At 62.1% G+C, this 45,780-nt stretch carries 40 protein-coding genes, 4 tRNA genes and 1 pseudogene (1 of these 45 cut by a window edge); 29 read left to right on the forward strand and 16 right to left on the reverse strand.

Annotated elements, in window-relative coordinates:
* Window positions 1-281 carry the 3' end of an ATP-dependent chaperone ClpB gene (gene clpB / locus DM872_RS20475; protein WP_179061174.1) on the forward strand. It extends 2,284 nt beyond the left edge of the window, so the window shows 281 of its 2,565 coding nt (coding positions 2,285-2,565); the start codon falls outside the window, past its left edge; it ends in the stop codon at window positions 279-281.
* Between the two features lie 319 nt (window positions 282-600).
* Here clpB and DM872_RS20480 read toward each other — a convergent pair whose 3' ends face one another.
* Together DM872_RS20480 and DM872_RS20485 are read right to left on the reverse strand one after the other, a co-directional pair.
* Window positions 601-942: a PilZ domain-containing protein gene (locus tag DM872_RS20480; protein ID WP_179061175.1), complete on the reverse strand. Its 342-nt coding sequence runs from the start codon at window positions 940-942 to the stop codon at window positions 601-603.
* 20 nt (window positions 943-962) lie between these two features.
* Window positions 963-3,266: a DUF1631 domain-containing protein gene (locus DM872_RS20485; RefSeq protein ID WP_179061176.1), complete on the reverse strand. Its 2,304-nt coding sequence runs from the start codon at window positions 3,264-3,266 to the stop codon at window positions 963-965.
* Window positions 3,267-3,471: 205 nt separating this feature from the next.
* Here DM872_RS20485 and DM872_RS20490 point away from each other — a divergent pair.
* From DM872_RS20490 to DM872_RS20500, 3 genes are all read left to right on the forward strand, one after another.
* Window positions 3,472-3,547, forward strand: a tRNA-Asn gene (locus DM872_RS20490).
* A gap of 9 nt (window positions 3,548-3,556) precedes the next feature.
* Window positions 3,557-3,633: transfer RNA gene (locus DM872_RS20495), tRNA-Pro, on the forward strand.
* 9 nt (window positions 3,634-3,642) lie between these two features.
* Window positions 3,643-3,718 (forward strand) — tRNA-Lys (locus DM872_RS20500).
* A 288-nt stretch (window positions 3,719-4,006) separates the two neighbouring features.
* On the opposite strand, the gene DM872_RS20505 is transcribed toward DM872_RS20500, so the two are convergent.
* The 3 genes from DM872_RS20505 to DM872_RS20515 all read right to left on the reverse strand — a co-directional run bounded on the left by DM872_RS20505 (window position 4,007) and on the right by DM872_RS20515 (window position 6,254).
* The gene (locus DM872_RS20505; protein WP_179061177.1) at window positions 4,007-5,305 is read right to left on the reverse strand and encodes an NAD(P)/FAD-dependent oxidoreductase; all 1,299 of its coding nucleotides are present in this window, start codon (window positions 5,303-5,305) and stop codon (window positions 4,007-4,009) included.
* Between the two features lie 60 nt (window positions 5,306-5,365).
* Window positions 5,366-5,539, reverse strand: coding sequence for a DUF3094 family protein (locus tag DM872_RS20510; RefSeq protein WP_179061178.1), 174 nt, complete (start codon window positions 5,537-5,539; stop codon window positions 5,366-5,368).
* Between the two features lie 88 nt (window positions 5,540-5,627).
* Window positions 5,628-6,254 (reverse strand): DUF1780 domain-containing protein, encoded by a 627-nt coding sequence (locus DM872_RS20515; RefSeq protein ID WP_179061179.1) that lies wholly within the window; start codon window positions 6,252-6,254, stop codon window positions 5,628-5,630.
* A 134-nt stretch (window positions 6,255-6,388) separates the two neighbouring features.
* Between DM872_RS20515 and DM872_RS20520 the strand changes: the two genes are divergently transcribed.
* From DM872_RS20520 to DM872_RS20535, 4 genes are all read left to right on the forward strand, one after another.
* Window positions 6,389-6,811 carry a GNAT family N-acetyltransferase gene (locus tag DM872_RS20520; RefSeq protein WP_179061180.1) on the forward strand — a complete coding sequence of 141 codons (423 nt, stop codon included), beginning with the start codon at window positions 6,389-6,391 and terminating at the stop codon, window positions 6,809-6,811.
* A gap of 4 nt (window positions 6,812-6,815) precedes the next feature.
* On the forward strand, window positions 6,816-7,283 hold the full coding sequence (locus DM872_RS20525; protein ID WP_179061181.1) for an FAD/FMN-containing dehydrogenase: 468 nt from the start codon (window positions 6,816-6,818) through the stop codon (window positions 7,281-7,283).
* The gene (locus DM872_RS20530; protein ID WP_179061182.1) at window positions 7,280-7,969 is read left to right on the forward strand and encodes an energy-coupling factor ABC transporter permease; all 690 of its coding nucleotides are present in this window, start codon (window positions 7,280-7,282) and stop codon (window positions 7,967-7,969) included. Before DM872_RS20525 ends, DM872_RS20530 begins: the two co-directional genes overlap by 4 nt.
* 250 nt (window positions 7,970-8,219) lie before the next feature.
* On the forward strand, window positions 8,220-8,435 hold the full coding sequence (locus tag DM872_RS20535) for a hypothetical protein (protein WP_179061183.1): 216 nt from the start codon (window positions 8,220-8,222) through the stop codon (window positions 8,433-8,435).
* Window positions 8,436-8,438: 3 nt separating this feature from the next.
* On the opposite strand, the gene yacG is transcribed toward DM872_RS20535, so the two are convergent.
* From yacG to pilB, 5 genes are read right to left on the reverse strand one after another with little or no spacing between them, the layout of a single operon-like run.
* Window positions 8,439-8,639, reverse strand: a complete 201-nt coding sequence (gene yacG / locus DM872_RS20540) for a DNA gyrase inhibitor YacG (RefSeq protein WP_077525070.1) — start codon at window positions 8,637-8,639, stop codon at window positions 8,439-8,441.
* Window positions 8,636-9,247 (reverse strand): dephospho-CoA kinase, encoded by a 612-nt coding sequence (gene coaE / locus DM872_RS20545; RefSeq protein ID WP_179061184.1) that lies wholly within the window; start codon window positions 9,245-9,247, stop codon window positions 8,636-8,638. The genes yacG and coaE overlap by 4 nt, the downstream gene beginning before the upstream one ends.
* Entirely contained in the window at window positions 9,244-10,116 is an 873-nt protein-coding gene (locus tag DM872_RS20550; protein ID WP_179061185.1) for a prepilin peptidase, read from the reverse strand. Before DM872_RS20550 ends, coaE begins: the two co-directional genes overlap by 4 nt.
* A gap of 4 nt (window positions 10,117-10,120) precedes the next feature.
* The gene (locus DM872_RS20555) at window positions 10,121-11,338 is read right to left on the reverse strand and encodes a type II secretion system F family protein (protein WP_218649455.1); all 1,218 of its coding nucleotides are present in this window, start codon (window positions 11,336-11,338) and stop codon (window positions 10,121-10,123) included.
* Window positions 11,339-11,340: 2 nt separating this feature from the next.
* On the reverse strand, window positions 11,341-13,047 hold the full coding sequence (gene pilB / locus DM872_RS20560) for a type IV-A pilus assembly ATPase PilB (protein ID WP_179061186.1): 1,707 nt from the start codon (window positions 13,045-13,047) through the stop codon (window positions 11,341-11,343).
* Between the two features lie 247 nt (window positions 13,048-13,294).
* On the opposite strand from pilB, the gene DM872_RS20565 reads away from it, so the two are divergent.
* From DM872_RS20565 to DM872_RS20575, 3 genes are all read left to right on the forward strand, one after another.
* Window positions 13,295-13,720: a pilin gene (locus DM872_RS20565; RefSeq protein ID WP_179061187.1), complete on the forward strand. Its 426-nt coding sequence runs from the start codon at window positions 13,295-13,297 to the stop codon at window positions 13,718-13,720.
* A gap of 106 nt (window positions 13,721-13,826) precedes the next feature.
* Window positions 13,827-15,443: a tetratricopeptide repeat protein gene (locus tag DM872_RS20570; RefSeq protein WP_179061188.1), complete on the forward strand. Its 1,617-nt coding sequence runs from the start codon at window positions 13,827-13,829 to the stop codon at window positions 15,441-15,443.
* Between the two features lie 46 nt (window positions 15,444-15,489).
* Window positions 15,490-15,565: transfer RNA gene (locus DM872_RS20575), tRNA-Thr, on the forward strand.
* A 56-nt stretch (window positions 15,566-15,621) separates the two neighbouring features.
* On the opposite strand, the gene nadC is transcribed toward DM872_RS20575, so the two are convergent.
* Window positions 15,622-16,470, reverse strand: coding sequence for a carboxylating nicotinate-nucleotide diphosphorylase (nadC, locus tag DM872_RS20580; protein WP_179061189.1), 849 nt, complete (start codon window positions 16,468-16,470; stop codon window positions 15,622-15,624).
* Window positions 16,471-16,784: 314 nt separating this feature from the next.
* On the opposite strand from nadC, the gene DM872_RS20585 reads away from it, so the two are divergent.
* From DM872_RS20585 to DM872_RS30960, 5 genes and pseudogenes are all read left to right on the forward strand, one after another.
* Window positions 16,785-19,058 (forward strand): DUF1631 domain-containing protein, encoded by a 2,274-nt coding sequence (locus tag DM872_RS20585; RefSeq protein ID WP_179061190.1) that lies wholly within the window; start codon window positions 16,785-16,787, stop codon window positions 19,056-19,058.
* 200 nt (window positions 19,059-19,258) lie between these two features.
* On the forward strand, window positions 19,259-19,807 hold the full coding sequence (ampD, locus tag DM872_RS20590; RefSeq protein ID WP_179061191.1) for a 1,6-anhydro-N-acetylmuramyl-L-alanine amidase AmpD: 549 nt from the start codon (window positions 19,259-19,261) through the stop codon (window positions 19,805-19,807).
* 15 nt (window positions 19,808-19,822) lie between these two features.
* Entirely contained in the window at window positions 19,823-20,659 is an 837-nt protein-coding gene (gene ampE / locus DM872_RS20595) for a regulatory signaling modulator protein AmpE (RefSeq protein WP_179061192.1), read from the forward strand.
* A gap of 1,073 nt (window positions 20,660-21,732) precedes the next feature.
* Window positions 21,733-22,080, forward strand: a pseudogene (locus DM872_RS30955) (HAMP domain-containing protein); the annotation flags it as partial.
* Window positions 22,081-22,233: 153 nt separating this feature from the next.
* Window positions 22,234-22,938, forward strand: coding sequence for a methyl-accepting chemotaxis protein (locus DM872_RS30960; RefSeq protein ID WP_373273729.1), 705 nt, complete (start codon window positions 22,234-22,236; stop codon window positions 22,936-22,938).
* A 153-nt stretch (window positions 22,939-23,091) separates the two neighbouring features.
* On the opposite strand, the gene DM872_RS20605 is transcribed toward DM872_RS30960, so the two are convergent.
* Entirely contained in the window at window positions 23,092-23,916 is an 825-nt protein-coding gene (locus tag DM872_RS20605; protein ID WP_256873441.1) for a TatD family hydrolase, read from the reverse strand.
* A 193-nt stretch (window positions 23,917-24,109) separates the two neighbouring features.
* Here DM872_RS20605 and DM872_RS30745 point away from each other — a divergent pair, with 193 nt between their 5' ends.
* From DM872_RS30745 to DM872_RS20625, 4 genes are all read left to right on the forward strand, one after another.
* Window positions 24,110-26,113, forward strand: a complete 2,004-nt coding sequence (locus DM872_RS30745; protein ID WP_179061194.1) for an aminotransferase class I/II-fold pyridoxal phosphate-dependent enzyme — start codon at window positions 24,110-24,112, stop codon at window positions 26,111-26,113.
* A 67-nt stretch (window positions 26,114-26,180) separates the two neighbouring features.
* A complete protein-coding gene (locus tag DM872_RS20615; RefSeq protein WP_179061195.1) occupies window positions 26,181-26,966 on the forward strand; it encodes a transporter substrate-binding domain-containing protein in 786 nt (261 codons plus the stop codon).
* Between the two features lie 60 nt (window positions 26,967-27,026).
* Entirely contained in the window at window positions 27,027-27,737 is a 711-nt protein-coding gene (locus DM872_RS20620) for an ABC transporter permease (RefSeq protein ID WP_179061196.1), read from the forward strand.
* 13 nt (window positions 27,738-27,750) lie between these two features.
* Window positions 27,751-28,446 carry an ABC transporter permease gene (locus DM872_RS20625; RefSeq protein ID WP_179061197.1) on the forward strand — a complete coding sequence of 232 codons (696 nt, stop codon included), beginning with the start codon at window positions 27,751-27,753 and terminating at the stop codon, window positions 28,444-28,446.
* Window positions 28,447-28,565: 119 nt separating this feature from the next.
* Here DM872_RS20625 and DM872_RS20630 read toward each other — a convergent pair whose 3' ends face one another.
* Window positions 28,566-29,189, reverse strand: coding sequence for a TetR family transcriptional regulator C-terminal domain-containing protein (locus tag DM872_RS20630; protein WP_179061198.1), 624 nt, complete (start codon window positions 29,187-29,189; stop codon window positions 28,566-28,568).
* Window positions 29,190-29,287: 98 nt separating this feature from the next.
* Between DM872_RS20630 and DM872_RS20635 the strand changes: the two genes are divergently transcribed.
* Window positions 29,288-30,301: a succinylglutamate desuccinylase/aspartoacylase domain-containing protein gene (locus tag DM872_RS20635; RefSeq protein ID WP_179061199.1), complete on the forward strand. Its 1,014-nt coding sequence runs from the start codon at window positions 29,288-29,290 to the stop codon at window positions 30,299-30,301.
* Window positions 30,302-30,984: 683 nt separating this feature from the next.
* Here the strand turns inward: DM872_RS20635 and DM872_RS20640 are convergent.
* Window positions 30,985-31,437, reverse strand: a complete 453-nt coding sequence (locus DM872_RS20640; RefSeq protein WP_179061200.1) for an REP-associated tyrosine transposase — start codon at window positions 31,435-31,437, stop codon at window positions 30,985-30,987.
* A 135-nt stretch (window positions 31,438-31,572) separates the two neighbouring features.
* A complete protein-coding gene (locus DM872_RS20645) occupies window positions 31,573-33,156 on the reverse strand; it encodes a peptide chain release factor 3 (protein WP_179061201.1) in 1,584 nt (527 codons plus the stop codon).
* Window positions 33,157-33,755: 599 nt separating this feature from the next.
* Between DM872_RS20645 and DM872_RS20650 the strand changes: the two genes are divergently transcribed.
* The 7 genes from DM872_RS20650 to DM872_RS20680 all read left to right on the forward strand — a co-directional run bounded on the left by DM872_RS20650 (window position 33,756) and on the right by DM872_RS20680 (window position 44,247).
* Window positions 33,756-34,919 (forward strand): type III PLP-dependent enzyme, encoded by a 1,164-nt coding sequence (locus tag DM872_RS20650; protein ID WP_077525051.1) that lies wholly within the window; start codon window positions 33,756-33,758, stop codon window positions 34,917-34,919.
* A gap of 229 nt (window positions 34,920-35,148) precedes the next feature.
* Complete coding sequence (locus DM872_RS20655; protein WP_179061224.1) at window positions 35,149-36,171, forward strand: alpha-hydroxy acid oxidase; 1,023 nt, start codon at window positions 35,149-35,151, stop codon at window positions 36,169-36,171.
* Window positions 36,172-36,501: 330 nt separating this feature from the next.
* Window positions 36,502-38,709: a TonB-dependent receptor gene (locus DM872_RS20660; RefSeq protein WP_179061202.1), complete on the forward strand. Its 2,208-nt coding sequence runs from the start codon at window positions 36,502-36,504 to the stop codon at window positions 38,707-38,709.
* A 183-nt stretch (window positions 38,710-38,892) separates the two neighbouring features.
* The gene (locus DM872_RS20665) at window positions 38,893-41,463 is read left to right on the forward strand and encodes a PepSY domain-containing protein (protein ID WP_218649482.1); all 2,571 of its coding nucleotides are present in this window, start codon (window positions 38,893-38,895) and stop codon (window positions 41,461-41,463) included.
* 443 nt (window positions 41,464-41,906) lie between these two features.
* Window positions 41,907-42,653, forward strand: coding sequence for a 5-oxoprolinase subunit PxpA (locus DM872_RS20670; protein ID WP_179061204.1), 747 nt, complete (start codon window positions 41,907-41,909; stop codon window positions 42,651-42,653).
* Entirely contained in the window at window positions 42,650-43,330 is a 681-nt protein-coding gene (gene pxpB, locus DM872_RS20675; protein WP_179061205.1) for a 5-oxoprolinase subunit PxpB, read from the forward strand. Before DM872_RS20670 ends, pxpB begins: the two co-directional genes overlap by 4 nt.
* Window positions 43,327-44,247: a biotin-dependent carboxyltransferase family protein gene (locus DM872_RS20680; RefSeq protein ID WP_179061206.1), complete on the forward strand. Its 921-nt coding sequence runs from the start codon at window positions 43,327-43,329 to the stop codon at window positions 44,245-44,247. Before pxpB ends, DM872_RS20680 begins: the two co-directional genes overlap by 4 nt.
* Before the next feature lie 143 nt (window positions 44,248-44,390).
* On the opposite strand, the gene DM872_RS20685 is transcribed toward DM872_RS20680, so the two are convergent.
* On the reverse strand, window positions 44,391-44,873 hold the full coding sequence (locus DM872_RS20685; protein WP_179061207.1) for an Lrp/AsnC family transcriptional regulator: 483 nt from the start codon (window positions 44,871-44,873) through the stop codon (window positions 44,391-44,393).
* Between the two features lie 134 nt (window positions 44,874-45,007).
* On the opposite strand from DM872_RS20685, the gene DM872_RS20690 reads away from it, so the two are divergent.
* On the forward strand, window positions 45,008-45,625 hold the full coding sequence (locus tag DM872_RS20690) for a LysE family translocator (RefSeq protein ID WP_179061208.1): 618 nt from the start codon (window positions 45,008-45,010) through the stop codon (window positions 45,623-45,625).
* Window positions 45,626-45,780: the final 155 nt, after the last annotated feature.

A 45,780-nucleotide genomic window follows, 5' to 3' on the forward strand; every position in this document is an offset into this window, starting at 1 on the left:
AGCCCTTGGGTCGTGACCAGATCGGCGGCATCGCCGAGATCCAGCTGCAACGCCTGCGCAAGCGCCTGGCCGAGCGCGAGCTGAGTCTGGAGCTGAGTCCGGAGTCCCTGGACAAGCTGATTGCCGTGGGTTACGACCCGGTCTACGGTGCCCGACCGCTGAAGCGGGCAATCCAGCGCTGGATCGAGAACCCGCTGGCCCAGCAGATTCTTGCTGGCCAATTCGCGCCGGGTGCCACTATCAAGGCCAAGGTGGAAGGCGAGGAAATCGTCTTTAACTGATTCCCGCTGATACGAAGAAGCCCCGCTATGCGGTAATGCTGTTCAGTTAGCCCCGCCCACGAGGTGTCGCTGTTGTTGTAGGAGCGAGCTTGCTCGCGAAGCTTTCCGGGATATCGCCCATTCGCCAGCAAGCTGGCTCCTACAGCGTTTCCCCGCTGCAGAAACCAAGAACGCCGCTCGCCCGTGAGGGATTAGCGGCGTTCTTATGTGAACAGCATTACCGCTATGCGGGGCTTTTTTTGCTGTGGCTGCATTACGTAGCAGCTGGCTTGCCAGCGAATGGCTCCCTTTTTCGCTAGCAAGCTAGCTCCTACAAGGCTCAGGGCGTACGAATGGATTGCAAGAGGTCTTCCAGTACGATGGCCTGATCTTCGGCCAGATCGATGATGTGGAAGCCCGCCCAGCAGTTGTGCTGATCTTCGCCCATGCGCGTCCACAGGCAATCGGCACCCAGGCGGATTTCCTCCAGCCCTTCCACCCAGGTCAGGGGGACGAGCCGGCATTCCCACACCGAGTCGGCGACCAGTGACAGCTCGCTCAGCAGCATGAAGCCATCCATCGACAAATCGACGATGCGACCCAGGCGCTGTCCCGAGTGCAGATCGAATACTTCCAGCTGTAACTCTGTGGGATGGCGACTGTGCTGGCGACGTTCTTCCATGGCGAACTCCTACGGCGGGCTCAGGTGGTGCGGCCGGTAAAACGCTGCAGTACCCGGTAGATGGCGCCCAGGGCGCGATCCACCAGCGGGGCACCGCGTTCCGGCGGGACCAGGCGGGCCAGTCCTTGCTCCATGTCCAGGGCCAGCTGGGTAATAGGCATGATTGCCACCCGCTGGCCACTGTGGTCGACGAACATATAGTTGCGTGTGGTCGGGCTGTACCAGGACAGTTTGAGGATTCGGCTGTCGGGGCCATCGATGAATTCGAACCAGGTGCCGAACTCCAGGCGGGAGAGCTCCCGGATCAGCGCTTGGGCACGGTTGGAAAGGGTGACCGGGCGCGGTGTGTTGGCCAGATCCGCGTCATCACCGAGCATCTCGCCCAGCTTGCTTTCCGGCAGCGGGCTGTCGATGCGCGCGGCCACCTGGGGCTGCTGTGACTGAACGGCGTGCTGGCAGGCAACCAGGTCCTGAAGCAGGCGGCGGATACCGTCTTCGTGGTAGCCACCGAGCAATTCCAGGCCTTTGCGCAGGTCTTCCAGCATCGGGATACGCAGCTGTTGCAGGCGGGCACGGCCGTCGGCGTCCAGCGGGGTGCCGCTCCAGGCCAACTGTTCGGCGACTTCCACCGAGCGCTGCCATTCGTTGCTGCGGTCGCCGTGGCGGAGCAGGACGAAGACCAGCACGTCGGTCCAGGTGAGTTCGAGGAAGTGCTGGATGATGCCCGGCAGTTCGCGACCGGCGAGGAATCGACCTACTGTATCGACAGCCTGCTGACGGGCGCCGAGCAGCTTGTCGCGACCTTTGGCGGCTTCCACGGCGCGCTGTTCGCGCAGCTCCACCTTGTGCCTCAGCGTGCCGACGTATTCGTTGAACTCATCCAGCAGGCTGTCGAACAGCAGCAGATCGCCACTGAACCCATGGACGACGCGCTCGACGACCCAGTGCATTTTCGCCAGCAGTCCGCGCTCCTCACCCTCGCCGGCGTAGAGCACGCCAGCCTGGGCCATGCAGTTGAGCAGCCGACGGGCCGGATGATGGTGCTGGGTGAACAGCGCCTTGTCCTGCAGGGCAACCTTGAGATAGGGCGTGTGCAGGTGGGAGAGGGCGGTCTTGTAGACGTCGGCCAGGTTGTCGTCGTCGAGGATGAAATCGAAGAGCATGCCCACCAGGTCGATCACGTCGGCTTCGTAATCGGACAGCTTCTGCTGGCCGGGCACGCTGCTGTGGCTTTCCAGTTGTTGTTGCAGGTCGGCTTTCAGGCCCTCGACCCGCTGCGGTTGGCGCAGCTTGCTGGCGAGGTCCTGGGCCGATTGCTGCTGCAGCCGGTTCAGGGCTTCGAGCAATTCGGCCGCGCTATAGGTACGGGTCGCGCCGCGCGGGGCAAAGCTGGTAATACTCGGTGTGCCGCCGGGCAACGGCGCATCGCTGTGGTGCTGGCGGCGCTCACCCAGCAACGCAGCCAGGCCGCTGAACAACTGGCCGGGATCGCTGGGAGGCGCGCCCGTCAGATCCGGCGGGCCGCTGGGCTGAGTGCCCTGTGTCGATTGCGGCGGTTGCTCGGCGGTGGGGGGCTGCTTCGCGGTGGGCGATTGCGGCTGGGCCGCGCTGGTGGAGCGTTGCACGCCGTATTTGAGGTTGGGCAACACGCCAGCCTGGATCAGCCGCTGGTTGAGCGCCTCATAGACGCTGTCCAGGCCGTGCATTACATGCTGGTCGAAGAGCATATAGAGGATGGTCTTGATCCGCAGCGGGAACGGGCAGGGTTCCAGCGCTTCGCGGAAGGCCACCGCTACGGCTTGTGGACCGAAGGGGTTTTCATCATCACCCAGCTTGCGCCCGCCATTGAGCACCGCCAGGCGCTGGTCGAGGGCGAACAGGGATTGCGAGCAGCGCGCCTTGACCCGGCTGACCATATTGGTGACCAGCAGGCTTTCCTCGTACTCGTCGTTTTCCATCAACTGAAGGTGGTCCGCATCCAGCTCGCTGGCCTTCAGCTCGGGTTTCAGCTTTCCACTGAGGAAGTCTTCGAAGGTCTTGGCGATGCGCTGGTGGTAAGCGCGCTCTATCTGGGGACGCTGCTTGCGGATGTCCCGCATGCTATCGAAGAAGAGGGTCTGGACCTGGTTGTTCTCGGCCTTTTCGGCGCATTCGAACAGCGTGTCGTCCACCTGGCCGAATACGCCGGTCAGATGTTCCGCCAGCCGGTTCATGACCAGCTTGCGGCAGCTTTGTACCAATTCACCGAAGCGCGGTTGTATGCCGCGGCTGGCCAGGGTCGTCACGGGGCCGGAAGGGGGTGGAGGGCGATCCTGATTGCTCATAGCTGTCCTGTAGGGAGACAGGCCGCGACCACGACCTGTAACGATCTCACCACGGCTCAGGTATAGCACTCGGACGGCCATCTGCAAATCATTGTAGGAATTCGTTTTTTTAGGGGTTGACAGGGCGTTCGCTATCCGTAAAATGGCGCGCCTCTGAAGCGCTAAACCAAAACGGTGAAGCGAATAAGAGTTGGAAGATCGAAGTTCCGCGATAGCTCAGTCGGTAGAGCAAATGACTGTTAATCATTGGGTCCCTGGTTCGAGTCCAGGTCGCGGAGCCAACTTCCAGACGGGGTATAGCGCAGTCCGGTAGCGCGCCTGCTTTGGGAGCAGGATGTCGGGAGTTCGAATCTCTCTACCCCGACCACCTCATTTTGGGTCGTTAGCTCAGTCGGTAGAGCAGTTGGCTTTTAACCAATTGGTCGTAGGTTCGAATCCTACACGACCCACCATACAAGACCTCTCGAGAGGTCCGAAGAAGCGGTAAGGCGAAAGCCTTACCGCTTTTTTGTTTTCCCGGAAAAAATGCGTGTATGGGGAAGGGCGGGCTGGGTCTGTAGGAGCCAGCTTGCTGGCGAAGCCGGGATTCCCTGGCAAGCCAGCCCCTACGGGCAATGCAGCCTTGTCATTCGTAGATTGGAATCGGGCGAGGCGCCTTGTAGGAGCTTGCTGGCGAACGATGCGATGGAGTTCGCGAGCAAGCTCGCTCCTACTAGTGTGAATGGCGGTTCGGGCGTGCCTCAGTGAAGCTTCAGGCGAGGATCGGTGCTGCGGCCGATGCGATCGCTCAGCATCAGCAGGCCTGTTCGGAAGGCGCCGTAGAGCGCCATCTGGTGCATGCGATACAGCGAGATGTAGAACATCCGCGCCAACCAGCCTTCGAGTTTCACGCTACCCATGAGGTTGCCCATCAAGTTGCCGACGGCGCTGAAGCTCGACAGCGAAATCAGCGAGCCGTAGTCCTTGTACTGATAGTCAGGCAATGGCTGGTCCTGCAGTCGTAACTTGAACGACTTCACCAGCAGCGAGGCCTGCTGGTGCGCGGCCTGCGCGCGAGGTGGCACGTTGCGTTCGGAGCCGTCGCCCATGGGGCAGGCGGCGCAGTCGCCAAAGGCGAAGATGTCGTCGTCGCGAGTGGTTTGCAGAGTCGGGCGCACAACGAGCTGGTTGATGCGGTTGCTCTCCAGTCCATCCAGGTCCTTGAGGAATCCCGGGGCGCGAATACCCGCAGCCCAGACCTTGAGGCTGGCGGGAATATTCTCGCCTTGGGCGGTAAGCAGGCCCTCAGCGGTTACCTCCTTCACTGCCGCGCCGGTCAACACGGTGACGCCAAGCTTCTCCAGGGTACGGTGCACCGGCGCGCTGATGCGTTCCGGCAGTGCTGGAAGAACGCGTGGGCCGGCTTCGATCAGGGTGATGCGCATGTTCTCAGGCTGGATACGATCCAGGCCATAGGCGGCCAGTTCATGGGCCGCATGATGCAGTTCTGCAGCCAGTTCGACGCCAGTTGCACCGGCACCCACGATGGCGACGCTGATCTGGTCGTTCGCGTTCTGCTGGGCATGGGCGCGCAAATAGTGGCTGAGCAGCTTGCGGTGGAAGCGTTCGGCTTGCTCGCGGGTGTCGAGGAAAATGCAGTGCTGGGCCGCGCCTTCGGTACCGAAGTCGTTGGTGGTGCTGCCTACCGCGAGGACCAGGCTGTCATAGGCCAGCTCACGGGCAGGCACCAACTCGCGCCCGTCCTCGTCATGGGTAGCGGCCAGCTGGATGACCTTGCGCTTGCGGTCGAGCCCGCTCATGCGGCCGAGCTGGAACTCGAAGTGGTTCCATTTGGCCTGGGCCACGTAGTTCAGCTCGTTCTCTGTGGAGTTCAGCGAGCCGGCGGCCACTTCATGCAGCAGGGGTTTCCAGATGTGGGTGAGGTTGGCGTCGGCCAGGACGACCTTGGCCAGGCCTTTCTTGCCGAGGGTTCTACCCAGACGGGTAGCAAGCTCCAGGCCGCCGGCGCCGCCGCCGACGATCACGATACGATGGGACATGGGAAAGTCTCGCAAGGCTATAGGAATTCTTTTTCGCCGAGGGCGAGCGCAGGAGGCAGCTCATAGCACCAGTCGGCTCAGGAGGCGGCTGAGGACGCCCAGGACGATGACGATGGCCAGTACGATCCATAGCAGGCGCCATGGGCGGAACGGTTGGCGTTCCACCTGGTGCTGGGGAAGGTTCAGGTACTGGTCGACCTTTTGCTGGTCTTCGGGCGTCAGGCGGCTGGGCATGGGGGCCTCGACTCTGGAGTGGTTGGCATTCTAGCCGGCGAATTCACAGGGGCTCAACGCGCGGCGGGGGAAATTTGCGGCGTGCTTGTCAAAGGCCGATGCCCACATCGAAGAGAATGGTCCGGCCGAGGTTGCTGCGGAGGAAGTCCGGAGCGTCTCCATGGGCGAAGAGCACTCGGGCGAAGTTCGGTCCGATGAGCGACAGCGAACGCCAGCCCTGCCGCAAATACTCGGTCGGGGGTGGAAACGGGCTGTTGAAGTCCGGCGTGGCGCGTTTGAGATTGACGAAGGCCAGCAAATCCAGATCGCCGAGATCGAGGCCGCGCTCACCATAATTGCGTGCCTTCTTGCGCAGCGTCGGTGCCAGGCGCGCCTGGAGTTCGGCGGCGGCGATGCGCTTTGGGCGACTTTCCCGGCGAACCAGTTGAGCGAGGGAAAACGCGCTGCGCCGTCGCTCCAGTTCAGCTCGCCATTCCTCGTTCAGACGCCGACCTTCATCGAGCACGAAGAACACTTCGAAATTGGCTTCGCGGAACTGTACGTCCGGTGGTTCCTGCCCGGTACTGAAGTCCTCGAGTCGATAGGGCAGGTTGAGCGCCTGCAGGAGCCGCTGGCAGACCCAGCGTTCGCGTTCCCACTTGCGCGCATTCGACAGAAAGTCGTTGGCTTGCTCGGCCTGCCGCGTCAGCAGGCGCAGGTAGTCGGACTCGTTCATGCTCCGCAGCTTAGCCTCCCCGCTAGGCCCCTGGGTACCCCTGAAGTGCGGGCGGAGACGCTCTCGCGACAAATGCGCACAGCTTGACCGGCGCCTGGGCGGTGTAAACTTCCAGCAGTTGCCTGGAGCTGACCATGCGCATTCGTCCCATTACCTCCGCTGACCACGCCGCCCTGCTTGATCTCTGGCGCCGCACGCCCGGAGTTCGTGTCCGCGCAGAAGATGAGCTTGAACCCTTCTGCGCCTATCTGCAGCGCAACCCGGACCTCTCCCTGGTGCTCGAGGATGACCGCGGACATCTGGCTGGGAGTCTGCTGGTAGGTCATGACGGGCGTCGCGGTTATTTGCAGCATCTGGTCGTAGACGGGCCATTTCGAGGCAAGGGCTGGGCGCGGGCCTTGTTGCAGGAAGCGCTGCGACGGCTGACCGCGCTGGGTATTCGCAAGTCCCATGTGTTCGTGCTGGAAGACGCCCCGGAGGCGCTCGCCTTCTGGCAGATGCAGCGGGGCTGGTCGGAGCGCGAGGACATTCGGGTCTACTCGACCACTGGAGATTGAATCGATGCGGATCTGTGTTGGCCTGTTGCTTTGCCTGCTTACCTCATTCAGTCAGGCGCTGGAAGTGGGGGAGCGCCTCGCTCCCTGGACCCTTCTGGACCAGTTCGATCAGCCTTACAGCCTCGACGAAGGACTGAAAGTGCTGCTCGTAGCCCGCGGCATGGACGGCGGGAAGCTGGTGAAATCAGCCCTGGAAGGTCAACCCAAGGGGTACCTGGAAGCGCGTAATACGGCGTTCGTGGCCGATATCAGTCGTATGCCGTCGCTTGTTTCCTCGCTCTTTGCGGTGCCGGCCATGCAGGACTACAACTATCGCGTCCTGCTGGATCGAGAATCCCGCGTCGCCAGCCGCTATCCGGGCGATGAGTCCAGCGTGCTCTGGCTGCAGCTGGACCACGGAAGGCTGATAGATCGCCAGGAGTTCCGTGACGCAGCGGCTTTACGCACGGCGCTGGAGTCTCTGGTGCCGTGATTGCTGCAGAGCTCCTGTCCACCGAAACCCTGACGCTTGGCTGGGCGATCTACCTCCCCGTCATCGTGTGGGCGATCTGGCGTGCTCCCTGGGTCGAGCTGTTCAGCGACTCCCGACGCCAGCACCTGCTCTGCGGTACCGTGCTGGTGCTCTTCCTGCTCTGGTTGATGCGGCGGGATTTCGAGTCAGGTGTGTCCTACCACTTCATCGGCCTGACCGCGGTGACCCTGCTGCTGGATTGGCCTTTGGCGGTTCTCGGCGGCTTGGCAGCACAACTCGGCCTGTTGGCATTGGGCAAGCAGGACCTGGCGGCCCTGGGCATCAATGGTGCCTTGCTGGTGCTCCTTCCGGTCCTGGTCACCGAGCTGTGCGCCAAGTGGGTCGAGCATTACCAGCCGCGCAATCTGTTCGTGTACATCTTCTGCTGCGGATTCTTTCCAGCGGCCCTGGCGGCACTGCTTTGTGTACTGATCGGGCTTGGGTTGCTGTGGATGGATGGCGTCTTCCCCATGCCGCCCTGGCTGGAAGACTTCATCGGCTATCTCTGGCTGGTGATGTTCCCCGAGGCCTTCATCAACGGCACGGCAGTGACCGCCTTCGTGGTGTTCTGCCCGGATTGGCTGGAAACCTTCAATCGCACCCGTTACCTCCAGGCGCCCTGGAAGGACGACGACACGCCGCGCTGATTGCCCGGGATTCGCCCGTTTGATGCCATGCTGACGCATGATCTGCATCAAGTATTTCGCGGGGATGGGTTCGTAGGGTGGATGGCGCTTTTCCATTGGCTATGTCTGCGTTAGCTGTTGCCAGAGATCAGGGGCCTTGTAGGAGCTAGCTTGCTAGCGAAACGGGGCCATTAGCTGGCAAGCCAGCTCCTACGGGCGCAGTCACTTGCAACACTTCATGCGGACCATTCACCAACAAGGGGCAGACAGCATGGGGATTCACGATTGGGCGAGAGCCGCATTGGGACAGAGCCTCGACACGGCAAAACGGGACGGCTTCAGTGAGGAGATGGCTCTACGCGCCTTGCTGAGCGCGGTCGTCGAGCGCAGCGCGCAACTGCGCCCGACGGACGATCTGGCTCAGGAACTGACCTTCCTGGCGGACAACCTCGACCCGGAGCGGGACTACGGTTTCATGCGCCCCTGAGAATCAGTGCTCGCGCGGAGGCAAGTCGCCGGAGAAAAGCTCATCTTCCAGGTTGTCGCCGGGAATCGCGTGTTCCTCGGCGGCCCAGGCACCCAGATCGATGAGCTTGCAGCGTTCGGAGCAGAAGGGGCGGGAAGGGCTTTGCGGGCCCCATTCCACCGGAGCGCCGCAAGTCGGGCACTCCACAGTGACGGGTTGACTCATGGCTGGCCTCCTCGCAGGGTCAGGTAGAAGTTGTGCAGGCGCTCCACCTCGGTACGCAGCCACTCCAGGCCGCGGTCGTTGAGCAGCACGTCGTCCGCATGCTTGAGGCGCTCTTCGCGGGTGGCCTGTACTTTCAATATGGCTTGGACCTGCTCTTCGGGCACTTTGTCCCGCTGCATTGTGCGCTGGACTTGCATCTCTTCCGGCGCATCCACCAGCAGCACGCGCTGGGTCAAGCGAGACTGGCCGGACTCGATCAGCAGCGGTGAAACCAGAATGGCGTAAGGGGATTCGGCGCGAGCCAGGTACTGGCTGATTTCTTGGCCAATCAGTGGATGCAGCAGGGCTTCCAGCCAGCGACGTTCGTCGGCGTTGTCGAAGATCCGTTGACGCAGCGCGGCACGGTCAAGCTGACCATCCGCTTGCAGTACGTCATCACCGAAATGCTCGGCGATTTTTGCCAGTGCGGGGCGACCGGGTTCGACAACCCAACGTGCGGCATGGTCGGCGTCCACCAGATGCACGCCAAGCTCGCTGAAGTGGGCGGCAACGGCGCTCTTGCCGCTGCCAATACCGCCCGTAAGGCCAAGAATCCAGGGTTTGTTCATTTGAAACCGGCGAATTGCAGATAGGTCGCCGTTATTTGATCACCCCAGAGCAGCGCAATCCAGCCGGCAATCGCCAGGTAAGGACCGAAGGGGATGGGGGTTGCTGTGTCCTGGTTGCGCAGGCGCAGCATGATCACGCCCAACACCGCGCCCACCAGGGAAGACAGCAGGATGGTCAGCGGGAGCACCTGCCAGCCACCCCAGGCGCCGAGCATTGCCAGCAGCTTGAAGTCACCGTGGCCCATGCCTTCCTTGCCCGTCACCAGCTTGAACAGCCAGTAAACCGACCACAGGCTCATGTAGCCGGCAACCGCTCCCCAGAGCGCGTCTTCCAGGCTGGCGAACAGGCCTTGGCTGTTGAGGATAAGGCCAAGCCAAAGCAGAGGCAGGACCAGTACGTCCGGCAGCAGTTGGTGATCGACGTCGATCATGCTCATCGCCAGCAGACCCCAGGTCAGCACCAGGAAAGTCCCGGCTTGCCAGCCGAAACCGAAATGCAAGGCGACATAGGCGGACAGCACACCACACAAAAGCTCCACCAAGGGATAGCGCTTGCTGATGGGGGCCTTGCAGGAGGAGCACTTACCGCCCAGAGCCAGGTAGCTCACGACCGGGATATTCTCCCAGGCGCGAATTTCATGGCTGCAATGAGGGCAGCGGGAGTTCGGGAGAATGAGGTTGAACACGGGGCCTTTCGGCTCGGCCGGCAGTTCCAGCGCCTCGCGGGCCTGTTCCTGCCAGTCGCGCATCATCATTGCTGGCAGCCGATGGATCACCACATTCAGGAAACTGCCCACCAGCAGGCCAAGCAGCAGGACGCAGAAAGCAAAGGCCAGCACGTGGCTGGCCAGAAAGTCGATCAACTGCATTTGCTTAGACGACGCTGCCGAGTTGGAAAATGGGGAGGTACATCGCGATGATCAGGCCACCGACCAACACACCGAGCACGGCCATGATCATGGGCTCCATCAGGGAAGTTAGGCCGTCGACGGCGTTGTCCACTTCGGCTTCGTAGAAGCCTGCAACCTTGTCGAGCATGTCATCCAATGCACCGGACTCTTCGCCGATAGCGGTCATCTGTATAGCCATGGCTGGGAATACGCCGGTGGTGCGCATCGAAAAATTTAGCTGCATGCCGGTGGAAACATCCTGCTTTACCTTGAGCACCGCCGTTCGGAACACGACGTTTCCGCTGGCTCCTGCCACCGAATCCAGCGCGTCCACGAGAGGAACGCCTGCCGCGAATGTAGTGGCCAATGTACGCGCGAAGCGAGCTACTGCAGATTTGTAGAGGATGTCGCCAATGATCGGGAGTTTCAGCACTGACCGATCAGTCCAATCCCGAAACTTCTCGGAACTCTTGTGGGCGCGTTGAATGACAAAACCCGCGACGAAGAATACCGCAAGGACGACAAACCACCAGTTCTGCAGTAATTCCGAAAGACCAATCACCATCAGTGTGAAAGCGGGAAGCTCCGCACCAAAGTTCTCGAAGACCATCTGGAACTGTGGCACAACCTTGATCAGCAAGATCGCTGAAACGACGATGGCGACAACGACCACGGCGATCGGATAGTTCATCGCCTTTTTGATCTTGGCCTTTAGTGCCTCGGTCTTTTCCTTGTAGGTTGCGATACGGTCTAGCAGGGTTTCTAGGGCGCCCGCCTGCTCACCAGAGTCCACTAGGTTGCAATACAGCTCATCGAAGTATTCAGGCTTCTTCCGGAGGGAGTTAGCTAGGCTATTACCTGACGAGACTTCCTGCTTGACCTCATTCACCAGCGTGCGCATCGCCGGCTTCTCGAAGCCTTCACCAATGATGTCGAACGACTGCATAAGAGGCACGCCGGCCTTCATCATGGTGGCCAGTTGGCGGGTAAACAGAGCGATGTCCAGGGGCTTGATCTTCTTCCCTGCACTCAGCAGCGAGGTAGATTTCTTGCGTACCTTGGTAGGGTTGATGCCCTGTTTGCGCAACTGCGCTTTTACCAGCGCCGGATTCTGTCCCGAAAGTTCACCCTTGACCTTGCTACCTTTCTTATCCGTGCCTTCCCAGGTGAAGGTACTAGTTTTCAGCGCTTTTTCCGCCATGGTTAATCCTTGGTCACGCGGTTGACTTCCTCAAGGCTGGTGATGCCTTTCATGGCTTTTACCAGGCCGGAGGTTCGCAGGTCACTGAAGCCATCGCGGCGCGCCTGCTGGGCGATCTGGATGGAGTTGCCTTCCTCCATAATAAGCTGCTGCAGGGGGGGCGTGATTTTAACCACTTCATAAATACCCACTCGGCCCTTGTAGCCCTGGTTGCAGTTTTCGCAGCCTACCGGCCCGTAAAGCTTGAAACTGCCAACTCTGTCCTCCGGAAAACCTTCTTTGAGCAGTGTTTCTCGTGGGATATCCAGTTCCTTCTTGCAATGGCCACACAATTTGCGCGCCAGGCGCTGGGCGATGATGAGGTTGACCGACGTGGCAATGTTGAAGGCCGGCACGCCCATATTGCGCAAACGCGTCAACGTTTCGGCGGCGCTGTTGGTGTGCAACGTCGAAAGCACCATATGGCCGGTTTGGGCCGCCTTGATGGCAATTTCGGCCGTTTCCAGGTCACGGATTTCGCCCACCATGATCACGTCCGGATCCTGACGCAGGAAGGCACGCAGGGCCTGGGCGAAGTCCATGCCCTGTTTTGGGTTGACGTTGACCTGGTTGATGCCTTCGAGGTTGATCTCCACCGGGTCTTCAGCCGTGGAAATGTTTATATCCACGGTGTTGAGAATATTGATGCCGGTATACAAGGAAACCGTTTTGCCTGAGCCAGTAGGTCCAGTTACCAGAATCATCCCCTGCGGTTGCTTCAGGGCGGTCAGGTAGAGCTCCTTTTGTTCTTCCTCGTAGCCCAATGCATCAATACCCATCTGCGCACTGGTGGGGTCGAGAATCCGCATCACGATCTTCTCGCCCCACAGGGTAGGCAGGGTGTTGACGCGGAAGTCGATGGATTTCGCCTTGGAAATCTTCATCTTGATCCGGCCGTCCTGAGGCTTTCGGCGCTCAGAAATATCCAGCGCAGCCATGACCTTCAGACGGGCTGCAATGCGGCTGGCCAACTGGATCGGTGGTTTGGCCACCTCATGTAGCATGCCGTCGGTGCGGAAGCGAACCCGGTAGGCGCGCTCGTAGGGCTCGAAGTGCAGATCCGAGGAGCCGCCCCGAATGGCGTCCAGCAGCATCTTGTTGACGAAGCGTACCACCGGCGCATCGTCGGCATCTGCACCGCCCGGATTATCCTTCTTGTCCTCGTCAACTGCTTCAACGTCCACGCCATCTAGGTCAACGTCTCCAAGGTCCTCCATGCCGCTGTTGGCAGAGTCGAAGAATTTCTCGATAGCATCTCCCAGCTTGTCGTCTTCGACCAGGATCGCTTCGGTGTTCAGACCGGTACTGAACTGGATATCGGTAACGGCTTGGTGATTCGTGGGGTCGGAAATGGCGACGAATAACTTGTTGCCGCGACGCCATAAGGGAAGGGCACGGTGCTGGCGAATCAGCTTCTCGCTGACGAGTTCCTTGGGTTGTGAATCCTTGTCGACGCTGCTCAAGTCGAGGAAGGCGACCCCAAACTGTTCGGCAGCCATCTCAGCCAAGTCGCGGCTCTTCAGCAGCTTGTTCTGCACAAGATACGTAATCAGCGGAATCTTGTTGCGCTGTGCTTGGGTGTGGGCCTGAAGCGCGCTTCTTTCATCCAGCAAATTGGTGAGAACCAACTGTTTGGCAAGGCCAGAAAGCGTGGGCGAGGTTTCAGTCATGACAAGTGTCGTCGATGGATTTGACATTGCCTTATAACGTAGATGCGACGGGCCGCCAAATGGTCAGCCAGCGGGTGACAAAAAAAGGCAGTTACTGGCTTTTCGTGTGCTGTCGAGCGTCTGAGGGTTTGGCTGCAAGCGGGCGGAGGCCGTATTGATCGGTGGGAGGTTGGCGCGGCGAGATTTGGCACGGTAAGTGCTTTAAAGCGTTTAGGTCGTTCGACCTTCAACAATTTGGAGATACATAATGAAGGCTCAAAAAGGCTTTACCCTGATTGAACTCATGATCGTGGTTGCCATTATCGGCATCTTGGCGGCAATTGCTCTGCCGGCATACCAGAACTATGTAAAGCGTGCTGCTTACTCTGAAGTTACTGCCGGTATGGAGCCCTTCAAGGTTGGCGTGGCTGAGTGCTATCAGACTGAAGGTGGTCTGGGTACGTGCGGTGCAGCAGGTACTCATGGCATTCCGCCGGCACTGGCCAGCCGTACCGTTGGCGTGCTTAACGCGGTTAGCGTAGGAGCAAACGGGGTTATTACCGCGACGCCGAACGCAGTCAAAGGTATTGCGGCGACTGAGACCTGTGTCCTTACTCCGGCTGAAGGTGCCGGTAGCGTGCTGACCTGGACCTTCAGCGGTGGTTGTGTCACTGCAGGCTACGTCAAGCAGTAATGAATTCTGCAGCAGCTTCGGCTTGACCGTTCTGCTTGTGTAGTAACAATGCCTCGCGACGCGAGGCATTGTTTCATTCGGGTTTTAGAAAAGTGAGGCTCTTGAAATGAGGGAAGCGCAGCGTGCCTTGGTGTTGCTCTTGCTGTTTTGTGCGCTGCTGGGATTGTGCCTCCCGTTCCTGTCAAATCCGCTGATTTTTGATGATCTCTATCTGTTTCGACCTGAGGCAATGGCAAGTTACCTTCAGCATGGATTCCTGCTTGAACCGCGCGGGTGGGTAAATGCAAGCTTTGCATTAACTCAGTCTATATTCGGCGATGAGGTACTCTGGGAGCGTCTTGGTAATTTGTTTGTACACATGCTGGTCTGTGTCGCACTGTACTTCTTCTCGCATAGGCTTATTTTGGATCTGGACGTATATCCGGGCCGTTATGTCAGCTCGGGTGCGGCTGCTCTGTTGGCAGCTGGGTTGTTTGCATTTCATCCTATTGCTGTTTATACCCAGGCTTATCTAGCTCAGCGCACAATCCTGTGTGCTACGCTCTTTGTGCTTTTGAGTTTGCATGCGTTTTGGCGTGGTCTATCTGGAGCGAGAGTTGCTCTTTGGGGGGCTGTCCCTCTTTTTGTTATTGCCAGTCTAGCCAAGGAGCACGTAGTGATGCTTCCTGTGGCGGCCGTGTTGCTTTTGGCGCTGCATCTTCGAAGTGGGTTGCAATTGAGGGTTCCGAGATTTGAAGTGTTCGCTGTTCTGGTGTTGTTGTTTGCCACTTCTATCGCAATCACTTGTTACTCCAAATGGGTTCTCCTTAGTCCTTATGAGCAAATGACTGGTGAGGTTCTGGAGGGTGAGCTAGATGTTTCGAGTTCATTGCTCTACCCGCTAAGTGTTCTTAATCAGGCTGGCCTGTTCTTTAAGTATTTCTTGCTTTGGTTGCTACCAAATCCCTCTTGGATTTCGATAGACATGCGAGAAGCCTTTCCCCTGGATTTTAATTCTCTGTCCCTCTGGCTAGGGGTTGCTGTCTTCTCTGTATATGGTGTTGTTGCGGTTCTGTTGCTTTGGAAGGGGAGGGTATTGGGTTTGTTAGGGTGGGCTTTAATTATGCCCGGTATAATGTTTTTCACTGAATTTTCCACCGTGAGACTGCAGGAATGTTTCGTTCTGTATCGTAGCTACTTGTGGATGCCTATTGTTTTTGTTGCAGTTGCGGTGTTGGCTAGGCGTTTGAGTAGGAACATTATTTTTGTGCTTGTTCCGCTGCTTTCGCTGTTTTATCTGTCTCTATCATTGGACCGGCTAAGCGTGCTTTCCCATCCATTTTCGGCCTGGATGGAAGCACAGCAGTTATTGGAGCGACGCGGTGAGGCGGCTGGAGTTCTAGGTGGATATAGAATTTATTATAATGTCGCAGTAACTCAGTATGCGGTTGGGCGGAAGCAGGAGGCGCTTGAGAATTATACAAAGTCACTGGAGCGTAAACCGTCATACGCTATTGCTCGACTTAATCGCGGAATCATATATTTGGAGCGGAAGGAGTGGGTGTTTGCGCTGGCGGACTTTGACCGAGCGATTGAGGCATTTCCCGGGTTTGTAAAACCCCACTTGGGGCGAGCGGAGGCGCTGGATGGTTTAGGGCGACATGACGAAGCGAAAGCGGCATTGCAAACAGCTTGCGATATGGGCGCACGCAATATCTGCTCTCAGCTTCAAGCACGAAAATAGATCCGTTTGCCCATGGGATGGATGAAGTGCTAGCTTACGCTCCGCCGCCGGTGTAGCTCAGTCGGTAGAGCAGCTCATTCGTAATGAGAAGGTCGAGGGTTCGATTCCTTTCACCGGCACCATGATCCAAACAAAAAGCCCCGCAATCGCGGGGCTTTTTTGTTGTCTGGTGTTTGGCTCAGAGGGTCAGTCGCATCGACAAGTCGATGGCCTTGACGTCTTTGGTCAGGGTGCCGATGGAGATGTAGTCGACGCCGGTTTCGGCGATGGTGCGCAGGGTGGTTTCGTTGACGCCGCCGGAGGCTTCGAGTTTGGCGCGGCCTGCGGTGAGGGTGACGGCGGTGCGCATGTCGTCGAGGCTGAGTTCGTCGAGCATGATGATGTCGGCGCCGGCTTCGAGGGCCTGCTTCAGTTCGTCCAGGCTTTCCACTTCAACTTCCACGGGCTTGCCGGGGGCGATGCGGTGGGCGGCTTCGATGGCTTGGGCGATGCCGCCGCTGGCTGCGATGTGGTTTTCCTTGATGAGGAAGGCGTCGTACAGGCCGATGCGGTGGTTGTGGCCGCCGCCGCAGGTCACGGCGTATTTCTGTGCGAGGCGCAGGCCGGGCAGGGTCTTGCGGGTGTCGAGGAGCTTCACCTGGGTGTCTTTCACCAGTTCCACATAGTGGCCAACGCGGGTGGCGACAGCCGACAGGCACTGGAGGAAGTTGAGAGCGCTGCGCTCGCCGCTGAGCAGGGCACGGGCCGGGCCGTCGAGGTGGAACAGGGCCTGGTTGGCTTCGGCGCGCTGGCCGTCCTGGACCTGCCATTCCACTTTCACGCGCGGATCGAGCTGGCGGAATACCTCGTTTACCCAGGCGGTACCGCTGATGATGGCCGCTTCGCGGGTAATCACGGTTGCGCGGGCCTGGCGATCCTCCGGGATGAGCTGGGCGGTGATGTCGCCGCTGCCGATGTCTTCCTTGAGGGCGGTGCGTACGTTGGCCTCGATTTCAGCGGCGAGGTCAGCGAGGAGAAGGTTGGGCATGGTGGGCTCCGCAAGCAGGATGGCGGCGATTATAAAGGCTGCCGACGACCGGCGCAGTGCCGATGAACAACCGGTCCGCGCTTTCTGCTAGAAGTCAGAGGGCATGCCGTGCGTTTGTCGGTGGGAAGCCCTGCATCTGTGACTTAATTCATGTCTGTAGGAAAACGCCGCTTGGTTGTCACAGCAGCATCCCTATAATGACGTCGGAAATTTCTATTTTTGACGCCAGATGCTTGACGTTATGGATGACTCCCCATGTTCGAATCGTGGTCCGATAGGTCCTTTGGAAGGGCTCGGCCTGCGGGAGGCTCGTGATGCAGACCGACGCTAAGGTGGTGCCGCTGAACAAGGGGGCCGCCCAGCAATCGCCAACCTCGCCGGTAGGAAGGCTGCCCGTGGCCTTGATCCAGGTGCGCGACAAAGTGGCATTGCAGCTGAAGCAGACGCTTCAGGTGCTGTTCGACAATGCGGACGACACCCTCTTCGAGATGGCGGACCGTGCCACCAGCAACGCCGAGCAGAATGCCTTCTTCGAGGCGATGCGCGACCTGCGGCTCAAGCGCAAGAGCATCGAGCGGACCTTCCTGCAGAAGGTCTTCGAGTCATTCTCGTCCCTCAATCAGTACGAGATAGGCAAGGCGCCGCAACTGGATAAGGTGTCCTTCGACACCCTGTCCCTGGTGCAGAACGACGAACTCGAAGAAGCCGTGGCGCTGGACGCCATGGTCGCCAAGGTGATGACTCGCGATGGCATTGCCCTCGGCCACCTCACCACCCGCCTGAATACCCTGGTCAGCAAGAAGGTCGAGGACAAGTCCAACCCGTTGGGCCCGCGTCTGCTGTGCGAGGTTTTCCTCGATGCGTGTCGCAGCCTTGGCGTCGAGATCAAGGTCAAGCTGATCATCCTCAAGCTGTTCGAGAAGTACGTACTCACCGAGCTGGACCAGATCTACGCCGAAGCCAACCAACTGCTGGTAGCGGCCGGCGTGCTGCCGGACCTGCGTTCTGCACCGGCGCGGCGCCAACCGCATCAGTCCGCCCCCAGTGCGCCGCCACCCCAGTCTGGTGCTGCGACCGTGGGCGCTGGGCAAGCCCATGACGAGGGCGTGCAAGAAGTCTTCGGTGTACTTCAGGACCTGCTGTCCCAGGTTCGCGGCACCGCGTTTCCAGCACGCCAGCATCCCGCCGACGCGGTGCCGGTGAGCAGCATCGATCTGATGCGACTGCTATCGCACCTGCAGCAGCATCTGCCACAACAGCACAACGATGACTACGACCTGCGCGTGAGCCTCGACCAGTTGCTGACCCGCGCCAGTGCCCGCAGCGGCCGCGCACGGGTGGTGGGGCAGGTGGACGACGATGTCATCAACCTCGTTTCGATGCTCTTCGAGTTCATCCTCGACGACCGCACCCTGCCGGATTCGCTCAAGGCCCTCATCGGCCGGATGCAGATCCCCATGCTCAAGGTCGCCCTGCTGGACAAGACCTTCTTCAGTCGTGGCAGCCATCCGGCGCGTCGCCTGCTCAACGAAATCGCCTCCGCCGCGCTGGGTTGGGTGGAGCAAGACGATGCCCAGCGCGACAATCTCTACCAGCGCATCGAACAAGTGGTGCAGCGCCTGCTGAACGACTTCGTCGACGATCCGGCGATCTTCTCCGAGTTGCTTGCCGAGTTCCTTTCCTACACCGGTGACGAGCGCCGTCGCAGCGAGCTCCTGGAGCAGCGCACCCGCGATGCCGAAGAAGGCCGCGCGAAGGCGGAATTGGCTCGTCGGCAGGTAGAGGAAGCGCTCAATCAGCGTCTGCTGGGCCGCACCCTGCCGGAAGTGGTGGTGCGCCTGCTGCAGGAAGCCTGGAGCAAGGTCATGCTGCTGAGCTGCCTCAAGCACGGCGTGGAGTCGTCTGAATGGCAGGCCAGCCAGCAGACGATGGACGACCTGATCTGGAGCGTGGAGCCTCACGAGGCCCCCGAGGCGCGCGCCCGCCTGCTGGAGTTGGTGCCGGGCCTGCTCAAGTCCCTGCGCGAAGGGCTGGCCAGCGCCGCGTTCGATCCCTTCTCCACCAGTGAATTCTTCAGCCAGCTGGAGGCCTTGCACGTCCAGGCTTTCCAGCGTTTCCGCAAACCCGAGCCGGTGGAAGTGGTGGCCGACGACGGCCTCGAGTCACCGCCTCTGCTGCTCGATCTGCCGGATGAAGATGAGCCGGAAGAGGACGCACCGGCCATGGTTGCCGTGGTCGAGGAAATCGTCCTGGCCGCACCCGGTGAATCCCAGGTGCAGGAGCCCGAGGTCAGCCTGGCGGATGACGAAGAGGCCCTTGGTTTTGTCGATAACCTGCGAGTCGGCAGCTGGGTCGAGTTCCAGGAAGACGAAGAGCACAAGCTGCGCTGCAAGTTGGCGGCGCTGATCAAGCCCACCGGCAAGTACATCTTCGTCAACCGTACCGGTATGAAGGTGCTGGAGAAGACCCGAATGGGCCTCGCGGTGGAGTTCCGCCGTCAGGCGATTCGTCTGCTGGACGATGCCCTCCTGTTCGATCGCGCACTGGAATCGGTGATCGGCAACCTGCGTCGGCTCAAGGGAGCTTGAGCCGGACCAAAGTGCGGGACTTCTGCACACCGCTTTTGTAGGTTGCGGTAGAGCGAAGCGAAACCCAACATGACCATGCCTCCACCCTGCACGTTGGGCTTCGCAGCGCTCAGCCTCAACCTACGAATGTCAGCTTCCGCTCACCTCTCGCTAAAATGGCTCCACTGCGCCTAAAGTGGGCGGCAGACCAAGGAGCCGACATGCAGCTGGACCTCGCATCCGGTTGGTGCCAGGGCATCAGCCACTGCCCATCGCCCAACTTCAACTGTCGCCCGCAGGGGGAAGTCTCACTGCTGGTGATCCACAACATCAGCCTGCCGCCCGCGCAGTTCGGCACGGGAAAGGTGCAGGAGTTCTTCCAGAATCGCCTCGATCCCGCCGAGCATCCCTACTTCGAGGGCATTCGCGATCTCAAGGTGTCCGCGCATTTCCTGATCGAGCGGGATGGCGACGTCACCCAGTTCGTGTCCTGCAATGAACGTGCGTGGCACGCGGGCGTTTCCCTGTTCGACGGGCGGGACAACTGCAACGATTTTTCCCTGGGAATCGAGCTGGAAGGCACCGATGATCTGCCGTTCACGGAACCTCAGTACGCTGCGCTGATCGCATTGGTGGAGCAGTTGCGCCTCGCGTTCCCGGCCATCACGCCGCAGCGAATCTGCGGCCACAGCGATATCGCCCCGGGCCGCAAGACCGATCCGGGGCCGGCATTCGATTGGGCGCGTCTGCGGGCTGCACTCAAACCTTAGGAAGAGGAGGGACTCATGTATTTTCTGGTGTTGTTGCTGGTGCTCTGGATCGAGAAGTTCTCTGCCTGGCGCCGGCATATCCAGCAAGACGGCTTCTGGCTGCGCGAACTGGCCAAGGCTGAGACCAACCCACGCTTGAGCGAGCGTCCCTGGGCGATCCTGGCGCTGCTGGTATTGCCGCCGCTGGTGTTGCTGGCGCTGGTCCTGCTGCTCCTGGAACCGGTGGCCTATGGCTGGCTGGCGTTGCCGGTGCACCTGCTGGTGATCATCTACAGCCTGGGGCGTGGAGATGTGCTGTCCGACCTCGGCCCCTTCCGTGATGCCTGGCGTCGCGGTGACACCCAGGCTGCCTATCACGTCGCCGAACGCGACCTCGGACTGGAGGCGGACGAGGGCGGCGACCTGTTGCAACAGGTTCAGGGTTATCAGCTCTGGCAGGCGTATCAAGGCTTCTTTGCGGTGATCTTCTGGTATGCGCTGCTGGGGCCCGTGGCGGCCCTGGCCTACCGGCTGTTTGCGCTGGCGGCCGAGCATGCTGCGACGCCTGCCCTGCAAGAGCGTGCGGAGTCGATTCGTCATGCCTTCGACTGGCTGCCTGTCCGCGTGCTGGCAGCGAGTTTCTCGCTGGTGGGCAATTTCGTCGGGGTCAGCCGGGTGCTGCTGCATGAATTGCTGAACTGGGACATCTCGGCCCGGCAGTACATCGAACTGGCCGGTCGTGCCGCCGCCGAACTGCCGGAGCCCGTCAGCGGCGATGCCGGCGTGGCAACCCTGGACGCTCTCTGGCAACTGCTGGTTCGCGCCGCCGTGCTCTGGTACGCCGGCTTCGCCGTCTGGGCGCTGCTGTTCTGATCTCCGCTCCATCCCCGCCCGATGCAGCCGTCGGGCGGGTCCTTCCTGCTTAACCTTTAGTTACAGAAACTCCTGCCGATATCGGGTACACAGATGGGCGCGCCAGAATTGTCTGACATAGCTCACAGAAGTAGCTGATTGAAATCCGGTCGCCGTCTGGCAGTGGGGAGAAGCTGCCGGGCCTTGGCGGAGCACTGTCAGTCGTTCGGAGCGCGCCCATAACAATAAATGAGAACAGGAGACGTCTCGTGAAGACCCTGTTGTATCCTGCCATCGCCCTGATGAACCGACTCAGCTTCGGCATGAAGTTCAGTCTGATCAGTGTTCTGTTCTTCCTGCCGATGTTGATCACCAATTTCTACTTGGTGCGCGACTCCTACCGTCAATTCGTCAATACCCGGTCCGAGCTGCAGAGCTTGGACCTGCTGGGTGCCAGCCTGAATGTGCGGCGCAATCTGGAAAGCCTCAACGACCTGGTCCTGATCAACTCGATGATCGGCCAGTCGGGTCAGGCCGGGGACCTGGAGAAGCGCATCACCAGCCTCGAGCAGGATCTGCTCAAGACCCTCCAGGGGCTGGCGCCGGTCGCCTCCGAGCCTGAGCAGGTCGAAGCCTTCAATACCAAGCGCGACGAGCTGGTTGCCGCCTTGCAGGCTGCCAAGGGCGAGACGTCCCTGCAGAGCAAGAGCGCGATGATCGAGAAGCTGCTGGGCAACTCCCAGGTCTTCATGAAGTTCGTCTCCGGCCAGGCCGGCCTCAGCCAGGACGACCAGGCTGACGTGCGCCAGATCACCGAGCTGGTCACCACTACCACGCCGCAAGTCACCATGGCACTCGGCAAGGGCCGCGCCATTGGTGCCTATTCCCTTGGCCAGGGCTTCCTCAACTCCGCCGCCAGCACCAAGCTCGACGACCTGCTGCTGGACCTGGACAAGCTCAACGCTGAGTACGGCCTGAAGATCGCCGATGCCCTCGACGGCAGTCCGCGCGGTCATCAGGCGCTGGATGCGCTGACCGCCGCCAGCCGCGACACCATCAAGCAGAACGCCACGCTGTTCGAGGACAAGGTCATCATGGCCGACACCCTCGACACGCCCTGGCAGCAGTTCTACGACCAGGTCAGCACCTCTCTGGAAAAGACCTACCAGCTCAACGACGGCGCCCTGGCGTTCCTCAAGGCCGAGCTGGAAAGCCGCCTGGCTGGCAAGCGCGTACAGACCGTGTTGCTGGTGGTGGCGCTGGTGGTGGTGTTCCTCGCCATCGTCTACCTCTACAGCGGCTTCTATGTGTCCACCCGCACCACGTTGAAGAGCCTGGGCAAGGTGATGGACCAGGTTGCCGGCGGCGACATGACCGTGAGCTTCCGCGCCGAGAGTCGTGATGAGCTGGGTGAGTTGGGCCAGGTGTTCAACGGCACCGTGGCGAAGATCCACGATCTGATCGAACTGGTTGGCCACACCGTCTCCGAAGTGGAGCGCCAGGCCGGCCGCGTCGAGCAGGTTTCGGGTGAAAGCAACATCGCCGTCGCCGGGCAACGCAGCCAGATCGAGCAGGTGGCCACGGCCATGAACCAGATGTCTGCCACCGCGCAAGAAGTGGCGCGCAGTGCCGCCGCGGCCGTGGACAGCGCCCAGAGCGTCAACCAGGAAACCGTCAGCGGGCGCGCCCTGGTGGAGTCCCAGTTGGGCAGCATCGAGAAACTGGCCAGCGAGATCGACCAGTCGGTGAGCGTGATCAACCAGCTGGCTGCGGACAGCGCCTCCATCAGCCGCGTGCTGGAAGTGATCAAAGGCATCGCCGAGCAAACCAACCTGCTGGCCCTGAACGCTGCCATCGAAGCAGCGCGTGCGGGAGAGCAGGGGCGTGGTTTCGCCGTGGTGGCAGACGAGGTGCGTACGCTGGCCAAGCGTACCCAGCAGTCCACCGAGGAAATCGAGCAGATGATCGCCAAGCTGCAGGGCGGAGTCGGCGCTGCGGTCAAGGCGATGAATGTCAGCCACCAGATGGCCGACGGCACCGTCAACCAGTCCGGCAAGGTGCAGGCCGCGCTGGAAAACATCCTCGGCGCGGTGGGCATGATCGTCGACCAGAATCAGCAGATCGCCGCCGCCGCTGAACAGCAGACCGCAGTGGCCCACGATATCGACCAGAACATCGTGGAGATCAACCACGCCGGCGAGCGCACCGCCGCAGGGGCGAGTCAGACCGAGAAGGCCAGTCGCGAGCTGTCCGGCCAGGTCGCGCAGCTCAAGCAACTGATTGGTGCGTTCCGGGTCTGAGGTTTGATCTCATGAAAAAGCCCGCCGATTGGCGGGCTTTTTTGTGCGTGTTTTTTGCGTTTTCTGTAGGAGCTGGCTTGCCAGCGAATGGCCCCTTTTCGCTAGCAAGCTAGCTCCTACAAGGCTCCCGGACCGATGTGCGAAACGTCATGCTCACTCCGCCAGGTCGTGCCAGCCGAACACTTCACAGGCGTTGCGGGTGCTGGCGTTGGCCAGCTCCTCGGGCGTAACGCCACGAATCTCCGCCAGTGCCAGGCAGATATCCGGGAGGAACTCCGGGCTGTTGCGGCCGTAGGGATGCATGGCGGGCGCCATGTCCGGCGAGTCGGTTTCCAGGACGATGTCCTCCAGCGGCAACTGCGCCACCACCTTGCGCAGGCGATTGGCCTGGGTCCAGGTGGGAGCCCCGCCAAGGCCCAGGCGGAAGCCCAGCTTGCGGTACTCCTTCGCCTCCTCGAGGCTGCCGGCGAAGGCGTGGATGATGCCGGGACGCTTGAGACGGAAGCGCTTCAGGGTAGCGATCACCGCTGCATGACTGCGTCGTACATGCAGCAGCGGCGGTAGCTCGAACTCCGCCGCGAGCGCCAGCTGTGCCTCGAACAGGCGCTGCTGGGCGTCACGGTCCAGCTCGGCGACGAAGTAGTCCAGGCCGATTTCGCCCACCGCGCAGAGCTTGGGATTGCCCGCATGGCGCTCCAGCCACTGGCGCAGTTCCCGCACGTGCTCATCCCGGTGTTGCGCCAGGTAGATCGGATGCAGGCCCAGCGCGGTGCAGAAGTCATCCCCGGCATTGGCCATGTCCCAGACCCGCTCCCAGTTCTCACGGAAGACGCCGAGCAACACTTGCCGGCGAACGCCCAATGCGCGGCAGCGCGCCAGGACCTCGTCGCGGTCAGCGTCGAAGTCGGGGAAGTCCAGGTGGTTATGGGTATCGATCAGCATGGCGCCAGCATATACCGCCTTTTCCCGGTTCGACATGCCCATTCCCAGGGCGTTCGGGCGGATTTTTCCGGTGCATCCGCTCTGCCTCGGGGCATCGCGGAGGGCCAGGGAAACAAGGCTGAAAACGCTATTGAACACTCGTTCATGCTGGGCTATGGTTGGCCCCACTCGCCGGTTCGCCGATGCAGCCACGTGACCCGGATTCCACCCTTAGCAATGGGGCCCGAACATGCGTTTCGCTTCGCTTGTGGAGAGAATGGCAGGGCCAGGCACAGCCGCCTGGGATATTCACTACGCGGCCATCGCCGCCCAACGTGCGGGCGAGGATGTGATCGTCCTCAGCATCGGCGACCCGGATTTCGCCACCCCGGAACCCATCACCGCCTCAGCCATACAGGCCTTGCAAGCGGGTGATACTCATTACTGCGACGTCGCCGGCCGCCCTGAGCTGCGCCAGGCCATCGCCGATCTGCACGGCCGCCTGACCGGCCAGCCGGTGACTGCGGACAGCGCGATCCTCGTGGCGGGCGCGCAGAACGGGCTCTATGCGGCGGCCATGTGCCTGCTGGAAGCCGGTGATGAGGTCATCGTCTTCGATCCGGTCTACGTCACCTACGAAGCCACCCTGAAGGCCACCGGCGCCACGCTGGTGCGCGTGCCCTGTCCGGCGGAGGGCGGCTTCCGCCCTGACCTCGGCGCCTTGCGCTCGGCCATCAGCGAACGAACTCGCGCCATCTTCTTCGCCAACCCCAACAACCCGACCGGCGTGGTACTCAACACCGAGGAAATGCAGGTCATCGCCGAGCTGGCGCAGCAGCATGACCTGTGGGTCGTCGTGGATGAGGTCTACGAGAGCCTGACCTTCGAACAGCCTCACCGCTACTTCGCCACATTGCCGGGCATGCACGAGCGCACCGTCAGTATCGGCAGCCTGTCCAAGTCCCACGCCATGACCGGCTGGCGCACCGGCTGGGTGGTGGCTGGCCCCGAGCTGGTGGCCCATATCGAAAACCTGGCGTTGAACGTGCTGTATGGGCTTCCTGGCTTCGTGCAGGAAGCGGCGTTGACCGCCGTGCGCACCTACGACCAGGTGACCGGGGAAATGCGTGAACTCTACCGCCGTCGCCGCGACCTGGTGGTCGAGGCGCTGCAGAATTGCGCACCGCTCAAGGTGCTGAAGCCCGAGGCGGGGATGTTCGTCCTGCTGGACGTACGCGGCAGCGGCCTCAGCTCCCTGGACTTCGCCTGGAAACTGTTCCGCGAGACCGGCGTCTCGGTGCTGGATGCCGCGGCCTTCGGCCCTTCCGCAGATGGCTTCGTGCGCCTGTCCTACAGCTTGGGTGAAGCGCAATTGGCCGATGCCTGCGCGCGCATTCGCCGTTTTGCCAGCAGCCTGGGATCAGGCTCGTTCATCGAAGTACGCCCGACCGTTCCCGCCGATGTTCGGGCCGAGAAAATCGAGCGGCCGAAAATGGTGGAGGTGGATTCTATCCACAAGCGCTTTGGCCAGTTCGAGGTACTCAAGGGCGTTTCGCTGACCGCCCGGGAGGGCGGAGTGGTGTCGCTGATCGGCGCCAGCGGATCGGGCAAAAGTACATTGCTGCGCTGCATCAACATGCTGGAGATCCCCAACCAGGGCACCGTCACGGTCGATGGCGAGAGTATTCGTCTCACCACCAGCCGTATCGGCGAACCGATGGTGGCGGACCAGAAGCAACTGACCCGTATTCGCTCGCGTCTCGGCATGGTGTTCCAGAGCTTCAACCTCTGGCCGCACCGCACCGTGTTGGAAAATCTCATCGAGGCGCCCATTCAGGTATTGCGTGAAAGCCGCGCCGAAGCCATCGAGCGGGCCGAGGCACTGCTGGAGCGGGTGGGACTGGCCGCCAAGCGCCATGAATACCCGTCATTCCTCTCCGGCGGCCAGCAGCAGCGCGTGGCGATCGCCCGTGCATTGGCGGTCGAACCCAAGGTCATGCTGTTCGACGAGCCTACGTCGGCGCTGGACCCTGAACTGGTGGGCGAAGTGCTGCGGGTGATCCGTTCCCTTGCCGAAGAGGGCCGCACGATGATCCTGGTCACCCACGAAATGGCCTTCGCCCGCGACGTTTCCAGCCATGTCGCCTTCCTCCACCAGGGCCGCATCGAAGAGGAAGGGCCGCCTCAGGAGGTGTTCCTGAGACCGCGCAGCGAGCGCTGCCGGCAGTTCGTCACCGCCCACCAGAATCGCTGATTCCGGCCGCCGGGCGCGGCCAGTTCGACAAGCTCTAACCACAACAACATCAAGCAGGGCAGAAACCATGAAGAAGTCTCAACTGGCACGTTGGATGGCGGGTGCGGTAATGCTCATGGCAGGCGCGGTGGGCGCGCAGGCCGAAACCCTGAAGTTCGCGATGGCGGCGGAGCCCTATCCGCCGTTCTCCAGCAAGCAGCCGGACGGCCAGTGGGCAGGCTTCGAGCCGGACCTGATCCGTGCGCTCTGTGCACAGATGCAGGCCCAGTGCGAGATTGACGAGGTGGCCTGGGATGGCCTGATTCCGGCTCTGATGGCGAAGAAGGTGGATGTCATATTCAACTCCATGTCCGTCACCGAGGAACGCGAGAAACAGATCGCCTTCAGCCGCGCCTATTACGACACCCCGGTCGCCGTGGCGGCGCCCAAGGCGCTGGATGTCGCCGTCAGCCCCGAAGGACTCAAAGGAAAGGTGGTCGGCGTGCAGCTTTCCACCGTCAGCTCCAACTACCTGAAGCAGCACTACGAAGACATCGCCGACGTGCGCTACTACGACACCCAGGACTCGGTGAACGCCGATCTGGTGGCGGGGCGCATCGACCTGATGATGGCCGACGGCATTGCCGTCAGCGCCTTCGTCAAATCCCCTGATGCCCAGGCCGCCGGTATCGAGAACAAAGGCGAGGTGCCCTACGATCCGCTGTTCGGCCGAGGCGTGGGCGCCGGCCTGCGCAAGGAAGACACCGCCCTCAAGGCGCGCCTCGACGACGCCATTGGCAAGCTGCTGGCCAGCGAGGACTACAAGACCATCTCCGCCAAGTACTTCGACGTCAGCGTCGCGCCGAAGCAGTGACCTCCGGAGCCATCCCGGCTCGACCGGGATGGCGCATTTCCGCCTCGATGAGGGCCTGCAATGCAGTCTTACTTTGAACTGGTCGGCTTCGGTGCCCAGGGCTGGGGCCCGGCGTTGCTCAAGGGGTTGTGGGTAACCCTGCAGATTTCCGTCGGTGCCTTCCTGGTCGGCATGCTGATCGGTCTTGCCGTCGCCATGGGCAAGCTCAACGGTCCGCGCCCGGTTGCGCAGCTCATGCGTGGCTATACGACCCTGTGTCGCGCTGTGCCCGAGCTGCTGCTGATCCTATTGCTCTACTACGTGGGTTCGATGGGGCTCAATAAGCTGTTCGCCTGGCTCGGCTACGGCGATCTCAAACTCAACGGCACGGTGGTGGCCATCGCTGTGCTCGGCCTGGTACAGGGCGCCTATGCCTCGGAGATATTCCGGGGTGCCATCCAGGCCATTCCCCATGGGCAGATCGAGGCCGCACGCGCGTTCGGCCTTAACGGGTTCAGCCTGTTCCACCGGGTGACCTTGCCGATCATGGCACCCAACGCCCTGGCCGGCATGGCCAACCTCTGGGTCAACCTGATCAAGGACAGCGCCCTGATCAGCGTGGTCGGCACCAACGAGCTGCTCTTCACCGCCAAGCAGGCGGCCGGCTCGACCCGCCAATACCTGACCTTCTACCTCACCGCCGCAGTCTTCTATTACCTGCTGACGGTGCTCTCCAACCTGTTTTCCGGCTGGCTCGAGCGGCGCTTCCGCCGCTGGACCCCATCGGTGTGAGCGAGGGCCTGTGATGACCGTCACCTGGATATTCGACTACGGCAAATTGCTGCTCAACGGCCTTGGCACCACCTTGCTCATCCTCGTCATCTCCGCCGGCCTGGGCTTTGTCCTGGCGCTGCTGGTGGCGTTGGCGCGGATGTCTCGCAACCCGTTGCTGGCGGGAACGAGCCTTGCCTACACCAGCGTGATTCGCGGCACGCCGCTGCTGGTGCAGATCTACATCTTCTACTACGGCCTTGGCAGCCTGTTTGCCCAGTTCCCGTTGATTCGCGGCAGCTTCCTCTGGCCCTACCTGCGTGATGGCTTCTGGTACATCGTCTTCGCCCTGGTGCTCTCGGTGGGGGCCTATGTCGGCGAAGTCATTCGTGGCGGCATGAAATCCGTGCCCAGGGGCGAGCTGGAGGCTGCGGCGGCTTTCGGCATGCGTCAGCGCCTGGTGCTGTACCGCGTCTGGCTGCCCAGGGCGATCCGCCTGTTGCTACCGACCCTGGCCGGCGAAACGGTGATGCTGCTCAAGTCCACCGCCCTGGCCTCCACCGTTGCCGTGGTCGACCTGTTGGGGGCTGCCAACGTGGTGCGTGCGCAGACCTTCCAGATCTACCAGCCGTTGTTGATGGTGGCGGGTATCTACGTTTGCCTGACCTTCATGATCGAAATGGGCTTCGGCCTGGCGGAGCGACGAAGCATGTTCCGCCGCGCGAATTAGGCGAAGGTGACTGTCCTGTGGGGGCGAATTCATTCGCTACGTAGGATGGGTTGAGCGAAGCGATACCCATCGACGGTGATGATGGGTATCGCAGGCTCAACCCATCCTACGGGATTGCGTCAGGCATAAGCCCCACGCCGCAGGCTATCGACCCAACGGCGGCTGATCTCGAGGCCTTCTTCAGCACTGAAGTTGGCGGGATTGAGGCACCACTCCAGCCACAGTCCGTCGAGCATGGCCGAAAGGCCGATGGCCGCCAGACGTGGCTTGGCGATGGAAAAGCCTTCTTCGTGAGCCAGCTCCGAGAGCAGCTTTTCCAGCAGTACCAGGGAGCCGCCGTAGGTGCGTTCGTGGGCTTCGTTCACTTGCGGGGAATGGCGGATCAGGCTCCAGAACACCACCCAGGGGCTGAGCAGGTCGGGGTCCAGGGTGACCGGCGAGAAGTAGCCGGTCAGGAAGGCTTCGAGGCGCGCGGCAGGTGCCGGGCCAGCGGCGTCGATGCGCGCGACCAGGGCCTGGGCGACCTCGCTGGCGAGGGTCTCGTAGGCCTGTGCGACCAGGGCGTCGATGCTACCGAAGTAATGATTGATCAGGCCAACGGCGACGTTGGCCTCCTTGGCGATGCGGCGCACCGAAATACCCGCGTGGCCCTCGGCGACCAGGCAGCGCAACGCCGCGCGCACCAGATGTTCACGGCGTTCGTCGGGGTTGGTGCGGGGCTGTCGTTCGCGGGGCGTATCCAAGGGGCGATTTCCTTCGCTCGATGGGCCTGGATAGTACCGCCTGGCCCGAGGACAAACCAACCGTCCGGACTCGTCCGGCGGCCAAGAGGAGGTAGGACATGATCGAAGACGTCTCCCTGTATGTTCCGAGTGATTCCGGTGTCCAGCTGCGGGTACCGGCCTGGCGCCTGGACAGTGGCAAACCGGGCCCCAGGGTTCACTTGCAGGCAGGGGTCCACGCGGACGAGATCGCCGGCATGCTGGTGCTGCACAAGCTGCTGCCGCGCCTGGTCCAGGCCGCTGACAACGGTCTGCTGCACGGCTGCGTCACCGTGGTGCCCCAGGCCAACCCTTTGGGCATCGGCCAGTTCCGTCATGGACGCATCCTGGGTCGCGTGCACGAGTCCAGCAGCCGAAATTTCAATCGCGGCTTTCCCGGGGCAGCGGCGCAGGTCCGGCCCGTGGGCAACCTGGCTGTCTGGCAGAAGGCCTTGGCCGCGCTCGCTGCGGATGCCGACATCGTCCTTGACCTGCACACGGACGACGAAGCGCTGCAATACGTCTACCTGCACCAGTGCTTCTGGCCCGCCGGGCAGGACCTTGCGGCGGCCCTTGGGGCCGAAGTCGCGATCATCTGGGAGGGGGACGGCGATGGTGCCTTCGAGGAAGTGGTGATTGCGCCCTGGCTGGCGGAGGGAAGTGTTGAGGGTCGCCTGGTGTCCACCGTCGAGTTGCGTGGGCAGGCGGACGTCAGTGACACCCTGGCGCAACAGGACGCCGATGGGCTCTATACCTTCCTCTGCGCCCGTGGCCTTGTCGCCGAACCGGCGCAGTTACCGGCGTGGCAGGGCAGGGCGGTGCCTATCGGGCATATGGAAACCGTATTCGCGCCGACTGCCGGGGTGCTGGTGTTCGAGCGGGAGCTTGGCGACGCCGTCCAGGCCGGTGAATGTTTCGCCCGTGTCATCGCCATCCCCGGCGATCCGTCCAGCGAACACCGGCTGCTAGCGCCACAGGCGGGGGTGATGGTCACCCGCTATCGCGACCGGCTGATCCCGGAAGGCGCGATAGCTGCCAAGTTCACCGGTTCGGCGCCTTCGAGCACCTGGACCTCCGGTGCGCTCGATCCGTAGATCGTTGTGGTTCTTTCGCGAGCAAGCTCGCTCCTACAGGGATATGCGCGGTTTGGATGTAGGAGCCAGCTTGCTGGCGAATGGCGTGGTCGGGGTTTGCGAGCAAGCTCGCTCCTACAGGGGGATGCGCGGTTTGGATGTAGGAGCCAGCTTGCTGGCGAATGGCGGGGGCGGTGCTTCGCGAGCAAGCTCGCTCCTACGGGGATATGCGCGGCTTGGATGTAGGAGCCAGCTTGCTGGTGAATGGCGTGGGTGGTGTTCGCGAGCAAGCTCGCTCCTACAGGGGGATGCGCGGCTCTGATGTAGGAGCCAGCTTGCTGGCGAATGGTGTGGTCGGGGTTCGCGAGCAAGCTCGCTCCTACAGGGGTATGCGCGGCTCTGATGTAGGAGCCAGCTTGCTGGCGAATGGTGTGGTCGGGGTTCGCGAGCAAGCTCGCTCCTACAGGGGGATGCGCGGCTCTGATGTAGGAGCCAGCTTGCTGGCGAATGGCGGGGGCGGTGCTTCGCGAGCAAGCTCGCTCCTACAGGGGGATGCGCGGCTTGGATGTAGGAGCCAGCTTGCTGGTGAATGGTGTGGTCGGGGTTCGCGAGCAAGCTCGCTCCTACAGGGATAGGCGAGGCTCGGATGTAGGAGCCAGCTTGCTGGCGAATGGTGTGGGCAGGGTTCGCGAGCAAGCTCGCTCCTACAACCAGATGGCATCCCAGAATGGGTAATCCCCCAACTTCTCCACGAGCCCGGCTCGCAAGGGGTTCGCAACGACATAGCGGGCCACGGCCCGCACGTCTTCCTCTCTACGGAGGGCATGGTCGTGAAAGCCCTTCTGCCACAGCCGGCCGCTACTGTGTGTACGTGCATTCACACCAATAGCAGAGCGGGACTTCAGTCGCCGGACATGTGCTTCAAGAGTTCCCGTGTGCAGCTGGACGAGCCAATGCAGATGATCCGGCATCAAGACCCAGGCGAGAGTCTGGATATCGGTCACGTCTTGGGGTGTATGGAGCTCCCGGGCGACCAGACAGGCAGAATCCCAGCAGGCGAACAACGGCATTCGTTGCTGTGTGACAGTGGTCAGCAGGTAGATTCGGCCGGGCTCGGAGAGGCGGCCTTTACGCAGGTTCCTTCCTTGATAGCGCATCCGTTGCGCTCCCTGTGGGGAAACACGGAGGCTTGCTCAGGGCGTCAATAGGGGCAAGGGGAACTCTGTAGGAGCCAGCTTGCTGGCGAAGCGGATGGTCCGGTTCGCGAGCAAGCTCGCTCCTACAAGGCGCGGTCAGTGGTGCTCGCGAGTGGCGCGGAATTTCACGTCCGGCCAGCGCTCTTCCATCAAGCTGAGGTTCACGCGGGTCGGGGCCAGGTAGGTGAGGTGGCCGCCACCGTCCACGGCAAGGTTTTCGAAGGCCTTGTCCTGGAACTCCTTGAGCTTCTTCTCGTCCTTGCATTCGATCCAGCGTGCCGACCAGACGTTGATCGCCTCGTAGGCGCACTCGACCTTGTATTCCTCCTTCAGGCGGCTGGCGACCACATCGAACTGCAGCACGCCCACGGCGCCGAGGATGATGTCGTTGTTGCGCTCGGGGAAGAACACCTGGGTGGCGCCTTCCTCGGCCAGCTCCTGCAGGCCCTGGCGCAGCTGCTTGGACTTCAGCGGGTCCTTCAGGCGTACGCGACGGAAGAGTTCCGGGGCGAAGTGCGGGATACCGGTGAAGCCCAGGGCCTCGCCTTCGGTGAAGGTGTCGCCGATCTGAATGGTGCCGTGGTTGTGCAGGCCGATGATGTCGCCAGCGAAGGCTTCTTCCAGCTGCTCACGCTCGGAGGAGAAGAAGGTCAGGGCGTCGCCGATCTTCACGTCCTTGCCGAGGCGCACATGGCGCATCTTCATGCCCTTCTCGTACTTGCCCGAGCAGATGCGCATGAACGCGATGCGGTCGCGGTGTTTCGGGTCCATGTTCGCCTGGATCTTGAACACGAAGCCGGAGAATTTCTCCTCGGTCGGTTCGACACTGCGCTCATGGGCGGCGCGGGACAGCGGCTTCGGCGCCCAGTCGACGATGCAGTCGAGCACCTGGTCGACACCGAAGTTGCCAAGCGCGGTACCGAAGAACACCGGGGTCATCTCGCCCTTGAGGAAGGCTTCCTTGTCGAACGCGTGGCAGGCGCCCTGCACCAGTTCCAGCTCTTCGATGAAGCGCTCGTAGAGGTCGCCCAGGTGGGCACGGGCCTCATCCGAGTCGAGCTTGTCGATCACCTTCATCTCGGTGCGTTCGTGGCCGTGGCCGGGGGTGTAGACGATGATCTTGTCCTGGGCCAGGTGGTACACGCCCTTGAAGTCCTTGTAGCAACCGATCGGCCAGGTGATGGGGGCGGCCTTGATCTTCAGGACGGCTTCGATTTCGTCGAGCAGCTCGATGGGATCGCGGATGTCACGGTCCAGCTTGTTGATGAAGCTGACGATGGGCGTGTCGCGAAGGCGGCAGACTTCCATCAGGGCGATGGTGCGTGGCTCAACGCCCTTACCGCCGTCAAGGACCATCAGCGCCGAGTCCACCGCGGTCAGGGTGCGGTAGGTGTCTTCGGAGAAGTCTTCGTGGCCGGGGGTGTCGAGCAGGTTGATCATGTGCTCGCGATAGGGGAACTGCATCACCGAGGTGGTGATGGAGATGCCGCGCTGCTTTTCCATCTCCATCCAGTCGGAGGTGGCATGACGGTCGGATTTACGCGACTTCACGGTACCGGCCACGGCGATGGCCTTGCCCATCAGCAGCAGCTTCTCGGTGATGGTGGTCTTACCGGCGTCGGGGTGGGAAATGATGGCGAAGGTGCGGCGTTTCGCGACTTCGGCGGCCTGGATGGTCATGGGTGCGTGCCTGGCTGGAAATGTGACGGGCAGGGGGCGGCCCGGAAAAGCGCGGGATTATAGCGGGAAATGGACGCTCGATCAGCGCCGCCGGGCATCTTGGGCACCCTACGCCCGGATCACCAGCCGGGCCTACACACTTTGTAGGAGCGAGCTTGCTCGCGAAAGATCGTGCTTGGGGCTGTTCGCGAGCAAGCTCGCTCCTACAGGGCTCATCAAATCACCTCCGCCAGAGCCCCCCTGTCATCACCCTGAAACCCGCATCTGTGCAGCATTCCATGACGTTTTGTTGAGGATTCGAAACAGTCAACATGGCAAGCGACAAAGGGATGCGAGAAAGCGGCAATTTTTGATTGATCTGCGCTTCTTGTGGTCCTAAAGTTCGCGCCCGAACGTCCATGCTGGCAACGATCCATCCGGCTCAAGTACTGACGACGAGAGGTTTGATGTCGGAAACGACTGAAGATCCTCGGCGACATGCCTTGGGAAGTAGGCGAACCAAAGTGGGGAAACTGATCAGACGTTCAGGCCTGTTGTCCAACGCAACACCGGGCCACCCCTAACAACTTTCGTTTGTTTTGCCATATGGAGTCCCTCGCATGTCGATCAAGGTCGAAGACTATTTCTCGCCCGAAACTTTCCAGCGCATGAAGGCATTCGCCGACAAGCAAGAAACCCCGTTCGTGGTGATCGACAAGCAGACCATTTCTGATTCCTACGATCAGTTGGTCAGCTGCTTCCCCTTCGCCAAGGTCTACTACGCGGTGAAGGCCAACCCGGCCACCGAGATCACCGAACTGCTGCGTGACAAGGGTTCCAACTTCGACATCGCCTCCATCTATGAGCTGGACAAGGTGATGAAGACCGGCGTTGGCCCGGAGCGCATCAGCTACGGCAACACCATCAAGAAAGCCCGTGACATCCGCTACTTCTTCGAGAAGGGCGTGCGCCTGTTCGCCACCGACTCCGAAGCCGACCTGCGCAACATCGCCAAGGCCGCTCCGGGCGCCAAGGTCTATGTCCGCATCCTCACCGAAGGCTCCACCTCGGCCGACTGGCCGCTGTCGCGCAAGTTCGGTTGCAACCCGGACATGGCCCTGGACCTGCTGATCCTCGCCAAGCAACTGGGCCTGGTGCCTTACGGCGTGTCCTTCCATGTTGGCTCGCAACAGCGCGACATCGACGTCTGGGACGCCGCCATCGCCAAGGTGAAGGTGATCTTCGAGCGCCTGAAGGAAGAAGACGGCATCACCCTGCAGATGATCAACATGGGCGGTGGCTTCCCGGCCAACTACATCCAGCGCACCAACAGCCTGGAAACCTACGCCGAGGAAATCATCCGCTTCCTCAAGGAAGACTTCGGCGACGAACTGCCGGAAATCATCCTCGAGCCGGGCCGTTCCCTGATCGCCAACGCCGGCATCCTGGTCAGCGAAGTCGTGCTGGTGGCGCGCAAGTCGCGCACCGCCGTCGAGCGCTGGATCTACACCGACGTGGGCAAGTTCTCCGGCCTGATCGAAACCATGGACGAAGCCATCAAGTTCCCGATCTGGGTCGAGAAGAAGGGCGAGATGGAAGAAGTGGTAATCGCCGGCCCGACCTGCGACAGCGCCGACATCATGTACGAGAACTACAAGTACGGCCTGCCGCTGAACCTGGCCGCTGAGGACCGCCTGTACTGGCTGTCCACCGGCGCCTACACCACCAGCTACAGCGCGGTGGAATTCAACGGCTTCCCGCCGCTGAAGGCCTTCTACCTGTAAGCCGTCAAGTGCTTCACACAAGGCCCGCCTTCATGGCGGGCCTTGTCGTTTGTACGGGGCGATTCCGTGTCGCAGCGCCGGTCATATCGCGCGCTCCGCAGCGGCAGTAAGATGAGCGCCGTTTCCATTTGCAATCGCTTGTCAGCCGGCTCCCTGCGGGCCAGGAGTGCCTGCCGCCGTGACTGAAATCGCCGCTGTCGCCGACTACGAAGCCTTCGCCCGAGAGCGCATGACGCCCTCGGCCTGGGCCTACCTCAACGGCGGGGCGGCCGATGAGCTGACCCTGGCGGACAACCTGGCTGCGTTCCAGCGCACGCGTCTGCTGAACCGGGTGCTGGAAGACCTTGGCGGCGGACATACACGACTAGAACTCTGCGGGCTCGAACTCGACTACCCGATCCTCCTCGCCCCGGTGGCCTACCAGAAGCTGGCTCACCCGGACGGCGAACTGGCCAGCGTGCTCGGCGCCTCGGCCATGGGCGCGGCGATGGTGGTCAGTACCCAGGCCAGCGTCAGCCTGGAAGACGTCGCCCAAGCGGCGCAAACGCCGCTCTGGTTCCAGCTCTACATCCAGCCGGATCGCGAATTCACCCGCGAGCTGGTGCGGCGCGCCGAAGCGGCGGGTTATCGCGCACTGGTCGTGACGGTCGACGCACCGGTGAACGGCCTGCGCAACCGCGAGCAACGGGCCGCGTTCGCGCTTCCCGCCAACGTCGAAGCCGTCAACCTGAAGGGCATGCGCAGCCTGCCGCCGAGCATCGCCCAGCCAGGCTCCAGTCCGTTGTTCGGCAGCCCGCTGCTGACCAGCGCGCCGACCTGGAAGGACCTTGAGTGGCTGCAATCGCTCACTCGCCTGCCGGTGCTGGTCAAGGGCGTGATGAACCCGCGCGATGCGGTTCGGGCGGTGGAGCAGGGCGTAGCCGGCATCGTGGTGTCGAACCACGGCGGCCGCACCCTGGATAGCCTACCGGCGACCCTGGATGTGCTCCCCGCGATCGCCCAGGCGGTGCAGGGCAGGGTGCCGTTGCTGCTGGATGGTGGTGTGCGTCGCGGTACGGACGTATTCAAGGCACTTGCCCTGGGCGCCAGCGCCGTGCTGATCGGCCGGCCTTACGTGCACGGCCTGGCTGTGGCGGGGGCCTCCGGCGTGGCCCACGTGCTGCACCTGCTGCGCACTGAACTGGAGGTGGCCATGGCGCTTACTGGCTGCACCAGGCTGACCGAGATCGAGGCTTCGCTGATCTGGCGCTGAAACTGCCACCCCTTCTTGCCGCGAGCGTTGACCTGATTAGGCCCATCCTGCCTCGCTGATTCTGAGTAATGATCTCGTCAGATTTCTTCTCAAGATCAAAATATGACCGATCAGTCGCGCTTTTCGTTCGCGCCTAATAGCCGTACGTACGACGCCTGATTCAGTCATTACGTTGAATTATGCGGACGTGATCGAGGAAATAAGGTCTATTTACCAGTTCCGTGCCAAAGCACGAGAAATGTAAAGACTGTGTAAAGTTCGTATAAAAATCTTTACTGATAAACATTCGCAAATAGAATCGCGCCTCAAATTCACTGGGGAGTGATTCTTATGAGCAAAAAGAATAATTTGTCGCAGCGTGCTCTGCTGGCATCCGCCATCGGTATCGCCACTGCGTCCACCGCCGGCCTGACCATTGCCGCGGAACAGAGCAAGGCCCTCGAGCTCGGCACCGTCAAGGTCGATGGCAAGGCCGCCAAGAAAACCTACAAGGTCGAGCAATCCTCCTCGGCGAAGTACACCGCCCCGCTGCTGGATACTCCGCAAACCATCACTGTGGTGCCCAAGGAAGTCATTCAGGAGCAGCAGGCCCTGAGCCTGCGCCAGGTGCTGTCCAACGTGTCCGGTATCACCTTCAACGCCGGTGAAGGCGGCGGTGGTTCTGGCGACAGCATCAACATTCGCGGCTTCTCCGCGAACAACAACATCCAGATCGACGGCCTGCGCGACAGCGCCCAGACCAGCCGTACCGACACCTTCAACATCGAACAGGTCGAGGTCATCAAAGGCCCGAACTCGGTGTTCGGCGGCGCCGGCACCACCGGCGGCAGCATCAACATCATCAGCAAGCAGCCCATGGACCGCGCCTTCACCACCCTCGGTGGCGGCCTCGGTACGGACAACTACCACCGCCTCACCCTGGACGCCAACCAGCCGCTGGAAGGTGTGGGCAGCAACAGCGCCTTCCGCGTGAACCTGATGGCCCACGAGAACGACGTGCCGGGTCGCGACGAAATCGATCGCGAGCGCTGGGGCGTTGCTCCCTCCCTGCGCCTGGGCTTCAACGATGCCACCCGCCTGACCCTGAGCGCATTCCATCAGACCGACGACAACCTGCCGGACTATGGCGTGCCGGCCCTGGACGGCAAGAAGCTCGCCGGTGTCAGCCGCGAGGATTACTTCGGCTGGGACAACCTGGACAAGGATGAGATCGAGCAGAACGCCTTCACTGCGAACCTCGAGCACGATTTCAACGAAAACCTGCGCCTGCAGAACCTGACCCGATACAGCCGCATCGACCGCAACACCATCGTTTCCGCGTCCCACGTCAACCTCGACGGCGTGCCGCCAGGCCGTTATCGCCCGGCGGGTCCGCAGGCTTCCGGTCGTGACACCACCACCGAAATGTGGATCAACCAGACCAACCTGCGTGCCAGCTTCGACACCTTCGGCCTTGGCCACGAACTGGTGACCGGCGCGGAAATCTCTCGCGAGGACTTCGACCTCAAGAGCTACAACCACGGCCTGGGCAACGCACTCTACCCATCCAACGGCTATGACCTGACCAACCCGCCGGGGCACTGGGTAGGCCCGGTCAACAAGACCGTCAGCAGCTACACCGAGAACCAACTGGATGACAAGGCGCTGTATGTCTTCGACACCATCGCCCTGAACGAGCAATGGGATTTCAACGTCGGCCTGCGCTACGACTGGTTCAAAGGCCACAGCGATACCTTCACGGCGACGAATGTGCAGAACGGCAGCTTCACCTCCAAGGACGAGAAGCTCAGCAGCCGCGCTGGCCTGGTCTACAAGCCGGTGGAGAACGGTCGCTTCTACGTAGCCTGGGGCAACTCCTTCAACCCCACCGCCGAAGGCATCGCCTCCAACGGTGGTGGCTTGACCGCCGCGACCGAGAACCTCGATCCGGAGAAGAACGAAACCTGGGAGCTGGGTACCAAGTGGGAACTGCTCGACGGCAACCTGTCCCTGGACGGCGCCCTGTTCCGGGTGGAGAAAACCAATGCACGGGAAACCATGCTCGATGGTTCCACCCAACTGGCGGGCAAGCAGCGCGTCGAGGGCGTGGAACTGGGCCTGACCGGCCACATCACCGATCAATGGGATGTGTTCGCCAACTACACCTTCCAGTCGAGCGAAACCATCAAGGCTGCGGATACCGCTGCCGGAATCGCCCGGGAAGGCCAGGCGCTGGGCAATACGCCGCCGCGCTCCTTCAACCTGTGGACCACCTATGAGCTGCCGGAAGGCTGGACCCTGGGCTACGGCGCGCGTTACATCAGCGAACGCAACGTGAGCTCCAGCACCACCGCCAAACTGGACGCCTACTGGCTGCACAACGCCATGGTCGGCTACAAGGTCAGCAAGAACCTGGACCTGCAGCTGAACGTCAACAACCTGTTCGACAAGGACTACGTGGAGCGTGTACGCCAGCAGAACGGCACCAGCGCTCGCTCCTCGGCCATCGAATACGGCGATGCCCGTTCGGCGATCCTCAGCGCTACCTACTCGTTCTGACGGACGAGCCGAGGGCCCTGCACTAGGGCCCTCGGACATGGCTGTAAATAAAAGGTAAAAGATCTGATTCCCGATTTTATGCATCCCCTTCTCAAATAGAATCGCCATCCGGCCAGGCATGGGGCCTGCCGCGAACGAGCGATTCGACGCGTCCCCAGACGCGTATCCGAGGGATATCACGTGTTGAAGAAGACCCTGTTCCAGCTGCACTGGCTGTTCGGTATCAGTGCGGGGCTGGTACTGGCCTTGATGGGCATCACCGGCGCCGCCTACAGCTTCCAGGAAGAAATCCTGCGTTTGCTCAATCCCGAGACCCTGTCGGTCGAAGTGCGTGACAGCGGCGTGCTGCCACCTGCCGAGCTGGTGAGCAAGATCGAGGCTGTAGAAGGCAAGAAGGTATCCGGCCTCTGGGTCGAAACCGACAGCGGCCATGCCGCGCGTGTCTTCTTCATGCCGCCGCCCGGGGAACGCCGTGGCCCCATGCGTTACTTCGATCCCTATACCGGCGAGTTGCTGGGTGAACCCACCGGCCAGCAGTTCTTCGGCCTCATGCTGCAGCTGCACCGCTTCCTCGCCATGGGCGAATTCGGCAAGCAGATCACTGCCGCCTGCACCCTGATCCTGATCTTCTTCTGCCTGTCCGGCTTGTACCTGCGCTGGCCGCGCAAGGCCGGCAGCTGGCGCGCCTGGCTGACCCTCGACTGGTCGCGCAAGGGCCGCAGCTTCAACTGGGACTTGCACGCCGTGGCCGGCACCTGGTGCCTGGTGTTCTATCTGCTGGCGGCGCTGACGGGGCTGTTCTGGTCCTACGACTGGTACCGCGAAGGTCTCAATCGCCTCCTCTCGGACGCCCCCGCCGGCCAGCAAGGCAAGCAAGGCGAGCGCCGTGGCGAAGGTCGTGGTGAGGGCCGTGGTCGCCCCGGCATGCAGGCCCCTTCCGGTCCGCCGCTGGTGGTGGACTATGACGCCGTATGGAAGAGCATCCGCGAAATCGCCGGCCCGACCATGAGCGCCTACAACCTGCGACTGCCGCCGGTGGGCGGCCAGCCGGCGCAGGTGTACTACCTGCTGGAGGACGCCGCGCACCCGCGTGCGCTGAACCAGATCATCCTCGATCCGGCCACCGGCAAGGTCACCCGCAGCGACCGCTACACCGACAAGAGCTTCAAGGCGCAGCTGCTGACCAGCATCTATGCGCTGCACGTGGGCGAGTACTTCGGTTTGCCGGGACGCATCCTGGTGATGCTGGCGAGCCTGACCATGCCGCTGTTCTTCATCACCGGCTGGCTGCTGTATCTCGATCGCAGGCGCAAGAAGCGTGCGGTCAAGGCGGCCCGTGGCGGCCTGGCCGAGAGCGGCGGCAAGGATTCCTGGCTGATCGGCTTCGCCAGTCAGAGCGGCTTCGCCGAGCAACTGGCCTGGCAGAGCGCCGGTCAGCTCCAGGCCGCTGGCCTGCCGGTGCGCGTCGAGCCGCTTGCGACCCTCGACGGGGTGACCCTGGCGCAGGCCAGCAACGCCCTCTTCGTGGTCAGCACCTTCGGTGACGGCGAAGCGCCGGACAACGCTCGCGGTTTCGAACGCAAGGTGCTTGGCCAGGCTTCCCAGCTCGCCGGGCTGCGTTTTGCCGTGCTGGCCTTGGGGGATCGCCAGTACGAGCAGTTCTGCGGCTTCGGCCGACGCCTGCAGGCATGGCTGAAAGGGCAGGGTGCCAGCCAGTTGTTCGAACCGGTGGAAGTGGACAACGGCGACAGCGGTGCACTGCAACAGTGGCAGCAGCAACTGGCCCAGGTCTCCGGCGGCGCCGTGCTGACGCCCTGGAGTGGTCCGAGCTTCGAAAGCTGGACCCTGGAAAGCCGTGAGCACCTGAATCCGGGCAGTCAGGGTGAATCCACCTGGCTGTTGCGCCTGCGTGCTCCTGCGGGCAGCCAGGTGGACTGGCAGGCTGGCGACCTGGTGGAAATCCTCCCGAGCCAGGCCGAGCCGGTCATCGCGACTTGGCTGGCAAGGCATAACCTCGACGGCGACGCCCCGGTGGAGCTGGACGGCCTGCGCCAGTCGCTGCGCCAGGCACTGGCCGGACGTCTGCTACCGAGTTCGTTCGAGCATCTGGTGGGTCTGCAGCCACAAGCCCTGGTGCAGGCGCTGATCGGCCTGTCCGTTCGCCAGTACTCCATCGCCTCGCTGGCCAGCGATGGCGCGCTGGAGCTGATCGTGCGCCAGGAACAGCATGCCGACGGCAGCCTGGGCATCGCTTCCGGCTGGCTGACCCAGTACCTGCCGCAAGGCGCCGTGATGCCGCTGCGCCTGCGCCGCAATAGCCGCTTCCATCTGATAGACGAAGATCGTCCGCTGATCTTCATCGGCAACGGTACCGGCCTCGCCGGCCTGCGCAGCCTGCTCAAGGCGGCCATCGCTGCCGGACGCAATCGAAACTGGCTGCTCTTCGGCGAGCGCAACCAGGCCCACGACTTCTATTGCCGTGAGGAACTCCAGGGCTGGCTGGACAAGGGTGAACTGCAACGCCTGGACCTGGCCTTCTCCCGCGACCAGGCTGAGAAGGTCTATGTGCAGGACCGCCTGCGCGAAGCCGCCGACGAATTGCGCGCCTGGCTCGCCGAAGGCGCGGTGATCTACATCTGCGGCAGCCTGCAGGGCATGGCCGAAGGCGTTGACCGCGCCTTGCGCGACATTCTCGGTGACGAGGCGCTGCAGCAGTTGAATGACGAAGGCCGCTACCGCCGCGACGTGTATTGACGGCGGCATGCGCCGAAACGAGTGATCCCAGCTCCTTGGGAACGTTCGCCCCGCCTTGTGCGGGGCGTTTTTTTTGCATCGCCCGGGCAGACCTTCGGCCTGCTTGGCGAATGAATTCGCTGTGTCTGCATTAAGTGTTGCAAGTAGCTGCATTGCCCGTAGGAGCTGGCTTGCCAGCGAATGGCCCCGTTTCGCTAGCAAGCTAGCTCCTACAAGGCGTCTGGACCGATGGCCGATTTCTGGCAACAGCTAACGCAGACATAGCCAATGAATTCGCCCCCACAGGAAAAAAGCAGGGCAGCCCGGGTAGCACGTACAGCCCCCTCTCCCGCCTGCGGGAGAGGGCGGGGGGTGAGGGCAGCGTCAGGCCAGTTCGGTGCCTATCCATTTCGCGAATAAATTCGCTCCTACAACAGCGCCGGCTTTTAGCCATAATCCGCTTCATGAACAGACGAATCCTGCTGAACTGCGACATGGGCGAAAGCTTTGGTGCCTGGCGCATGGGTGACGACGAACACGCCATGCCGCTGGTGGACCAGGCGAACCTCGCTTGCGGTTTCCATGCTTCCGACCCCCTGACCATGCAACGTACCGTCGAGCTGGCGCTGCGCCACAACGTGCGCATCGGCGCCCATCCGGCGTATCCGGACCTCGTCGGGTTCGGGCGGCGCCACATGGCCTGTTCGCCGGAAGAAGTGCGCGCCCAGGTGCTCTACCAGATCGGAGCGCTGGAAGCCTTCTGCTGCACGGTCGGGACTCAGGTGGCGTATGTGAAGCCTCACGGCGCGCTGTACAACGACCTGGTGCGTGACGACGCGCTGTTAGAAGCGGTCCTCGATGCCTGCGCCAGCTATCGCAAGGGCCTTCCGTTGATGGTGCTGGCGCTGGCCGACAACAGCCGCGAGCTGCAACTGGCCGACGCCGCCGACGTGCCGCTGATGTTCGAAGCCTTCGCCGACCGCGCCTACCTCTCCGACGGGCAATTGGCGCCCCGGCGCATGGCCGGGGCGGTGCACCACGATGCCGAACGCATCCTCGACCAGGCTTTGGCCATCGCCGTCGGCGAGCCATTTCCGGACATCGATGGCAAGCCCCTGCGACTGGTCGCGGATAGCCTCTGCGTGCACGGCGACAACCCTGAATCCCTGGCCGTACTGCGCCGATTGCGAGGCAAACTGGACGCCCTATGATCCGCCTCGAGCCCGCTGGCGCCGAAGCATTGCTGCTGGTGCTGGCCGACGAACCGGATGCCGGCTTGCCACAGCGCATCGCGGCGTTGGCCGAAACCTTGCAGCGTGAGCTGGGGCACCTGCTGCTCGACCTGGTGCCAGGCTGGACCACGCTGCTGCTGCACTACGACCTGACCCGCACCGACCACCTCGCACTGGCCGAACGCATCGAACCGTTGCTGGAAGCCTGGCTTTCGGTTCCGGCCGTGAACGAATTCGGTCAGTTGCATGAAATTCCCATCTGGTACTGCGGCGAGGACCTGGTCTGGGTGGCCGAGTCCTGCGGCATGTCGATCAGCGAGTTGGTGGATATTCACAGCAGCGCCGAGTACCGGGTCGGCGCCATCGGTTTCTCACCCGGCTTCGCTTACCTTGGTGGTCTCGATCCGCGTTTGGCTCTGCCGCGTCGCAGTAGCCCGCGCATACGCGTGCCGGCGGGCAGCCTGGCCATCGCCGAGCGCCAGACGGCGATTTATCCACAGGCCTCCCCGGGTGGCTGGCACTTGCTGGGATTGTGTCCCTGGACGCTGTTCGACGCGCATCGCGAGCCGCCGTGCCCGCTTGCCTTGGGAGACCGTGTGCGCTTCTTCGCCATCGATGAAGCCCGCTACCGCGCGGAAGGCGGAGGCGAGGCATGAGCGGTTTGCGGGTGATCAAGCCCGGCCCCCTGAGCCTGCTGCAGGACGCCGGCCGTTGCGGCTGGCAGCATCTGGGCGTATCCCCAGCGGGCCCGATGGACCCTCTGGCGGCGGCTTGGGCCAACCGGTTGCTGGGCAACGCCGGAGGTTGCGCGGTTCTGGAGATTTCCCTCGGCGGGGTGGAGCTGGAAGCCGAGGAGGCGCTCTGGGTGGCGCTGACCGGGGCCGATATGCCGCTGAGCGTGGATGGTGAACCCCGCCTCAGCTGGTCTCGCTTTCGCCTCGAGCCAGGTCAGCGCCTGCAGATCGGCTATGCCCGCAGTGGCCAACGCAGCTATCTGGCGCTGGTAGGCGGAATTCGCGCTGAACCAGTGCTGGGCAGCGTCGCCTGCCAGATGCGCGAAGGCATGGGCGGTTTGGACGGCGAGGGCGTTCGGCTGGCCAAGGGTGACTTGCTAGCCGGCGACCGGGGCGACTTTCCCCGTGGTGCCAGCGTGCCCTGGCCCTGGCAGCCGGATTACACGTCTGCGCAGTTGCTGCGAGTGATGGTGGGCGGTGATGCCACCAGCTTCGATGAGCAGCAGGTGCGAGCCTTCTTCGAAAACGCCTGGCTGCTTAGCCCACAATCCGACCGCATGGGCGCGCGCCTGGCAGGCGAGGCCCTGGTCGCGCCACAGCGGCAGTGGTCCCAGGGCGTGGTCATGGGCGCTGTCCAGGTGCCGCCGGATGGCCAGCCGATCATTCTCACGGCGGATCGGCAGACCATGGGCGGCTACCCGGTACTCGGCTGGGTCCACCCGCTGGATGTCGGGCGTCTGGCCCAGTGTCCGGCCAACCAGGTCCTGCGCTTCACTGCCATGAAGCTGGAGGACGCGCAGAAAGAACTGCGGGCGTTCTATCGCTTCTTCGGGCGGTAGGCCTTTCTGTACGGTTCTTGTGGGGGCGAATTCATTCGCAAAGCAGTCCGCAGGACTGCCCCCAATAGCCAAAGGGGGGCTGCTGCGCAGCCCTCAGCGAATGAATTCGCCCCCACAGAGAAGCAGCCTGTCCGTGCAACGGATCATTTCGGCAGGTGGTTCAACGGCAGCGGCGAGGGCGCTTTCACGGTCTGGATGGCGAAATTGCTGCGGATATCGCTGACGCCAGGGAGCCGCAGCAAGGTCCCGGTGAGGAAGTGCTCGTAGGCGCGCAAGTCCGGCACTACCACCTGGAGGAGGAAGTCCGATTCCCCCGATACCAGATGAACCGAGATCACTTCGGGCAGGCTGATCACTGCTTCGCGGAAGGCGTTGGCCTGTTCCTCGCCGTGGCGCTCCACCTTGATTCCCACGAACACCGTCAAGCCCAGCCCCACTTCGTCGCGGTCGAGATTGGCATGGTATCCGCGAATCACGCCGGCTTCTTCCAGTAGTCGCACCCGTCGCAGGCAAGGGGAGGCGGAGAGGCCGATCTCGTCGGCCAATTGCACGTTGGACAGGCGGCCGTCGCGCTGCAGGGCCGAGAGGATTCGATGGTCCAGGGCATCGAGTTTTAGTTTTGGCATGGTTGGTCTGTTTCGCTCCGTAGAGTTGGCAGGAAATTCCGGAAATCATGGCGAAGTCGGCTGAATACGCAAGCACCTGCCCTGGCCTTCGGCCCTAGAATTTTCTCTCCACCGGCTGTTCTGGAGCGAAAGACATGACCGCTTTCCTGATCGCCCTGGCGGTGGTCTACCTGCTGCCCGGGCCTGACATGATTCTCCTGCTGCAAACCGGCGCCCGACAGGGGCGTGCCATGGCGCTGGCAACCGCGTTGGGGCTGGCGCTGGCACGGGGTTGTCACGTGGCGCTGGCGGGTCTCGGCTTGGCGGTGCTTTTCAAGACCGCACCCTGGACTTTCGATGTCGTTCGCCTGGCCGGCGCCGGCTACCTGCTCTGGCTGGGCCTGAAGCTGTTTCAGGCGGAAGCGTCGGCATTGGTGGTGAATGCCGAGCGTGAGCCTTCGCGGGCCTACTGGCAGGCATTTCGCCGTGGACTGCTGACCAACCTGCTGAACCCAAAGGCGCTGGTGTTCTGCTCTGTGCTGCTGCCGCAATTCGTCAGCCCGGATTCCGGGCCTCTGGGGTTGCAGTTCGCCCTGCTGGGGACAGTCCTGGTAACGGTGGGGCTGGTCTTCGATTCGGTCTATGCGCTGATGGGCGCCGGGCTGGGGCGTTGGCTGGGACGCCGGCCATTGGTGCAACGCGTGCAGCAGTGGCTGTTCGGCGGGGTGCTGGTGGGGTTCGGGGTGAGGCTGGCGGTGTTGAAGGATCTGTAGGTTGGTCTGAGTTCGACGAAGCCCAACGTTCCCGGGCACGCTTCGCGCGCCTTGTTGGGCTTCGCTTCGCTCTGCGCCAACCTACGGGGTCGTGTCGCGGCCCTTGGCAGTGCTGCGGGATCTGTAGGTTGGGCTGAGTTCGACGAAGCCCAACG

Origin of the sequence: Pseudomonas taiwanensis (assembly GCF_013393345.1) — a bacterium.
Taxonomy (GTDB): Bacteria; Pseudomonadota; Gammaproteobacteria; order Pseudomonadales; family Pseudomonadaceae; genus Metapseudomonas; species Metapseudomonas resinovorans_C.

Coding starts and splice junctions, on each gene's coding strand:
- DM872_RS20480 (WP_179061175.1), bottom strand. CDS start 942: ATGGAAGAACGTCGCCAGCACAGTCGCCATCCCACAGAGTTACAGCTG.
- DM872_RS20485 (WP_179061176.1), bottom strand. CDS start 3,266: ATGAGCAATCAGGATCGCCCTCCACCCCCTTCCGGCCCCGTGACGACC.
- DM872_RS20505 (WP_179061177.1), bottom strand. CDS start 5,305: ATGTCCCATCGTATCGTGATCGTCGGCGGCGGCGCCGGCGGCCTGGAG.
- DM872_RS20510 (WP_179061178.1), bottom strand. CDS start 5,539: ATGCCCAGCCGCCTGACGCCCGAAGACCAGCAAAAGGTCGACCAGTAC.
- DM872_RS20515 (WP_179061179.1), bottom strand. CDS start 6,254: ATGAACGAGTCCGACTACCTGCGCCTGCTGACGCGGCAGGCCGAGCAA.
- DM872_RS20520 (WP_179061180.1), top strand. CDS start 6,389: ATGCGCATTCGTCCCATTACCTCCGCTGACCACGCCGCCCTGCTTGAT.
- DM872_RS20525 (WP_179061181.1), top strand. CDS start 6,816: ATGCGGATCTGTGTTGGCCTGTTGCTTTGCCTGCTTACCTCATTCAGT.
- DM872_RS20535 (WP_179061183.1), top strand. CDS start 8,220: ATGGGGATTCACGATTGGGCGAGAGCCGCATTGGGACAGAGCCTCGAC.
- yacG (WP_077525070.1), bottom strand. CDS start 8,639: ATGAGTCAACCCGTCACTGTGGAGTGCCCGACTTGCGGCGCTCCGGTG.
- coaE (WP_179061184.1), bottom strand. CDS start 9,247: ATGAACAAACCCTGGATTCTTGGCCTTACGGGCGGTATTGGCAGCGGC.
- DM872_RS20550 (WP_179061185.1), bottom strand. CDS start 10,116: ATGCAGTTGATCGACTTTCTGGCCAGCCACGTGCTGGCCTTTGCTTTC.
- DM872_RS20555 (WP_218649455.1), bottom strand. CDS start 11,338: ATGGCGGAAAAAGCGCTGAAAACTAGTACCTTCACCTGGGAAGGCACG.
- pilB (WP_179061186.1), bottom strand. CDS start 13,047: ATGACTGAAACCTCGCCCACGCTTTCTGGCCTTGCCAAACAGTTGGTT.
- DM872_RS20565 (WP_179061187.1), top strand. CDS start 13,295: ATGAAGGCTCAAAAAGGCTTTACCCTGATTGAACTCATGATCGTGGTT.
- DM872_RS20570 (WP_179061188.1), top strand. CDS start 13,827: ATGAGGGAAGCGCAGCGTGCCTTGGTGTTGCTCTTGCTGTTTTGTGCG.
- nadC (WP_179061189.1), bottom strand. CDS start 16,470: ATGCCCAACCTTCTCCTCGCTGACCTCGCCGCTGAAATCGAGGCCAAC.
- DM872_RS20585 (WP_179061190.1), top strand. CDS start 16,785: ATGCAGACCGACGCTAAGGTGGTGCCGCTGAACAAGGGGGCCGCCCAG.
- ampD (WP_179061191.1), top strand. CDS start 19,259: ATGCAGCTGGACCTCGCATCCGGTTGGTGCCAGGGCATCAGCCACTGC.
- ampE (WP_179061192.1), top strand. CDS start 19,823: ATGTATTTTCTGGTGTTGTTGCTGGTGCTCTGGATCGAGAAGTTCTCT.
- DM872_RS30960 (WP_373273729.1), top strand. CDS start 22,234: ATGTCTGCCACCGCGCAAGAAGTGGCGCGCAGTGCCGCCGCGGCCGTG.
- DM872_RS20605 (WP_256873441.1), bottom strand. CDS start 23,916: ATGTCGAACCGGGAAAAGGCGGTATATGCTGGCGCCATGCTGATCGAT.
- DM872_RS30745 (WP_179061194.1), top strand. CDS start 24,110: ATGCGTTTCGCTTCGCTTGTGGAGAGAATGGCAGGGCCAGGCACAGCC.
- DM872_RS20615 (WP_179061195.1), top strand. CDS start 26,181: ATGAAGAAGTCTCAACTGGCACGTTGGATGGCGGGTGCGGTAATGCTC.
- DM872_RS20620 (WP_179061196.1), top strand. CDS start 27,027: ATGCAGTCTTACTTTGAACTGGTCGGCTTCGGTGCCCAGGGCTGGGGC.
- DM872_RS20625 (WP_179061197.1), top strand. CDS start 27,751: ATGACCGTCACCTGGATATTCGACTACGGCAAATTGCTGCTCAACGGC.
- DM872_RS20635 (WP_179061199.1), top strand. CDS start 29,288: ATGATCGAAGACGTCTCCCTGTATGTTCCGAGTGATTCCGGTGTCCAG.
- DM872_RS20640 (WP_179061200.1), bottom strand. CDS start 31,437: ATGCGCTATCAAGGAAGGAACCTGCGTAAAGGCCGCCTCTCCGAGCCC.
- DM872_RS20645 (WP_179061201.1), bottom strand. CDS start 33,156: ATGACCATCCAGGCCGCCGAAGTCGCGAAACGCCGCACCTTCGCCATC.
- DM872_RS20650 (WP_077525051.1), top strand. CDS start 33,756: ATGTCGATCAAGGTCGAAGACTATTTCTCGCCCGAAACTTTCCAGCGC.
- DM872_RS20655 (WP_179061224.1), top strand. CDS start 35,149: ATGACGCCCTCGGCCTGGGCCTACCTCAACGGCGGGGCGGCCGATGAG.
- DM872_RS20660 (WP_179061202.1), top strand. CDS start 36,502: ATGAGCAAAAAGAATAATTTGTCGCAGCGTGCTCTGCTGGCATCCGCC.
- DM872_RS20670 (WP_179061204.1), top strand. CDS start 41,907: ATGAACAGACGAATCCTGCTGAACTGCGACATGGGCGAAAGCTTTGGT.
- pxpB (WP_179061205.1), top strand. CDS start 42,650: ATGATCCGCCTCGAGCCCGCTGGCGCCGAAGCATTGCTGCTGGTGCTG.
- DM872_RS20680 (WP_179061206.1), top strand. CDS start 43,327: ATGAGCGGTTTGCGGGTGATCAAGCCCGGCCCCCTGAGCCTGCTGCAG.
- DM872_RS20685 (WP_179061207.1), bottom strand. CDS start 44,873: ATGCCAAAACTAAAACTCGATGCCCTGGACCATCGAATCCTCTCGGCC.
- DM872_RS20690 (WP_179061208.1), top strand. CDS start 45,008: ATGACCGCTTTCCTGATCGCCCTGGCGGTGGTCTACCTGCTGCCCGGG.